Annotated in this window: 34 protein-coding genes, 1 tRNA gene and 2 rRNA genes (1 of these 37 running past the window's edge); 7 read left to right on the top strand and 30 right to left on the bottom strand. The window is 47.9% G+C overall.

Annotation, left to right across the window (positions count from 1 at the left end; genetic code table 11):
* From gpAD87_RS27740 to gpAD87_RS27730, 3 genes are all read right to left on the bottom strand, one after another.
* Positions 1 to 898 (bottom strand): 23S ribosomal RNA (locus tag gpAD87_RS27740); the annotation flags it as partial.
* 256 nt (positions 899 to 1,154) lie between these two features.
* Positions 1,155 to 1,230: transfer RNA gene (locus tag gpAD87_RS27735), tRNA-Ala, on the bottom strand.
* Positions 1,231 to 1,331: 101 nt separating this feature from the next.
* Positions 1,332 to 2,881, bottom strand: a 16S ribosomal RNA gene (locus gpAD87_RS27730).
* 701 nt (positions 2,882 to 3,582) lie between these two features.
* Between gpAD87_RS27730 and gpAD87_RS27725 the strand changes: the two genes are divergently transcribed.
* Positions 3,583 to 4,935 carry a molybdopterin-dependent oxidoreductase gene (locus gpAD87_RS27725; RefSeq protein WP_064641973.1) on the top strand — a complete coding sequence of 451 codons (1,353 nt, stop codon included), beginning with the start codon at positions 3,583 to 3,585 and terminating at the stop codon, positions 4,933 to 4,935.
* Between the two features lie 152 nt (positions 4,936 to 5,087).
* On the opposite strand, the gene ligA is transcribed toward gpAD87_RS27725, so the two are convergent.
* From ligA to uvrB, 15 genes are all read right to left on the bottom strand, one after another.
* Positions 5,088 to 7,106, bottom strand: a complete 2,019-nt coding sequence (gene ligA / locus gpAD87_RS27720) for an NAD-dependent DNA ligase LigA (protein WP_063568265.1) — start codon at positions 7,104 to 7,106, stop codon at positions 5,088 to 5,090.
* An 81-nt stretch (positions 7,107 to 7,187) separates the two neighbouring features.
* On the bottom strand, positions 7,188 to 9,551 hold the full coding sequence (pcrA, locus tag gpAD87_RS27715; RefSeq protein ID WP_064641972.1) for a DNA helicase PcrA: 2,364 nt from the start codon (positions 9,549 to 9,551) through the stop codon (positions 7,188 to 7,190).
* Between the two features lie 296 nt (positions 9,552 to 9,847).
* The gene (locus gpAD87_RS27710; protein ID WP_371129287.1) at positions 9,848 to 10,534 is read right to left on the bottom strand and encodes a heptaprenylglyceryl phosphate synthase; all 687 of its coding nucleotides are present in this window, start codon (positions 10,532 to 10,534) and stop codon (positions 9,848 to 9,850) included.
* 288 nt (positions 10,535 to 10,822) lie between these two features.
* Complete coding sequence (locus gpAD87_RS27705; RefSeq protein WP_063568268.1) at positions 10,823 to 11,698, bottom strand: phosphatidylinositol-specific phospholipase C/glycerophosphodiester phosphodiesterase family protein; 876 nt, start codon at positions 11,696 to 11,698, stop codon at positions 10,823 to 10,825.
* A 190-nt stretch (positions 11,699 to 11,888) separates the two neighbouring features.
* The gene (gene rfbD / locus gpAD87_RS27700) at positions 11,889 to 12,770 is read right to left on the bottom strand and encodes a dTDP-4-dehydrorhamnose reductase (protein ID WP_064641970.1); all 882 of its coding nucleotides are present in this window, start codon (positions 12,768 to 12,770) and stop codon (positions 11,889 to 11,891) included.
* On the bottom strand, positions 12,767 to 13,792 hold the full coding sequence (gene rfbB, locus gpAD87_RS27695) for a dTDP-glucose 4,6-dehydratase (RefSeq protein WP_064641969.1): 1,026 nt from the start codon (positions 13,790 to 13,792) through the stop codon (positions 12,767 to 12,769). Before rfbB ends, rfbD begins: the two co-directional genes overlap by 4 nt.
* A 55-nt stretch (positions 13,793 to 13,847) precedes the next feature.
* Entirely contained in the window at positions 13,848 to 14,396 is a 549-nt protein-coding gene (rfbC, locus tag gpAD87_RS27690) for a dTDP-4-dehydrorhamnose 3,5-epimerase (RefSeq protein ID WP_064641968.1), read from the bottom strand.
* A 183-nt stretch (positions 14,397 to 14,579) separates the two neighbouring features.
* On the bottom strand, positions 14,580 to 15,458 hold the full coding sequence (galU, locus tag gpAD87_RS27685) for a UTP--glucose-1-phosphate uridylyltransferase GalU (RefSeq protein WP_064641967.1): 879 nt from the start codon (positions 15,456 to 15,458) through the stop codon (positions 14,580 to 14,582).
* 73 nt (positions 15,459 to 15,531) lie between these two features.
* On the bottom strand, positions 15,532 to 19,152 hold the full coding sequence (locus tag gpAD87_RS31630; RefSeq protein ID WP_082935372.1) for a DEAD/DEAH box helicase: 3,621 nt from the start codon (positions 19,150 to 19,152) through the stop codon (positions 15,532 to 15,534).
* A gap of 164 nt (positions 19,153 to 19,316) precedes the next feature.
* Positions 19,317 to 21,830, bottom strand: a complete 2,514-nt coding sequence (locus gpAD87_RS27675; protein WP_064641966.1) for a U32 family peptidase — start codon at positions 21,828 to 21,830, stop codon at positions 19,317 to 19,319.
* A gap of 343 nt (positions 21,831 to 22,173) precedes the next feature.
* Positions 22,174 to 24,072 carry a stalk domain-containing protein gene (locus gpAD87_RS27670; protein ID WP_231952883.1) on the bottom strand — a complete coding sequence of 633 codons (1,899 nt, stop codon included), beginning with the start codon at positions 24,070 to 24,072 and terminating at the stop codon, positions 22,174 to 22,176.
* A gap of 43 nt (positions 24,073 to 24,115) precedes the next feature.
* Positions 24,116 to 25,282: a S1C family serine protease gene (locus gpAD87_RS27665; protein ID WP_231952882.1), complete on the bottom strand. Its 1,167-nt coding sequence runs from the start codon at positions 25,280 to 25,282 to the stop codon at positions 24,116 to 24,118.
* Positions 25,283 to 25,554: 272 nt separating this feature from the next.
* Positions 25,555 to 25,767, bottom strand: coding sequence for a hypothetical protein (locus tag gpAD87_RS27660; protein ID WP_064641964.1), 213 nt, complete (start codon positions 25,765 to 25,767; stop codon positions 25,555 to 25,557).
* Positions 25,768 to 26,090: 323 nt separating this feature from the next.
* Entirely contained in the window at positions 26,091 to 28,949 is a 2,859-nt protein-coding gene (gene uvrA / locus gpAD87_RS27655) for an excinuclease ABC subunit UvrA (protein ID WP_064641963.1), read from the bottom strand.
* Positions 28,950 to 29,478: 529 nt separating this feature from the next.
* Entirely contained in the window at positions 29,479 to 31,470 is a 1,992-nt protein-coding gene (uvrB, locus tag gpAD87_RS27650) for an excinuclease ABC subunit UvrB (RefSeq protein WP_063567499.1), read from the bottom strand.
* 169 nt (positions 31,471 to 31,639) lie between these two features.
* Between uvrB and gpAD87_RS27645 the strand changes: the two genes are divergently transcribed.
* Entirely contained in the window at positions 31,640 to 32,437 is a 798-nt protein-coding gene (locus tag gpAD87_RS27645; protein WP_064641962.1) for a flagellar motor protein, read from the top strand.
* Positions 32,421 to 33,263 carry a flagellar motor protein MotB gene (locus tag gpAD87_RS27640; RefSeq protein WP_064641961.1) on the top strand — a complete coding sequence of 281 codons (843 nt, stop codon included), beginning with the start codon at positions 32,421 to 32,423 and terminating at the stop codon, positions 33,261 to 33,263. The genes gpAD87_RS27645 and gpAD87_RS27640 overlap by 17 nt, the downstream gene beginning before the upstream one ends.
* Before the next feature lie 193 nt (positions 33,264 to 33,456).
* Here the strand turns inward: gpAD87_RS27640 and gpAD87_RS27635 are convergent, their stop codons facing one another.
* The 3 genes from gpAD87_RS27635 to gpAD87_RS27625 are packed head-to-tail and all read right to left on the bottom strand — an operon-like array spanning position 33,457 to position 36,764.
* On the bottom strand, positions 33,457 to 34,635 hold the full coding sequence (locus gpAD87_RS27635) for an ABC transporter permease (RefSeq protein WP_064641960.1): 1,179 nt from the start codon (positions 34,633 to 34,635) through the stop codon (positions 33,457 to 33,459).
* Positions 34,628 to 35,818, bottom strand: coding sequence for an ABC transporter permease (locus tag gpAD87_RS27630; RefSeq protein ID WP_064641959.1), 1,191 nt, complete (start codon positions 35,816 to 35,818; stop codon positions 34,628 to 34,630). Before gpAD87_RS27630 ends, gpAD87_RS27635 begins: the two co-directional genes overlap by 8 nt.
* Before the next feature lie 10 nt (positions 35,819 to 35,828).
* Positions 35,829 to 36,764, bottom strand: coding sequence for an ABC transporter ATP-binding protein (locus gpAD87_RS27625; RefSeq protein ID WP_064641958.1), 936 nt, complete (start codon positions 36,762 to 36,764; stop codon positions 35,829 to 35,831).
* A gap of 439 nt (positions 36,765 to 37,203) precedes the next feature.
* On the opposite strand from gpAD87_RS27625, the gene gpAD87_RS27620 reads away from it, so the two are divergent.
* Together gpAD87_RS27620 and gpAD87_RS27615 are read left to right on the top strand one after the other, a co-directional pair.
* A complete protein-coding gene (locus tag gpAD87_RS27620) occupies positions 37,204 to 38,478 on the top strand; it encodes a sensor histidine kinase (protein WP_064641957.1) in 1,275 nt (424 codons plus the stop codon).
* A 19-nt stretch (positions 38,479 to 38,497) separates the two neighbouring features.
* On the top strand, positions 38,498 to 39,187 hold the full coding sequence (locus tag gpAD87_RS27615) for a response regulator (protein WP_064641956.1): 690 nt from the start codon (positions 38,498 to 38,500) through the stop codon (positions 39,185 to 39,187).
* 52 nt (positions 39,188 to 39,239) lie between these two features.
* On the opposite strand, the gene gpAD87_RS27610 is transcribed toward gpAD87_RS27615, so the two are convergent.
* The 5 genes from gpAD87_RS27610 to ftsE form a co-directional block, all read right to left on the bottom strand.
* Complete coding sequence (locus gpAD87_RS27610; protein WP_064641955.1) at positions 39,240 to 40,565, bottom strand: PDZ domain-containing protein; 1,326 nt, start codon at positions 40,563 to 40,565, stop codon at positions 39,240 to 39,242.
* A 64-nt stretch (positions 40,566 to 40,629) separates the two neighbouring features.
* On the bottom strand, positions 40,630 to 42,099 hold the full coding sequence (locus gpAD87_RS27605) for a S41 family peptidase (RefSeq protein ID WP_064641954.1): 1,470 nt from the start codon (positions 42,097 to 42,099) through the stop codon (positions 40,630 to 40,632).
* A gap of 134 nt (positions 42,100 to 42,233) precedes the next feature.
* Positions 42,234 to 43,523 carry a murein hydrolase activator EnvC family protein gene (locus gpAD87_RS27600; protein WP_064641953.1) on the bottom strand — a complete coding sequence of 430 codons (1,290 nt, stop codon included), beginning with the start codon at positions 43,521 to 43,523 and terminating at the stop codon, positions 42,234 to 42,236.
* 153 nt (positions 43,524 to 43,676) lie between these two features.
* The gene (ftsX, locus tag gpAD87_RS27595; protein WP_063567509.1) at positions 43,677 to 44,594 is read right to left on the bottom strand and encodes a permease-like cell division protein FtsX; all 918 of its coding nucleotides are present in this window, start codon (positions 44,592 to 44,594) and stop codon (positions 43,677 to 43,679) included.
* Positions 44,584 to 45,270 carry a cell division ATP-binding protein FtsE gene (ftsE, locus tag gpAD87_RS27590; protein WP_024631580.1) on the bottom strand — a complete coding sequence of 229 codons (687 nt, stop codon included), beginning with the start codon at positions 45,268 to 45,270 and terminating at the stop codon, positions 44,584 to 44,586. Before ftsE ends, ftsX begins: the two co-directional genes overlap by 11 nt.
* Before the next feature lie 252 nt (positions 45,271 to 45,522).
* Between ftsE and gpAD87_RS27585 the strand changes: the two genes are divergently transcribed.
* Positions 45,523 to 46,956, top strand: coding sequence for a VanW family protein (locus gpAD87_RS27585; RefSeq protein ID WP_064641952.1), 1,434 nt, complete (start codon positions 45,523 to 45,525; stop codon positions 46,954 to 46,956).
* Between the two features lie 167 nt (positions 46,957 to 47,123).
* Here gpAD87_RS27585 and gpAD87_RS27580 read toward each other — a convergent pair whose 3' ends face one another.
* The 4 genes from gpAD87_RS27580 to gpAD87_RS27565 all read right to left on the bottom strand — a co-directional run bounded on the left by gpAD87_RS27580 (position 47,124) and on the right by gpAD87_RS27565 (position 50,848).
* A complete protein-coding gene (locus gpAD87_RS27580; protein WP_064641951.1) occupies positions 47,124 to 48,683 on the bottom strand; it encodes an MDR family MFS transporter in 1,560 nt (519 codons plus the stop codon).
* 73 nt (positions 48,684 to 48,756) lie between these two features.
* On the bottom strand, positions 48,757 to 49,458 hold the full coding sequence (locus gpAD87_RS27575) for a hypothetical protein (protein ID WP_064641950.1): 702 nt from the start codon (positions 49,456 to 49,458) through the stop codon (positions 48,757 to 48,759).
* Positions 49,459 to 49,484: 26 nt separating this feature from the next.
* Positions 49,485 to 50,210 carry a polymer-forming cytoskeletal protein gene (locus gpAD87_RS27570; RefSeq protein WP_064641949.1) on the bottom strand — a complete coding sequence of 242 codons (726 nt, stop codon included), beginning with the start codon at positions 50,208 to 50,210 and terminating at the stop codon, positions 49,485 to 49,487.
* A gap of 14 nt (positions 50,211 to 50,224) precedes the next feature.
* Entirely contained in the window at positions 50,225 to 50,848 is a 624-nt protein-coding gene (locus tag gpAD87_RS27565) for a YhbD family protein (RefSeq protein WP_064641948.1), read from the bottom strand.
* 221 nt (positions 50,849 to 51,069) lie between these two features.
* Between gpAD87_RS27565 and gpAD87_RS27560 the strand changes: the two genes are divergently transcribed.
* Positions 51,070 to 51,120 carry the start of an alpha/beta hydrolase gene (locus tag gpAD87_RS27560; RefSeq protein WP_064641947.1) on the top strand. It continues 738 nt past the right edge of the window, so 51 of the gene's 789 nt are visible here — the first part of the coding sequence; the start codon lies at positions 51,070 to 51,072; its stop codon lies beyond the right edge, outside the window.

The raw sequence follows: 51,120 nt of genomic DNA, 5'->3' as shown, positions 1-51,120 counted from the left end.
CGACTCTGTTTTCCGAGGCTAGCCCTAAAGCTATTTCGGGGAGAACCAGCTATCTCCGAGTTCGATTGGAATTTCTCCGCTACCCCACCTCATCCCCGCATTTTTCAACATGCGTGGGTTCGGGCCTCCAGTGCGTGTTACCGCACCTTCACCCTGGACAGGGGTAGATCACCCGGTTTCGGGTCTACGTCCACGTACTATGTCGCCCTATTCAGACTCGCTTTCGCTGCGGCTCCGGCTCTCACCTTAACCTTGCACGGGAACGTAACTGCCGGTTCATTCTACAAAGGCACGCCATCACCCCTAAAACGGGCTCTGACTTTTTGTAAGCACACGGTTTCAGGTTCTATTTCACTCCCCTTCCGGGGTGCTTTTCACCTTTCCCTCACGGTACATGCTTCACTATCGGTCGCTAGGAAGTATTTAGCCTTGGCAGATGGTCCTGCCGGATTCATACGGGGTTTCACGTGCCCCGCACTACTCGGGATCCGTCTCGGAGGGAACAGACTTCAACTACAGGCTTTTACCTTCTTTGGCGGGCCTTTCCAGACCTCTTCGCTTAACCGGTTCCTTTGTAACTCCATGTGAGACGTCCCACAACCCCAAAGAGCAAGCTCTCTGGTTTGGGCTTCTCCGCGTTCGCTCGCCGCTACTGACGGAATCACTATTGTTTTCTCTTCCTCAAGGTACTTAGATGTTTCAGTTCCCTTGGTATGCCTCTACATAACCTATGTATTCAGTTATGAGTAACTGGAAATTACCCCAGCTGGGTTTCCCCATTCGGACACCCCCGGATCAAAGCTTGCTTACAGCTCCCCGAGGCAGTTTCGTTGTTCGCCACGTCCTTCATCGGCTCCTAGCGCCTAGGCATCCTCCGTGTGCTCTTAGTAGCTTAACCAGTTGCTCCGGTTTCGATGGCGCGCTCCGCTTGTTTTGGACTACGTCCAAAGCCAAAAGTCGCTTCCCATTCGATACCATCGCAATAGCATTCTACCTTATAAACACTTCACTTGTTTACACAAGTTCAGCTAGGATGATTGTTGTTTCGGTTACTTGAACCGAACAAGTATCCATCCCTAAAAGGAATGTTCTAATTCGCAATTTTCGTTTCGATATCTAGTTTTCAAAGAACAAGCTAAATAGACGAAATTCTTTGGTGGAGCCAAGCGGGATCGAACCGCTGACCTCCTGCTTGCAAGGCAGGCGCTCTCCCAGCTGAGCTATGGCCCCTCAAATTCCATCAAAACTGAACAAATGGATAAGTAACTGTGTTGCTGTTGCAGCTAAGCTGCGTATTTGAATGTTTCCACGCGGGAAACGATTCTCCATAGAAAGGAGGTGATCCAGCCGCACCTTCCGATACGGCTACCTTGTTACGACTTCACCCCAATCATCTATCCCACCTTCGGCGGCTGGCTCCTTGCGGTTACCCCACCGACTTCGGGTGTTATAAACTCTCGTGGTGTGACGGGCGGTGTGTACAAGACCCGGGAACGTATTCACCGCGGCATGCTGATCCGCGATTACTAGCAATTCCGACTTCATGCAGGCGAGTTGCAGCCTGCAATCCGAACTGAGACCGGCTTTTTAGGATTCGTTCCACCTCGCGGCTTCACAGCCCGTTGTACCGGCCATTGTAGTACGTGTGTAGCCCAGGTCATAAGGGGCATGATGATTTGACGTCATCCCCACCTTCCTCCGGTTTGTCACCGGCAGTCACCTTAGAGTGCCCATCCGAAATGCTGGCAACTAAGATCAAGGGTTGCGCTCGTTGCGGGACTTAACCCAACATCTCACGACACGAGCTGACGACAACCATGCACCACCTGTCTCCTCTGTCCCGAAGGAAAGATACATCTCTGTACCGATCAGAGGGATGTCAAGACCTGGTAAGGTTCTTCGCGTTGCTTCGAATTAAACCACATACTCCACTGCTTGTGCGGGTCCCGTCAATTCCTTTGAGTTTCAGTCTTGCGACCGTACTCCCCAGGCGGAGTGCTTAATGTGTTAACTTCGGCACCAAGGGTATCGAAACCCCTAACACCTAGCACTCATCGTTTACGGCGTGGACTACCAGGGTATCTAATCCTGTTTGCTCCCACGCTTTCGCGCCTCAGCGTCAGTTACAGCCCAGAGAGTCGCCTTCGCCACTGGTGTTCCTCCACATATCTACGCATTTCACCGCTACACGTGGAATTCCACTCTCCTCTTCTGCACTCAAGTCACCCAGTTTCCAGTGCGATCCGGGGTTGAGCCCCGGGATTAAACACCAGACTTAAATGGCCGCCTGCGCGCGCTTTACGCCCAATAATTCCGGACAACGCTTGCCCCCTACGTATTACCGCGGCTGCTGGCACGTAGTTAGCCGGGGCTTTCTTCTCAGGTACCGTCACCTTGAGAGCAGTTACTCTCCCAAGCGTTCTTCCCTGGCAACAGAGCTTTACGATCCGAAAACCTTCATCACTCACGCGGCATTGCTCCGTCAGGCTTTCGCCCATTGCGGAAGATTCCCTACTGCTGCCTCCCGTAGGAGTCTGGGCCGTGTCTCAGTCCCAGTGTGGCCGATCACCCTCTCAGGTCGGCTACGCATCGTCGCCTTGGTGAGCCGTTACCCCACCAACTAGCTAATGCGCCGCAGGCCCATCCCCAAGTGACAGATTGCTCCGTCTTTCCAGTTCTCTTCAGGAGAAGAAAACAACTATTCGGTATTAGCTACCGTTTCCGGTAGTTGTCCCAAACTTGAGGGCAGGTTGCCTACGTGTTACTCACCCGTCCGCCGCTAACCATCCGAGAAGCAAGCTTCTCTTCAAGTCCGCTCGACTTGCATGTATTAGGCATGCCGCCAGCGTTCGTCCTGAGCCAGGATCAAACTCTCCAATAAAGTATTGAAAAGAGCGATAAGCTCATTTTGAAACTGACGATTCATTATGAATCAAAAGTTACTATCCATTTGTTCAGTTTTCAAGGAACTTGTTGTCCGTTTGTGTTAATGCTTGTCAACCAGACAGGAATCTTATCTTATCATGTTAACTAACTAACTGTCAACTCTTTTTTTCGTCAGCGTTCAAAGCGTTTCGACAATCATTCGCTTGAGGCGACAAGAAATAATATATCATGATCTAATTTATTTAGCAAGCACTTTTTAATAACCTTTATATAAATGATTTATAATCCACAACTCCCGCTATCTAACGAAACTCTCAACTACATCAATCGACAGATTATATGAATCCGGATGGATCAACTCTATTTACATACAGATACTTCGAGTTACTGAAAAATGAATTCTATTTACTAAAAACAGAAAGGGTACATCTACTTTTGAACCAATAGTATTAGATAACCAATTAGAGGATACTTTTATATTAGAAGTGTTTCCCTTCACCTTTTGATACAAGTGATCCAAAACGCTCTATAATAAGGTATATATAATATAGAATAAGGAATGAATAGGATACTCCCGTTCAAGTAATCACTGACACAGTACACAATAATACTAAATTCAGAACCGCTCTCTAATCACAATCGGCTTCATTTATATCGAGGATGCTCTGATGAATAACCTATATGGGGTGAAAGCATATGAAGCAATGGCTGAAGAACATTCGAAAGGGTTATGGTAAAAAGCTCGTTTCCATTCATGCCTGGAATGCCTGGATTGTTGTTATCCTCGCGGTATCAGGTCTTATGTTGGTCGGTGGTTTCTGGCGTGAGTTACTCGGGATTGGGCGCGTATGGTTAAAGTGGCTACATATTGTCGTCGGTCTAGCTATGCTAGCACCTGTGGTGTATTACTTACTTTTGGCCGGAAAGCACTGGAAACAACTTCGCAATAGGCCATGGCAGAGAGCAAATACAATCGTTGTTCTTGTACTGCTGGTAGGATGGTTGTTATCAGGTATAGTGTTATGGCAGTTCAAGCTCGCTGGGCCGAGATGGTCGAATGCCGCGCTTCTGGTTCATGATTTGCTGACTTGGGTGGGCCTGCCTTATATTATCTACCATTCCATCACGCGAACGAGATGGTTAAAAGATCCTGCACGCCGTGCAGTAAAAGCAACGACAGTTGTAGCAGAGGGTAGAAATATGGTGCATCCAACTGATGCTCCTGATGAATATACGACGCCAGCAGCGATAGTTTCTACCGAATCTATACGTACCATTAAGGAGAGTCCTCTCCATCAACCAGAGAAACCTCAACCCGTGTATACACGGCGGGCATTTATTCGGTCTGCTGTAGGCGTGGGCCTAGCTGTGACTTTGGGGCCTACTTTTATATCATGGGTTGGACGAAACCTCAAACTAGACAACAGTATTGACAGCATGCTGGAGAACGATCCCAATCACATGGTGCCTTTGCCAAAAGCGCTGCCAGCTTCCTCCCCTCCCGTCGGAGGCGGGGCTGAAGGTCATTTTCGCGTATACACGGTAACACCGATACCTTCCTTTTCCAATGCAAACTGGTCATTCCGGATTGATGGGCTTGTCGAACGCGCACAGGTATGGAACTGGGAGCAGTTCGTGAAGCTTGCACGTACCGTTCAGGTCAGTGACTTTCATTGCGTTACAGGCTGGTCTGTATATAAGAACACTTGGGAAGGCATATCTCTTAAGCAATTACTAACCCAAGCCGGAGTGAAACCCGAAGCGCACAGCGTCAAGTTCTACTCCGGGGACGGCGTATATACGGATGCTATTACGATGGATCAGGCACAGATGGATGATATTATGGTAGCTGTCATGCATGACGGCAAACCGATCCCGGCAGATTTGGGCGGTCCGGTACGATTGGTCATTCCCCAGATGTATGCCTATAAGTCCGTCAAGTGGCTGAATCGTATTGAACTGATTGACAGCGAACATATCGGCTACTGGGAAGAACGAGGTTATGACAAGGATGCATGGCTTACTGGTGCTTCTCAGGCGCGTTCCTGATTTGAGTTACTGCCGATATACAGTTGAGTTTAAATAAATGTGCAAACAAAAGACCCCCGTTCCACTTATTCGTGGTACAGGGGTCTTTAAGTTATCTATACCTTATTCGAGTTACGCTCCGATTTAATCAAAGCCTACTCCACATTCAGAATCTATCCCTCTTGATTTAAAAGACGTACAAGTTCGTCCTCATCCTCAATGGTAGGAATGCCGAGATCATGAGCTTTGGTCAGTTTAGAACCTGCCTTCTCTCCGGCAATAACGAGGTCTGTCTTTTTGGAGACACTACCCGTTACCTTCGCTCCAAGTGCTTCGAGTCGTTGCGTTGCCTCTTCCCGCGTAAGTTGATGCAGCGTTCCGGTCAGCACGACCGTTTTGCCACTGAAGAAGGAATCTTCCACAATCGCTGCTGGTGCCTCAGGCGCCTGAGCTTTCACGCCTAAATTCAGCATCTTCTCGATAGCTGCCTTTGTAAACGGGTCTGCAAAGAAAGTCACAATGCTCTCAGCTACAATACCACCTACATCAGGTAGTTCAACGAGTTCCTCTGCCGTTGCATTCATAATGGCATGCAGGTCGCGGTAATGATCAGCCAGCATACGTGTAGTCGATTTACCTGTATTCGGAATACCCAGTGAATATAGGAACGAAGCGAGGTCACGATCCTTGCTCTGCTCCAGTGCAGCAATAAGGTTGTTCGCTTTCTTTTCACCAAACCGCTCCAGCTTCACCAAATCATCGAATTGCAATGTATACAGGTCAGCAGGCTCACGCACGTTCAATTCATCGTACAGCTGAATCGCCGTTTTCTCGCTGAATGTCTCAATGTCCATAGCATCACGGGAAGCAAAATGAGAAATCCGGGCCACCGTCTGCGGTTTGCACGCCAGCTTGTTGTTACAGAATAAATGCGCTCCACGCTGTTCCAGCGGGAATCCACATGCCGGACATTGCTCAGGGAACACGATTTCCTCGCCGTCACTCTCTTCAGTCACTTTACCCAGTATCTCAGGAATAACATCATTGGAACGACGGATAAAGACACGTGTACCCAAGGCAAACTTCAGATTTTTCCGCTCAATGTCACCTACGTTATTCAACGTGCAGTTCTGTACCGTTACCCCAGCTAGCTCAACCGGTTCAACTCGAGCAAGTGGAGTTACTTTGCCGGTACGACCCACATTCCAGACTACAGAGTTCAGAACGGTTGTGGTCTCTTCCGCCTCGAATTTGTACGCTACCGCCCAACGCGGGAATTTATCCGTGTAACCCAGTGCTTCACGGGTGCGCATGTCTGTGATTTTGATAACAGCTCCATCGATCAGGTAGTCTAGTTGACCACGGCTCTCCTGTATCGCAGCCAACTGCTCCATCACATCATCAAACTCATGGAAATACGTAATGGACGGATTGACTTTGAATCGATTCTCACGGAGAAAGTCCATCATCTCCTGATGGTTAGCAAACTGAATATCATCCGAATAACCTACATTATAGAAATAGGCGTTCAACCGTCGCTCAGCGGTAGTCTTCGGATTAAGGTTGCGCAGTGCTCCTGCTGCGGCATTCCGGGCATTTTTGAGCGGCTCTGCTGCCGTTTCATTATAACGATTCAATACAGACAGATTCATGATGCCTTCACCCTGGACTTCAATTGTGCCGCCTGTATACGGGATTTTAAGCGGAACAGATTTAATGGTTCTAACCTGAGCCAAAATGCCCTCCCCTACAGCTCCGTTTCCACGCGTAGAGGCTTGAACCAACTCACCGTTTGTGTACGTTAGATTCAGGGTCAAACCGTCAAACTTCAGTTCAATCACATAGCCAGGTTCGGGCAACGGATTGTCTGGATTTTTGGTGTTGAAGTCATTGACCAGCTTGAGCACGCGAGTATTCCAGTTTCGCAGCTGCTCTATATTCTGGGCTTTGTCCAAGCTCCACAATGAGGATAAATGACGATGCGGTGTAAACCCTTTGAGCAGTTCACCACCCACACGCTGTGTCGGAGAATCAGGCAAAACCATGCCACTCTCCTGTTCCAGCGTAACCAGTTCGTCGTACAGAAGATCATACTCCTTGTCGCTGATCTGCGGCTGATCCATCGTGTAGTACTGATAATTATGCTGGTTTAGCTCGGTAACGAGTTGCTCCATCCGGTGCATCGGGTCCATACAGGGCCATCCCTCCGTTATTATAATTTGGATCTATGTAGAACGAACGTTAGAGCAATCTCTAAGTTCGTTCATGAATATCTATTCCACTTTGGTGATTGGGGCAAAGCCTGCAAGCAGACGTTTTAGGCCAACCGGGGCCGGGAATGCGATCTGAAGCTCTGTGTCATTACCCGATCCTTTCACCCCAACAATGGTACCTGTTCCCCATTTGCCGTGTTGTACTTTATCTCCGGCTTTGAATCCGTCAGAACCAGCTCCGGCAGCGACCGGTTTAGATGCCGACGACGGGGCAGGCGTGCTGGATGTACTGGACGACGTACTCATGGTAACCCGTGAGGAAGTAACTGACGAAGCGGAAGAACCGCTTTGGCTCTGACGATCAAACAGCTTGCTTGCTCCGCCACCAAAATTGCTTCCTCCACTGGCACCAAGTCCACGGCCACCATATGATCCACCTGCGCTGTTACCACGACGGTAGCGGTCACGAGCCATCGAAGTATCTTCTTTTAGCTCATCCGGAATTTCATCCAGGAAGCGCGAAGGCGGGTTCGCCGTTGTGCGTCCGAACAAGGTCCTCATTTGCGCGCAAGACAGGAAGAGTTGTTCTTCCGCACGCGTAATGCCCACATAAGCCAGTCTGCGTTCTTCCTCCAGCTCCTCGTTATCCATAAAGGCCCGGCTGTGTGGGAAAACTCCTTCCTCCATACCAACGATAAAGACGACAGGGAATTCCAGACCTTTGGCACTGTGCATCGTCATCAGGGTAACTGCGTCACTCTGATCCTCTTCATCATCGTTCATACTGTCGATATCCGCAATCAGTGCGAGATCGGTGAGGAACGAAACGAGCGTTTTGTCTTCATTATTTTTCTCAAATTCCATAGTTACGGACAGGAACTCATCAATGTTCTCCAACCGTGCACGGGATTCGAGTGTGTTTTCATTTTGCATCTCAAGTCGGTACTGGCTCATCTCGAGAATCTTCTCGGTCAATTCAGTCACAGACAGATACTCTACCATCTGATGCAGCGCGGCGATCATATCATAGAACTCCACCAGCGCATTCCGCGTTCGACCGGCAAAACCGAGATCGTCCACAACCTGAAGCACACGGTATATTGAAATCCCCCGTTCTCCTGCTGCAGCTGCCAGCTTCGCTACCGTTGTATCACCAATGCTGCGTTTTGGTACATTAATAATCCGGGTAAGGCTGATGTCATCATCGGGGTTCGAAAGCAGGCGCAGATACGCCAGAATGTCCTTGATCTCTTTACGATCATAGAACTTGATGCCGCCAACGATCTGATACGGAATATCAGACTTGATCAGAATTTCCTCTATAACCCGGGACTGGGCGTTGGTACGGTACAAAATGGCATGGTTCTGATAGGATTTGCCGTTCTTCACATTTTTACTAATCTCAGAGGTTACAAAATACCCCTCATCATGTTCGGAATCCGCACGGTACACCTTGATCTTTGAGCCACCCTCTTTGTCCGTCCACAGTTTCTTCGGTTTGCGCCCAGTATTCAGGCCGATTACCTCATTCGCTGCATTCAGGATATTCGAAGTGGAACGATAGTTTTGCTCGAGCAAAATCGTATTGGCTTCAGGGTAGTCTTTCTCAAAATTCAGGATGTTGCTGATATCCGCTCCACGCCAGCGATAAATTGATTGGTCACTATCCCCTACGACGCAAATGCGGTGATGACTATCAGCAAGCATACGGCAAAGCATGTACTGCGCACGGTTGGTATCCTGGTACTCATCCACGTGAATGTACTGGAATTTCTTTTGGTAAAAGTCGAGAACTTCCGGTACCTCTTTGAAAAGTTGAATAGTCGCCATGATGAGATCATCAAAATCGAGCGAGTTGTTGGCTCTGAGCCGTTTTTGGTACATCTTATACACTTTCGCCACAATGCCTTCAAAATAGTCAGCAGCCTGTTTCTCATATTGCTCCGGACTGATCAATTCATTCTTCGCGGTACTCATCATCGATTGAACGGCTTTTGGCTCAAATTTCTTGGTGTCGATGTTCTGGTCTTTCATACAACTACGAATGACAGATAATTGGTCAGATGAATCCAAAATGCTGAAATTGGAGGTGAAGCCGATGCGTTCAATGTCACGGCGCAGAATACGCACACACATGGAGTGAAACGTTGATACCCAGATGTCACGACCCTGAGAGCTGCCAACCAGTTGGGATACCCGGTCTTGCATCTCGCGTGCCGCTTTGTTCGTAAACGTAATAGCCAAAATACCCCAAGGGGGTGCTTTTCGCGTTGCAATAAGATAGGCAATCCGGTGTGTTAGCACACGGGTCTTGCCACTGCCCGCTCCAGCCATAATCAACAGCGGTCCATCCGTCGCCTCGACGGCTTGCCGTTGGGGGGTGTTAAGCCGTGCTACGGCATCATGTATATTTACAGGTTGCATGCATGCATGCTCCTTTCATTGGTTAAAATATAAAGTCTAATTCAGAGGTTACACTAGGACTCCGATTGCAGAACCGTCCTTCGATCGCTGTTATCCCCAGATTTTTTTGATTCCCTTCTCCAAAGGGAAAATCCGGTGATAAAGGCGAACACTTCGTTTCTCCAGATCGGTTCCGCCTTCTCCGTTTTAGTGTAAAAGATAATTAATCCTTATAAAAGCTGTTCTATAATAGTAAGGTCAAAGTTCTATTTTAACAGATCAAGAGGGGAAATTGGGGGAATGGTAAACTAAACCGATTAAACGGATTGTTTCACAGCTTGGACCGTCTCCAACGCCTTGTGCAAATCACTGTACACAATGTTTCCAACCACAACGGTGTCTGCGACCTGTGCAGCTTGTCCAGCTTTCTCCGGACTATCAATCCCGCCGCCATAGATGAGATGCGCCTTGGTGAGTTGTCTGTGTGTCTCTCCAACCAACTCCATATCTCCAAACGTTCCGCTGTACTCCATGTATACGATAGGCAAGTTAAGCAGACGTTCCGCAGCCTGGGCGTAAGCAACTGCAGCATCCGTCGTCAATTCCGTATCCGCTCCAGTCATTCGGGCAACAGTGGAGTCGGCATTGAGGACAATATAGCCTTCTGCAATAAGCAGATCCCATGGGATCAGATAACCGTAACGTTCGATAGCTTGCTGGTGCTGTCCGATCATCCATTTGCTATCCGTTGCATTCAGCACCATCGGAATCAGATATCCGTCAAAACCAGGCACAACTGCCTCCAGATCGGATACTTCAAGCACACAGGGCAGCTCGTAGCGACGTACTCTGGACATCAGGTCAACCGTGTTGTCATAGGTAATTCCCGAAGACCCGCCAACAATAATGGCATCGCTACCCGACATGCAGATCAGGTCGAGGGCTTCATCCGTTATTTCCCGGTCCGGGTCTAGCTTAAATACATGTCTCCACTGCTTAATCATGTCTATCAACGAACATTCCTCCAGAGGTTCTTCTGCATCCTAAAAAGCTTGTAAACTAAGTCTAAGTCAGCAGGGAGTGAGTGTCAATGTTCGTATAAAAAGGGGAACAAAAAATCACAGACTTTTCCCTGGAATTGCAGGAGAAGCCTGTAATTTTAGATGGCAGGGATGTGATACTACAGAATTTAAGCCAGCGCCTGGTGCCACTTCGAACATCAATATCTTGAGTAGAGTTGGATCCAAAGTCTCAAGTAGGGATACCGCAACCTCTGAATCAACATTTAATACTCAAGGTTTCCAGGCAAAACGTGTGTTCATCTCATCCAGTTCCTGCTCAGTCAAAACATCCGAATACACGCCGTACACGCCCCATTTCTCATAGTTTGCTACCTGATCGGTGTCATTAATGGTATGCACGTAGGTGACGGCTCCTGCCTGCTTCAGCTTGGCAACGAAATTCTGGTTCACTTTATATTCCGGCATGGTTACGGCATCGATGTCATTCTTTTGTACAAAATCAACCACCTGGGCTTCAGTATCCTGCGTAGCATAAAGGGTATAGATAATAGAAGGAAACGCGTAGATTTCTTTCACGGTTTCGAGCATCGGCTCGTTATAGATCTGTACTACAACCCGATTAAGAATTGAAGAGTCATGTTTCTTGGCTGCGTCCACGAGTGATTTCAGCACCTGCTGAATATCCTCGTCCTTCTGTTCTTTTGTGTCGGTCACGATATACATATCCGGGTACTTGGCCAATACATCCATAATGCCGTCGGCATCCATCGGTTGGTACATGCCCAGAATGGGGGTATTCATAAATTCATCATGTGTCAATGCCCCAGCCTGTTTGTCTTCGGGTAACTCCTCGTCCTGTCCCAGCATTTTGCTCATGTTGGCGGTCCATTCATGTCTGGCTACTGCTTTGCGGTCCGAGGTCAGCATAAAGTCAATCTCAAACACACGTGTGCCCTTCTCATAATTGGCAATCATCGCCTCATAGGCGTTGGTGTAGGGCTGCTCACGGATACTGCCCATGGCATGAGCAATCAGTCGATAGGCCGTAAACCCATCGTGCTGCTCCTCGCTCTGACTGTCATAGGCAAAAAAGAGTGTGCCCACGGTTACGATGAGTAGTGTAATGACGGCGGCAATTCGTTTCATATGGCGTTCACATCCTTATCAGGGTGGTAGGGAAGAAAAAGAGTACGAATAACATGATATGACGAAGCATGTGCGGTTTTTCCTTTTTGATAGCTAACTACCCTGATTGGAGAGGTGTAAAACAAAAAGCCGCCCGAAGGCGGCTGTTAAATCTAGGGATGCAGTATTTCGGATGGATAAGAAGCACCATCTATTCGGTTTGTTGCACACTCAATTCATTCAGAAATGCGATCAAAGCTTCGCGCCAAGCTCTCATGGGTGGCAGACCGTTTGTACGAATAGCGAGATGATCCATTACGGAATATTGAGGTCGAGGAGCAGGACGTGGGAATTGCCCGGTGGTACAAGGCTCGAGAACAGCACTCTGTTTGAATCCGGATTGCTTGGATGCTTCTTCTGCAATGGCCTGTGCAAATTCATACCAGGTGCATGTTCCAGAATTAGAGGCATGGTAGATACCATATTTCTCAGTTAATGAAAGGTTACTCACGAGTCTGGCTAAATCCACAGTATATGTGGGCGATCCTTGTTGATCATGAACCACCTGAAGTCGGGGACGCTTTTCTAGAAGTTCCAACATGGTTTTGACAAAATTACTGCCGTGTACTCCAAACACCCATGATGTTCGTATAATAAACCATCGCGTGCAGAGACTCTCAACCAGTCTCTCTCCGGCAAGCTTTGACTTGCCATACACGGTCTGCGGATTCGTCAAATCAAATTCCTGATAAGGTCTCGTTGCCGTGCCATCAAATACGTAATCGGTACTAATATAAATCAGTTTGGCTTTCACTTTCTCTGCAGCGACGGCTATATTTCTAGTCCCTGTTACATTGACTGTGTACGCCATATCCTCATCTGTCTCGGCCTTATCAACGGCTGTATAGGCAGCACAATGAACGATGATGTGAGGCTGGAAAGCGTTAATGGTTTCTCTGCATTGCTGTTGATCGGTAATGTCCAATTGGTCCCTGTCACAGGCCATGACATCATGACCACCAGCTCGAAATATCTTTACAACATCGTATCCGAGCTGTCCCGCAGCCCCCGTCACCATCACTCTATACTTCATTTTGTAGGATCACCCATTCGATCACCATACTGAAGTTTTACATAATCTTGATACGTACCTGATTGAATTCGTGTCCACCATTCCTGATGGTTCAGATACCACTGGATGGTTTCCTTGATTCCTGTCTCAAAATTGTGCACGGGCTTCCAGCCAAGCTCAGTATGCAATTTGGTCGGGTCAATCCCATAACGTCGGTCGTGGCCTAGTCGATCCTGTACATATTGAATCAAACTTGCAGGTTTGCCTAGTTGTTCTAGAATCTTTTCAACAATATATATATTGGTACGTTCATTATTTCCCCCGATGTTATATACCTCTCCAATCTTGCCATTATGAATGACCAGGTCGATAGCACTACAGTGATCTTCTACATAGAGCCAATCACGAATATTAAGCCCATCGCCATAGACAGGAATAGCCTCATCATTTAATGCACGAGATATAATAAGCGGTATAAGTTTCTCTGGAAATTGAAATGGTCCATAATTGTTCGAACAACGTGTAATGTTTACAGGCAAACCATAGGTTTCATGATACGCTCTTACAAGCAAATCCCCACCTGCTTTACTGGCAGAGTATGGACTGTTCGGCATCAAAGGTGTGTCTTCTCTAAACAAACCTGTTGGACCAAGTGAGCCATATACTTCATCCGTAGACACCTGAACATATTTGGTAACCTGATATTTCTTCGCCGCATCCAGCAACACCTGAGTTCCGAGTACATTGGTACGCACAAAAATATCGGGGGACAGAATGCTGCGATCCACATGAGACTCAGCCGCAAAATTGACGATTACATCGATCCCTTGGGAGATAATTTGTTCCATCTGCTGAACGTCAGTGATATCCGCTCGGATAAACGTATATTGGGAATTCGATTCTACGGATTGCAAATTCTCAAGGTTGCCCGCATACGTTAAGGAATCCACGTTAACAATTTCATAATCAGGATGCTCACGAAGCATATACATCACAAAGTTGCTGCCAATAAATCCAGCCCCTCCAGTAACGAGCAGTTTCATGTTATCTCTCTCCTTCTGCCCCCAGATACTGTTCGATCCGAGAAGCTTGTTTTAGTTAGCCAAAATTCAGTTCCGCCCCTTGAAGTAAAGGGTGCTTCTGATCTTTCTCGGAGAGAATGGGATCCGACACAGGCCAATCAATTCCGAGCGCTGGATCGTTCCACAAAATACCCCGGTCATGTTCAGGCGAATAGTATGCATCCACCTTGTATGTCACCTGTGTATGTGGCACCAGTGTACAGAATCCATGAGCGAAACCTTGGGGGACAAGCAACTGCCGCTGATTATACTCACTAAGAATGACACTTTTCCACTGTCCAAAGGTTGGTGAAGTCGTACGAATATCTACAATAACATCATAGATAGCTCCGGATATTACTCTGACCAACTTGGTCTGTGCTCTGGGCTGAAGCTGGTAATGAAGTCCGCGAAGAACTCCAGCTTCGGCGGACAGGGATTGATTGTCCTGAACAAACACATGATGTATACCATTTTCATACAGAACACGCTCATTATAACTTTCCATGAAATATCCCCGATGATCGCCATAAACCTTAGGTTCCAATATAGCTGCGCCATCCATAAACAACGGAATCACCTTCATGTTATCCCTCCGTTATTGCTATTAACAGCATTTCTTCATATTAATCTATGTATATGTAAAGCATCGGGCAAGTGATCGTTCATTGGCCTGGTTAAATCATGATATTTCAATACGTTGTTCCATAAAATAATTAAAACCCAGCCGGTGTTTTACTTTCGGCTGGGCTTGATCATAGCGATTTCTCTATTTGTTCTGTACTATATGCTCCAAATACTTCAACAAATCCTCCCGCAAATCCGGGCGCTGAAGGGCATAATGAATCGTGGTTTCAATAAAACCAAGCTTCTCCCCAACATCATGACGCAGGCCGTCAAAGTGATAGGCTAGAATCTGCCGCTGGTCATTCAGACGGGACAAGGCATCCGTTAATTGGATTTCTCCACCCACGCCAACAGACTGCTGACCAAGAATATCGAAGATATCCGGCGTCAGAATATAACGTCCCATAATCGCCAAATTGGAAGGTGATTCTTCCGTCTTCGGTTTCTCGATTAAACGACGCGCACGGTACACACGATCTTCGGTACGAGATACCAATTCCCCGTCCACAATCCCGTAACGTGACACTTCGCTCCAATCAACAGGCTGCACACCTACGATCGGTGATTGCAATTCATCATAGACTTCGATCATCTGCTGAAGACAAGGATGATTGGATTCCACGATGTCATCCCCCAGTAGCACGGCAAATGGTTCGTTTCCGATAAACTTGCGGGCACACCAGATGGCGTGTCCAAGACCTTTCGGTTCCTTTTGACGGATATAATGGATGTCTGCCATCTCGGAGGGCTTGCGAACTTCATTCAGCAGATCCCACTTCTGTTTACCGGCCAGGTTCTGCTCCAGCTCGAATGAATAGTCAAAATGATCCTCGATGGCCCGTTTACCTTTACCTGTTACGATAATGATATCCTCAATGCCTGAAGCGACGGCTTCTTCAATAATGTACTGGATCGTCGGCTTATCGACGATGGGCAGCATTTCCTTAGGCATCGCCTTCGTGGCAGGCAGAAACCGGGTACCGAGCCCGGCCGCTGGAATGATTGCTTTGCGAATACGCACGCTAGATCCGCTCCTTCTGGTGGAGAAATAATTATATATTAGATAACTCGAATACTAATTTGGCTAGACTTCATTATACCATCAACAGCTCCCGGATATCCTGCTCGGATAAGGTGGTAGATCCTCGATCTCCGGGTTCAATGACTTCGGCAATCAAATCTTTTTTGCGCTGCTGCAGCTCCAGAATCTTCTCTTCAATCGTACCTTCCGTAACGAGGCGGATAACCTGTACGACTTGTTTCTGCCCCATACGATGGGCACGTCCGATGGCCTGTTCTTCCACGGCGGGATTCCACCAAAGGTCATATAAAATAACAGTATCTGCACCTGTTAAGTTCAATCCGGTACCGCCAGCCTTCAAGGAGATCAGGAACAGCTCAGCTTCACCCTCGTTGAATCTGCGACACATCTCTACCCGACTCTGTGCAGGTGTCTGACCATCCAGGTAGAACAAATCTCTCCCCTGTGCAGCGAGCGTCTGTCGAATCAGATTCAGCATGCTAGCGAACTGGGAGAAGATGAGAATGCGTTTCCCAGCAGCGAGACAATCCTGGACCGTCTCCAGCAGCTGCTCCATTTTCCCGGAATCCCCTTGATAACCCTCCACAAAGAGAGCGGGATGACAACACAACTGGCGCAGGCGTGTAATACCAGCCAGTATTTTAATCCGGTTCTTCTGAAAGCCGTTCTCTTCCATATCCTTGGATGTCTCATCCTGAAGCTGAGACAGGTACGCGGCATACAGTTTCTTCTGTTCGTCCTTCAGCTCGGAGCGCTGAACGGTTTCAATACGATCCGGCAATTCCTCCAGCACATCTTTCTTCAGACGGCGAAGAATAAACGGACGGACCATTCGCGCGATTCGTTCAGGAGGCAGGTCCCGGAATCTGCGATAGCTTGGAAATAGGCCCGGGAAAACCGCTTCAAAGATCGACCATAGCTCATCCAATGAGTTCTCCACGGGTGTTCCTGTAAGAGCGAAGCGACGTGGTGCCTCAATCTGTTTAACCGCTTGGGCTGTCTGGGAAGAAGAGTTCTTGATAGACTGGGCTTCATCCAAAATAAGCGTATGAAACGTTCTCCCGAGATATGTGTCCAGATCGCGGCGCAATAGCGGGTAGGACGTCACAATAACATCTGCGTCATCCATGCCTGCGAGCATACTGGCTCGTTCGTCTTTCTGCCCAGCCGCAATCAGAACTCGCAAATGCGGCGCAAATCGGGCAAATTCATTCGCCCAGTTGTACGTTAACGAAGCTGGTGCAACGACGAGTACCGGGGGATGAGTAGCTTGTTGGTCCAACAGTCCGGCCTGTACTTCATCTGGGATGTTATTCCCGAAAGTTCCCTCATTGACAGTGTAATCAACATCACCTGGATTGCTTATGTGCTGTTTCGGCTTTTCTTTCAGTTCTGCCGCGATATAGGCAATACTTTGCAGCGTTTTACCAAGTCCCATATCATCTGCCAGGATACCGCCAAATCGGTAAAATGCGAGTGTACGCAGCCACTGATATCCACTGGCCTGATAATCACGCAACACGGGAGCAAGCGCATCCGGTAATGCAAAATCCATCCGCTCGGGATCACGAAGATCATCCAGGAAACGTTTCAGAGAACCTCCCCACTTCACATGGCCCGAAACCTCGTCTCGGCCAGGAAGCTGCAAGGCTCGAACTGCTGGCATCCGTATATGACTGCCATTGATATCGCCCGACGCCAGTCCAAGGGAATCCGCCATGTGTGCAAAGCTGTCCGCTCCGTCATTTTCGAGAGAGACAAACACACCGCTGCGCAAGCGGAAATACGGTTTCTTTTCCACAATGCTGCGCATAATTTCCTGAAGCTCCAGCTCATCTACACCTTCCATCTCGAATGAGATCTCCAGCCAATCCAAGCCTTTGCCCAGATCTGCCCGAACTTTCGGCGGTGTCGGATAGGATTGCACCATGGCCTTCACCGCATTCGGGATATAGACATCTACCTGCTTCTCAAGCTCCGGCAGCAAATGATACATCACATCGTATACCGCATCTTCTCTTTCACTTGCCCATACACTGCCATCCCGTTCCAGGAAAGAGCGATCTAGTCGGTCGATTAGGTTACGCTCCGCATGACGGTCACGTACCAAAATCACCTTTTTCTCTTCCTCATCGATCAAATATTCGGCCAGCGGATTAATCACCATTACACCGTAATCAAACTCCAGACGCGCAGTAATCCGTTCCCGGTAGAAATCAATATACAACTTTGGCGCAAGCTCCGGCTCTGCGATTCGTTCTCTCACCTGGGAGTCGATCGACAGATGTCCAAGTGTACGCAATTCCGGCACTACATGCTGCACGAATTCATCCACCTGCTGAGCAGAAATATCGATACTTTCCTTGATTCCATAAGAAGTGAGCGCTCTGCTCAAATCCTCCAGACTTCGCATCTGCATCGGCTCCAACATATGCAATTGCCCTTCCACCACGGCAGCATCATAGGCTGGAAGAAGAATTAACTCACGCAATCCGGAAATCTCAAGCTGATATCCTTCATTAGTCCCCTGCGCAATACGATAAAATAATGGCAGTGCCCCTTCACCCAAAGTGAGTGGACCATTGGCTAACCCTGTTCCCTCCATCCGGCTATCTGCCTGCAGCAGCAAATCCAATAGAGGCTTCCAGACCAGCGGAGCAATCAATATATCTCTTCCGTCTGAAGCACCCAAGTAACCGGAGATGGATTCGCGGTAAGCTTCCTCACTCTGCATCATCCGAATAAGCATAGACAAGATCGCCTGATCCTGTGGCCGAAAATAATGCATTGAAGGGTCGTAGAAAAATAGCTTGGTAAACGACATCGGCTCACCATTCTCAATGCAATTCAGGAATTGCTTCACTTTCTGAACGACATACAGGCGTTTATTTCCTACTTTCAGTTCAAGCGCGAGTTTGGCTCCGCCTTTGTGAACTTGAACAAGCTTGCATATAAATTGGAGCTGCAGCTCCTCCCGCAATGAAGACCGGGTTACAGGCGCAGTGTATTTACGATCATTTGATTGCAGGGGGCTGCGTTCTTTGGCAAACATGGAAAGAATCTGATCTGCTGTGCGGTAGGAAGGTTTATCTGCTGATCTACCCCATCCAGGAGCCGAGCTTGGTCGACCCGCTTGAGCGAAATGTACGGACGGACGATCCATATCCGAATAGTCATCAAGCTTGGATTCGGAAGACAATGGCTCGGCTGCAAAGGCCTGAGCAGATGAAGTTGAATGAGATCCCACATTCATTACTGAGTCGGTATTTGAAATGGAGTTTGGACGCTCCCACTCATTCTCCTCCACCAGCGTTCCTACTCTGGAACTGGAGCCACGATCAGGTTTAGACACCAGCTTCGAGGATGTTTGAGAGCCCGTGTCACGCTGTTCTCCCCATTCATGAATCGCCAGCAAAACGGCAGCCACATGTTTGCAATAGTCATAATATCTCCCATCGCCCGGACAACTGCATCCGGCAACAACCTCACCTGCATCATCCAGATCAACCGTTACTTTGTATCGTTCTGTACCTCGAACCACAGCTTCGTAATGACGTTCATCCTGACTGGCAACCAGATTGGTCACCCTCCCAGATTGGTTATACGCTTCTCCCCGTTTGAAAGCCGTGACCCCGCACAGCAATTTGATATCCATCATCGTGAATGGCGCCACGGTTCTTCGCCTCCTATATTTCTCTGACAAACAAGATACCACATACGAATTTAGTATAGGTGTAGTTCAAGTCTCTTTTATAGAAAAAACCCCAAGAGCTCCGTAAAGCAGAGATTGGGGTTGCTTCATACTTCATGCCTGTTGCTGTTTGTTCCGGTTTCGATCTATTTCACCAGTTGACCACGCGTTACGCCAAGCTGGTTTGTTGCTTTCAGCGTTTTCCAAACTTGTGTACCACTGATCTCGCCACGCAGAGCACGGTTATACAGATCAATTACCTCGCGTACCTGCTCCGGTGACTCTTCCAAGAATTCCACACGGTAACGGGATACACCCAGATCCATGAAGTTGGTCAGGTATTCTGCACCGGATTGTTCCACCGCATTATACACGGTATTACGACAACCTTCGTCCACACGTACCGGGTGAGACATGCCGATCCGGTCTTGCAAGGAAGCCCGGTGATCTTCACATGGACGTCCACAGTTCGTAAAATCGGTTCCTTCACTCATAAACGTACAGTACACACAGTGCTCAGTATGGAACATCGGCAAATGCTGATGAATAACGACTTCCGTCTGACTTGTACGGGAGTGTCCCAGCAAATCAACCATTTGCTGAATGTTCAGGTCATAAGAAGGTGTAATCCAGTCACAACCCGCTTCCAGGAACAGTTCCACTGCTTTGTGATTGGCAATGTTCAGTGAGAAGTCACCGATCAATTCCGGGTGCTTCGCTTCCGGGTTCTCCATCCGATGGCGCAAGTAGAAGTACAATGCACCCGTATTACGTACAAGCACAGCATCCGGCTGCAAACGCAGGATGTTGTTGTGATATCCGTTCTCGCCAGGCATATGAATGCGTGGTGTCGCCAACGCAATCTTGCGGCCTGCGGCACGAACAGCTTCCACCGCTGCCGGGAACTGCTTGATAAACTCGAAGTCGGCGTAGATCATGCCGACACCTGCTTCCAGCGCTGCCTCCACTTGTGGCAGGCTGCGGCATAGCGCGGTCAGCTCCGCATGACCGCGAGCGACTGGCGCTGCTGGTTTAACCGCATCGCCGTAGACTTCCACCGCCCGTTTCACGTAGACGGGCGGTTTAGGGCGCTCGCCCGCGAGTTGTTCCACCGCCTGACGGCGAATGTTATTCAACTCGCGCATCGGGATGATGACGTCACCGTGCAAGTTGACGTCCAATTCTTCCAGCTGGAACACAGTGCCGCCCAGACGTCCGAATTGCTCTTCGAGCAGTTCGTGTGTCATTGGACGCTTCTGGGCAATATCCAGTTCCATCTCGGAATTAACACGGACCGTCGTGCCCTTCTGCACGTCCGTCCACCATGTGCTAAGCGGCTGCCCTGGGCTGCCGATAACTTTTACGTTTACCGGGAAGATACGATAAGGCTTCTCGATTTCAAAGCTCTGACGCAGACGTTTGTCCAGCGCTGGATCATTCGTTTTCCATACTTTGTCGCCAACTTTCACGCGGCGCAGGTCCACGTCACTACGGCCTGGTACAACGTCCACGATCCAGCCTTCCTCTGCTTCGCCTTCAAGCTTCACGCCTTTGCGACGTACATCGTAGACACGCCCGCCCTCTTCCTTCTTCGTCGGATCTCCGGCATCAAATACAATTCCGTCTCCACGTTTCACTGGTGCATCAAGCTTCAGGACGACACCATCACGCAATACTTGGTCTACACGACCCAGATAGACGCCACGGCTTTTCGGGAACGTACCGTCAACCAGCTGTTTATTATTCGTTCCGTCCAGGAAACCGTGTGTGAATCCACGAGAGAAGCTCTGCTGCAATTCACGAACTTCTTCCTTACTTGGAGGAGTATTATCTCCATCAAAGTAACGGTCGATCGCTTTGCGGTATTTACTAACCACGTTGGCCACGTATTCCGGCGTTTTGAGACGTCCTTCGATTTTGAATGAAGTTACGCCTGCTTCGATCAGTTCCGGCATCAAGTCAATCGCAGCCAGATCTTTCGGAGACAGCAGATACGCCACATCGCCCATTGGTTTATGCTCGCCATCTACCATCAGGTCGTACGGCAGACGACAAGCCTGTGCACATTCCCCACGGTTGGCGGAGCGTCCACCCCACATTTCAGAAGTCAGACATTGCCCGGAATAAGACACACACAATGCACCGTGAACAAATACTTCCATCGGCAACTTCGCCTGTTCTCCGATCTTCTGAATCTGCTTCAGGTTGTTCTCCCGTCCAAGCACGACACGTTCCATATCAAACGGCTTCGTAAACTCCACTGCTTCCGGTGACGTAATCGTCATTTGGGTTGAACCGTGAATCGGGAAGTCCGGCGAGATCTCGCGAATCATTTTGACCAGACCCAAGTCCTGTACAATCACGGCGTCCACACCTGCATCGACACAAGCGTCGATCAGTTCTTTGGCATCCGTCAATTCATTTTCAAAAATCAATATATTAAAGGTCAAAAAACCTTTTACGCCATAACTGTGCAAAAACGCCATAATCTCCGGTAGCTCGTCCATACGGAAATTGTTCGCGCGTGCCCGTGCATTAAATTTTTCGACTCCGAAGAAAATCGCATCCGCGCCGTTGGCTACCGCTGAACGCATACAGTCCCAGTCACCTGCGGGTGCCAGAAGCTCAACGTCTTCTCTTCGTATTGTTGCTGTTTTCATGTGTATCCTCCCCATAACCGGCATAGCCGGATTTCATCCCTAATACCCTGTACGCTAATCCTGTTCCTTGATTCCATACGCCTGCATTGTCACTGTATCGCTATATCTATACATTATGTCTGTATTGCCTGATTCCCAAGCCTACAGTCATTCTTATTTTTCAGAACAGCAGTCATAACTCCTGAACTAGTATAGTGTACCACTTCTGCAACGACTCTTCTACGCTTTCCTGAAAAAACCGTTTATCATTTTCATTTCCATCTCACTCAACATGCATATACGAAAAACCGGAAGGTCTCTCGACCCTCCGGCAACATACATTTATTTATTTCAGTATTTCGTATTATTTGATAAAAGTAAATGAGTTCACGGCTTTTTCCAGCGCTGCTGCCTGCACTTCTGTCTTGTTGGCGTCATTCAGCCCGCTCGTAATGGTATATGTCGTTCCGTTCTGTTCAAACACAATCTGACGTCCGGTATACGGCACACCATTGTCCACTTCATGATAGATGAAGGAAAATGCAGGTACACCCGCAAACGTCAACTCCTCACTGCTAAGCAATTTGAAGTTTTTACGCGTTTTGGTTGCTTCCGCATACGCCTCTCTAAGTTGACTGACCGTCATTTCAATGGATTTGTCCTCACTCGCGGCAATGGAGAATTGACCTCCTGTGAAGGTATACACGACGGGAGAATACTCAAATCGATCATTGTACGGCGTCCAGTAACGCGGAATATCAACACTGTAATGATAACGTTTGGACGTTCGTGTCACGGCTTTTGTTTTATCCGTCAAATACGGGTCTTCATCCAGCTGTCCGAAATTATCAGATACGGTATCAAAATCAATCTCAACACTCTTCATGATACTCTTAAACCATTCACGGTCCTTCGTCTGCTCCTCAGGGAACGTATACTCAGCATAGTAACGATAGCCGTTTTTTTGCAAAAGAACATCGAACTCTGTCTGCCATCCATCGCCAAAGTTATAACGGAACTCATTCACCTCAGCAGTTTCGCCTGATACATCCATCGTATACGAACCTATCGGTTCATAACTTTCCGGCGTGAACGTCTCACGCATCCATTTGTCCAGTTGGCCGCTCCACTCTTTGATCGTCGCACCCTTCGGTGCAGATGTAACACGCAGTTGCAGATATGCACCATCCTTGGCTTCGTATATCATCTGGGTATTGTCCATGGACCAGCCTGCTGGAATCTTCAGTTCAATGCCATAATCGTCATTCCAGGTAGAGCGCATTCCCTCATCCACGGTTGAAAGATCCTTAATTGTACGATCCGACTGAACATAAGTAGGCTGGAATGAATTGAGCAGTGCTGCACGTTTGCCCAGATCCTTGTAATTCAGTGCTCCATAATCCGCGAGGTATACGTCATATTGGCGACCATCATGGATATATTGGCGCATTTCCCATAACACCCCGTCCGCATCTTTAACCACAATCCGGGCATAAGGTGTTTTCCCTTTGGCAATCGATTCCCGATCGAGCACCGTATCTCCGCTCTCTTTTGCTTCCTGAACAAGCTGCTGTAACAAATCATCCGAATCCAAATTCACATCCTGGTCACTCACATACACTTCAAGATAATAACTGCTGTCCTCCGCGCCAAATGTCATCATGCGCTCCTGCTCACCCGTTTGCAGAATCATGAGGTCGGATGGGTAATTAATGGACCAGCCGTAATAACTGTTACCAATTCTCGTTTTGCCTTCGTCCAGATTAATGCCGCCCTCGTCCTCATCCGTCGATTCGTCCGTTTGCAATAATCGAATGACCATTTCTCCTGAACTGCTTGGAGCAAGTGTAGCGCCAATCCCCGCAGCTACCGGGCGGAGTGGTACCATAAGCACGCCATTAACCATTTTTGGGGCTGCGCCCATCTCTTTTTTGACTCCATCCACCCAGGCAATCGAACTGCCAATTTTTAAGGTGACAGTATGCGGACCTTCCTTAACTTTTACCACATCATTCTTCTCCAGTCGGATCTCGCTGCCAAAAGCCTTCTTGAATACACCGACAGGAACCATCGTAACCCCTTTGAACATATATGGTTTGGCGATTGCCTGCTTGCTGCCGTTGATATAAGCGCTCGTACTACCCGCTGTGATCCGCAGCTCACTTGTTATAAGATCGGATGCCCACGCAGGCAATGCCGCTCCAATGCTCAGCATCCCGGCTAACATACCTGTGCTTAGCACACGTAAAAATGATTTTTTCATGCCGTTCATTCGTCCTCTCTGGATCCGGATTGCTCGCCGGACTTTATTGATCTTCATCTACAGGGAACTGCTCATCTTCATCGTCTTGGATATCCGCTCGATCAGCAAGGACCACCGTACGAGTGACAATATCGCCGTCCGTTTGCATTAACAGTTTGACTTTCTGTCCTGGCACATACTTTTTGAGCAACTCATTGATATCCACCACAGAGGACACACGTGTGCCTGCCACACTGTATAACACATCCCCCTCTTTAATTTTGGCTTTCTTCGCTTGAGCTGACAGCACCCCCGTAATCGTCAAAGGATCGTCTGTAGGCAGGCCCACAATCGCTGACCAGCTCTCTTCCAGTTGCAGGCCAAGGCTTGCACGCTTGATTTTTCCGTATTCAAAGAACTGATTGATAATATATTGAACGGTATCTACTGGAATTGAAAATCCCATACTCTCGATACCCACTGCTGAAAATTTCATAGAGTTAATACCGACAACTTCACCTTTGAGGTTGACCAGCGGTCCGCCGCTGTTGCCCGGGTTAATGGCCGTATCTGTTTGAATCAACCGATAGGTGGCCTCCACTCCCCGATTAAGACCACTGATTACGCCCACTGTCGCCGAGTTACGCAAAGAGAAGGAGATCGGTGTACCGATGGCAATGACGGTTTCTCCAACGGTTGTTTGGGAAGCTTTGGCGAAGGTCGCCGGTTTAAGAGATTTAGCATTAATTTTGATTAGAGCGATATCGCTTAACGGATCACTGTATGTTTTGGTGATTTTATATGTATTGCCATCAGTCGTCACGACCAACGGATTGATTAATCCATCAACCACATGGGCATTCGTCACAATCCAGCCGTTGGAGCGGATGATCACGCCAGTGCCATGAGCCAGGTTATAGCGATCCGATGTGACGCCATCCTGTAATTCGGTAGATTTGCCGATGATACCGACAACAGACGGAGATACTTTTTCAATTACTTTCGGAACAGCTTCACTGCCCTTATACTGATACGTTCCAGATTTGGCGTCATATTGCCCAGTTCCTCCGAGCACTTTGACTAAATCCTTTGAATTAACATATACCTGTCCATTTACCACTTTGGCTTGCATACTTGATGAAGACTCCGCTGCTCCAGCCGTTGCTGCAACACTGATCGAGAGTACAGCAGCCATCAGTATGGCTACGCCCTTTTTCCCCAACACTCTCATTCTCTCACCTAACCCTCTCTATATATCCTCCGTTATGCAACCGAACCATATGATTCATCACTGAATCTCTTTCTCTATTATCTGCAATACCGGTATCCTCAAATTTAACATACAAATTATTCCTGTACAATCTCTTTAAGACCTAATTTCAATAGAGAAGACCTTATTATCCGAACCACTCAGCAAAATACAAAAAAACACCCTCCTTAACTCCCTGGAAAGTGTTTGTCTGTTCTTCTACTTGCTGTTTTCAAATAAGTTCAGCGGTGTCTCTACGAACCAAACCAACCGGTAATCATGGCATAGTCCGTCAAAAGGAATACCAGCAGACTGACCACTGCAAATCCGATAGCAAACAAATTCTTCTTCGGTGCGCGAACCAGGCGGACAACTCCAATTAAAATCAGGATCGTAAATAAGATGACAAAAATATCAAACGCATTAAAATTCGAAGTACTCGCCGCGGCAGCTTCTGCAAACAGCATGGATAGACAGACCTCCTCACCATAGTTGAACAGCTAAACGCATACCCTAATATCTTCCTCTATGTTATCTGTACCCTGCTTGTAATGCAAGCCCTATCATCCAGAAAAATGAAAAAAATCCAGTTTGGCAGTAGATTGATGGAATGCTTGCTTTACCGCATATGTAAACACTTTCACCGATGTCATATTAAGATTTGGCACAACCGCAAAATATCAGAAAACCCTTCTCCTCGGAAGAAGAGGACATCAGATCATACATCGATGCCACCTACTTCATGAAAAGAAGGGTTAGATATTCAGAAACAAGCTGTAAACTGGAGCACTTACTCCGTCAATTGTAACATCTTGCTTCGTTCCGTATCCCGCTCCAATACTGGCTTCAAGTACTTACCGGTATAAGAAGCTTCCACTTTAATAATATCCTCAGGCGTACCTGTCGCAACAATAGTTCCGCCACCGCTTCCACCTTCTGGACCCAGATCAACGATATAATCGGCTGTTTTGATAACATCCAGGTTATGCTCGATAACCAGTACCGATTCACCGGAGTCCACCAGACGGTGCAGGACGTTCAGCAGACGATCAATATCATCGACATGAAGACCAGTTGTTGGCTCATCCAGAATATAGATCGTTTTACCCGTACTGCGACGATACAGCTCGGAAGCGAGCTTCACGCGTTGTGCTTCACCGCCGGACAACGTTGTTGCAGGCTGTCCCAAGTTAATGTAGCCCAACCCCACGTCGAGCAAGGTTTGCATTTTGCGATGAATTTTCGGAATGTTCTCGAAGAACTGCGTTGCATCCTCTACCGTCATTTCCAGCACATCTGCAATATTTCTATTTTTGTATTTGACTTCAAGGGTTTCACGATTATATCGTTTGCCTTTGCAGACCTCGCAAGGAACATAAACATCCGGCAGGAAGTGCATCTCGATCTTGATAATGCCGTCCCCGCGACAGGCTTCACAACGTCCACCTTTAATATTGAAACTGAAACGGCCTTTTTTGTATCCGCGCACTTTGGCTTCATTGGTCTGTGCAAACAGATCACGGATGTCATCAAAGACGCCTGTATACGTAGCCGGGTTAGAGCGTGGTGTCCGTCCGATTGGCGACTGATCAATATCAATGACTTTATCGATATGTTCCAGACCCCGAATCTCTTTGTGCTGACCAGGGCGAACCCGTGCACGGTTCAAATCACGAGCTAGCGTTTTATACAAAATCTCATTAATTAGCGTAGATTTACCCGAGCCGGATACACCCGTTACTGCGGTAAATACACCCACTGGAATTTTTACATTCAGGTTTTTCAGGTTATTTTCCTTCGCTCCACGCACTTCCAGCCAGCGATCCCCGACACTACGGCGTTCGGTACGTACCGGAATAAACTTGCGCCCACTCAGATATTGACCCGTTAACGAGTTCTCGTCATTCATGATTTCTTCCGGTGTACCCTGCGACATGATGGTACCACCGTGGATACCTGCCCCCGGACCAATATCGATAATATAATCGGCAGCCATCATCGTATCCTCATCATGTTCAACCACGATCAGTGTGTTACCGATATCCCGCATGTGAGCGAGTGTAGAGATCAGACGATCGTTATCCCGTTGATGCAGGCCGATACTCGGCTCATCCAGAATATACAGCACACCCATCAGGCTGGAACCAATCTGTGTCGCCAGTCTGATCCGCTGGGCTTCACCACCGGACAACGTTCCTGCAGCACGGCTCAGCGTCAGGTAATCCAGTCCTACGTTTACTAAGAAGCCGAGACGGCTGTTGATTTCTTTTAAAATAAGTTTGGCGATTATTGCTTCTTTCTCACTCAATTGCAGCGAATCGAAGAAACGACCAGCTTCTCCAATGGACAAACTTGTCACATACGCCATGTTGTGATCGTTAATCGTAACAGCAAGGCTTTCACGTTTCAGTCGCTGTCCTTTACATGTTCCACAAGGCTTGGCACTCATATAACCTTCAATGAATTCACGGATACCTTCGGATGCTGTGTCACGGTAACGACGCTCCAGATTATTCACAATACCTTCAAAGGTAACCAGTGCTTCTTTCCGTTGTCCAAAATCATTCTCGTACCGGAAACGAATTTTCTCCGTACCTGTACCCTGCAACAGCTTGTTCATTTGTTCAGCAGGCAGATCTTCTACAGGTACGTTTTGCGGAATATTAAAGTGTTCGCATACCGATTTGAGGAACTGCGGATAATAGGTGGATGTACCACCTGTCCAGGCATCAAACGCACCCTCTTCAATTGTTTTGCTGCGATCCGGTACCAACAGGTCCGGGTCAACAATCATTTTGACACCTAGCCCATCACAATCCGGGCAGGCTCCAAATGGGCTATTGAACGAAAACATGCGCGGCGCTAGCTCTTCAATACTGAATCCGCACACCGGGCAGGCAAAGTTGGAACTGAAGCGCAGTTCTTCCTCACCCATAATATCTACCAACAGCTGTCCACCGGACAGATTAAGTGCAGTCTCAATAGAATCGGCCAAACGTGATTGCACATCTTCCTTAATTACGATCCGGTCAACGACGACTTCAATCGTATGCTTTTTGTTCTTTTCCAATTGAATATCTTCCGACAAATCACGTAATTCACCGTTCACCCGTACACGAACGAAGCCCTGCTTGGACACATCGGCAAATATGCTTTTGTGTTCACCCTTGCGTCCCGAGACAATCGGTGCCAGAATCTGCAACCGGGTCCGCTCAGGATATTGCATTATGCGGTCAACCATTTGTTCTACGGTCTGGGAGCTAATTTCCACGCCATGATCCGGACAATGAGGATGCCCCACACGTGCAAATAACAGACGCAGGTAGTCATAAATTTCGGTCACAGTTCCAACGGTGGAACGTGGGTTGCGACTTGTTGTTTTCTGATCTATTGAAATCGCCGGAGACAAACCTTCGATGGAATCCACATCCGGTTTCTCCATCTGTCCCAGAAACTGCCGTGCATAAGCCGATAATGATTCAACGTAGCGTCGCTGTCCTTCGGCATATATCGTATCAAAAGCCAGCGAGGACTTGCCTGAGCCACTCAGACCGGTCAATACAACAAAACGGTCACGCGGGATGGTGATATCAATGTTTTTGAGGTTATGCGCTCGCGCGCCTTTGATGACAATGTTCTCGCTCGCCAATGGTATTCATCCTTTCAATGTTGAAATTCCAACCTTTTTTAAAGGCTTTTCGATCCCTCCCAAACCCTCCCTTCCAAGGGAGGGCCCCAGAGGGCGCAGCCCTCTGGACACCCGAAACAAGGCGGTGCATGGTGAATGGTCGGGTCTTGCTATGTGAAGGTTGTCGTGTGCCCGCAGCTTCGTCCAAGATCCCGGCCGATCGCCGGTCTCTTGGACGGCCGCTCTACCACGAGAGGGCGCTCACTGCTTCGCCTTGCTCGCGAGGGTCGCCATTGCCTTTGGCTCGGCTCCCGAGTACATGACTTCCAAATGCTTTTCTATAAACCTTTTAACCAATTTCAACTTTTCTATCAGTATAGACCTGATTTTACGTTTTCAACATGTCTAATTATCGGTAGATATCACTGATTTCCTTACTCAACAAGAGAACGGCCACCTGGCCGTTCTCTTGTTACAGATCTATCCTTGCAGCGTCATATTACATTACCTCTGCCTATATCTTATATCTATGCAGTCTGCCTTCATGAAGCTATTCTGCGCGTAGTTCCAACAAAGCATCGCGAAGTTCAGCAGCACGCTCAAACTGCAAGTTTTTGGCTGCGTCTTTCATCTCTGCCTCTAGGCGCTGAATAAGCGACTGACGTTCCTTCTTCGACATCTTCTCGGCAGCGCCTGTAAGATAGTCTTTCTTGGATTCGGCAACTTTGGTCGCTTCAATCACATCACGCACTTTTTTACGAATCGTCTGTGGTGTAATACCATGCTCTTCATTATACGCAATTTGGATCGCACGACGGCGTTCCGTTTCCTTCATCGCTTTTTCCATCGAATCTGTCACTTTGTCACCGTACAGGATAACTCGACCTTCACTGTTCCGCGCCGCCCGCCCAATCGTTTGAATCAGTGAGCGTTCCGAACGTAGGAAGCCTTCTTTGTCGGCATCCAGAATGGCTACCAAGGAAACTTCAGGAAGATCCAGACCTTCTCGGAGCAAGTTGATTCCGATAAGGACATGGAAAACCCCTAGCCTTAGATCACGTAGAATCGCCATACGCTCCAATGTCTTGATCTCGGAGTGCAAATAACGTACCTTGATTCCGATCTCCTTCAGATAATCTGTTAAATCCTCGGACATCTTCTTCGTTAATGTTGTGATCAGGACCCGCTCGTCTTTCGCAATCCGGTCATTAATCTCACCGATCAGGTCATCGATCTGCCCCTTCGTTGGACGCAGTTCAATAATTGGATCAAGCAGACCGGTTGGACGAATGATCTGTTGCACCATCGTATCCGTATGCTCAATCTCGTAAGGACCTGGTGTCGCAGATACATAGATAATCTGATCCATCTTCCCTTCAAACTCATCGAATTTGAGAGGGCGGTTATCCAGCGCAGATGGCAGACGGAATCCGTGATCAACCAGTACAGTCTTCCGTGCTTGGTCACCGTTATACATCGCACGGATCTGTGGAAGAGTCACGTGGGACTCATCGACCACAATCAGCATATCATCCGGAAAATAGTCCATTAGCGTGTAAGGTGTATCGCCTCGTTCGCGGAATGTCAGTGGGCCGGAATAGTTTTCAATCCCTGAACAGAAGCCGACTTCTTTCATCATCTCGATATCGTACCGGGTACGTTGCTCCAGTCGCTGAGCCTCCAACAATTTCCCCTGTTCACGCAATACTTCAAGACGCTCTTCCAGTTCACGCTCAATATTCACTAGCGCAACCTTCATCGTCTCTTCCTGGGTTACGAAGTGAGATGCCGGGAATATCGCAATGTGCTCACGTTCCCCAACCAGTTCTCCGGTTAACACATCAATCTCCGTAATTTTCTCAATCTCATCTCCGAATAATTCCACCCGAATCGCATGTTCACCCTTGGATGCTGGAAAGATCTCAATGACATCGCCCCGCACGCGGAACGTACCGCGCACAAAGTTAATGTCATTTCGCTGATACTGAATCTCCACCAGACGGGACAAAATCTGATTGCGCGGTTTCTCCATCCCTACCCGCAGGGACAGAAGCATGCTGGAATACGAATGCGGAGAACCCAAACCATAGATACAGGATACACTCGCTACAATAATGACATCCCTGCGTTCAAACAATGAACTCGTAGCCGCATGGCGCAACTTATCGATCTCTTCATTGATACTTGAATCCTTCTCGATGTACGTATCCGAGGAAGGAATATAGGCCTCTGGCTGAAAGTAATCGTAGTAACTGACAAAATACTCAACCATGTTATTTGGAAAAAAGTCTTTGAACTCACTTGCAAGCTGAGCTGCCAGCGTTTTATTGTGGGCAATAATCAGTGTGGGACGTTGCAGCTTGGCAATCGTCTGTGCAATGGTGAACGTCTTACCCGTACCGGTTGCACCCAGCAAAGTCTGATATCTCTTCCCCTCCTGAACGCCCTTCACCAATTCTTCAATGGCTGCAGGCTGATCACCTTGGGGAGAAAACTCTGACTCGATTTCGAACGTTTTGTCGCTCATTATAATATCGCTCATTGCCGTATCTCACCCTATCGTCTAAAATAATAGTCACTATATATTGTCGAAGTTCCCCGAATTTACATATGGGAAAACTTATAGTAATAGGAATATTTGTTCCCGTATAATTATACCTCGTCTGTGCAAGTGATGCAATCGCGAACTAAAGATAGGAGTGGGTTAATTTATGGATATTGCGACACTTATCGGCATTATTGCCGGGATTGCCGCAGTCATTAGTGGTTTTTTATGGGAAGGTGGCCAATTATCCGGTCTGATGCAAAAGACGGCTGCTTTAATTGTATTTGGTGGAACAATTGCCGCAGTAGTTGCCAGTTTCCCTGCACATCGACTGCGTACGATTCCTGCTGCCCTCCGCATGGCCTTTGGGCGTAACAACAATGACTCAAGCCAGTGGGTTGAAGAACTTGTAGATATGTCTTCAATTGCTCGCCGCTCAGGCGTGCTTGCACTGGAACGAAAAGTAATGGACCATCCGCATCCATTTTTGCAAGATGGTATTCAGATGGTTGTCGATGGCACAGATCAGGATGTTGTTCGCCAGATCATGGAGATGGAGATTGATTCCGTCGAACAAAAATATGAAGGTTATGCCAAAATTTTTGAATCAGCAGGCGGTTATGCTCCAACGATGGGTATCATTGGTACCGTGATGGGACTTATTCAGGTACTCGGCAGTCTGACTGATCCTACCGGACTGGGACCAGCAATTGCTGTTGCCTTTACCGCAACCCTTTACGGGGTCGCCAGTGCCAATCTTATCTTTTTACCCATTGCTTCCAAAATTAAATCCCGTGGAGCAGACGAAATCCAGACGATGGAAATGCTGCTCGAAGGCGTATTATCCATCCAGAACGGGGAAAATCCTCAGCTTGTGCGTAAACGGCTGGAGTCCTTCACACTCACTCACCGCCAGATTACACGTCCTTTAGTGAAGGAGGGATTGGATGAGTCGGCGCAGTAAACGGCGCGGAAAACGTGAACCTGGAGATCATCGAGATCGCTGGATGATTACCTATGCCGATCTCATTACCCTGCTGCTGATCTTTTTTGTGATCATGTATGCCATGAGCCATCTGGATTCTGGTAAATACGATGTGGTTACTCAATCGTTGCAAAATACTTTCAACCAATCCAACTCCCTGCTTGATCAAGGTGAAGGCATTGGTGGTACAGCTGGACAAGCCATTACCAAGAATCCGCCTTCCCAGATTCAGGGCGAAGACCCCGTAGAAGGCGAAGGACCCTCTTCCGGCTCCGAGACAGGTAAGCCAGATGATGACGATCAGCCACTTACGGAGCGTGAAGAGCAATTCAGATCACAGGAGCAGGAGCTGCAAAATCTGTTCAATGTGATTACCCAGTATATCGAGGACAATAAACTGGAAAATCAGATTTTTGTTGCGGACAAGCCGCAAGGCATCTCTATCACACTCAGTGACCGCTTCCTGTTTGATCAGGGAAAAGCCGCACTCAAAAGTGATGCTTCACCCACACTGAGCAAATTGGCAAGCCTGTTCCGTGATCTGAGCACAGTTGTCAGCATTGAAGGGCATACGGATAACGTTCCTGTCGGGGCAAACGCTACCTATAAAGACAATTGGGAGCTTTCCGGTGAACGCGCACTGTCTGTATTACGATTTTTTCTCGATAAAGAAAAGCTCGACCCTGACGGCTTTCAATATGCCGGATACGCGGATACGCGCCCAACTGCGGATAATACCACCGCAGCAGGGCGGCAAAAAAATAGACGTGTGGAAATCACCGTCTTGCGTCAACTCCAGCCTTAATCTCCAACATTTCGTATGAAGTATCCTTGCTCTATTATAAAAAGCACGCTCTTACTGAATTCGATTCAGCAGAACGTGCTTTTTGTTTTTACTTCTATACTTTTATTGCAAAAAAAGGCGGATCAATTTCTTCCTTCGTTTTACAGCAATGGCACACGAAGTGATTACCTTCATCATACAAACGATTCACACTTTACGCATCTACGCCTGGCTGGCTGGGACGAAGAATCGCAGAACCGACCGTCAGCAAAATGGCTGCCATGCCAAACAGAATCAGCAGCGGTAGGGCAATGTCCGACAACGTACCGCCAGCAGAGATCGTTTCCACCGCTTGAATCGCCCATTTCTGTGGAACAAAATTAGCGAGTTTTTGCATATAATCCGGCATAATCGATAGCGGCCAGAAACAGCCGCCAATCATACACGTCGGTGTGATAATCAGTGAATTCAGCATGGTTGCATTTTTGGATTCACGAATCAAGCCGGCAACCGTACTCGCAATTCCCATGGAGACCAGCATAAATGCGGCCAGAATAAGAAGATGGGTGCCAAATGGAATCCCCGCATCATAATGAAGCACCCATCTGCTAATCCCCAGTACCAAAACAATTTGGATCAAACCGATCGCAAAACTCCCTAGAAAGTTGCCCAGTGCGATTTCATAAGCGCGGACCGGAGCCGTGTAGATTCTTGTCATCGTACGCTGCCTGCGGTCTTCCATGATAACAGCAACTGTACTGGTCAGCAGCCCCATCATGAACATAATCGTAAATCCGGTCACGTTGTTCAGACCCGGTTTGGGATAAATCTGCAGCTCAGTTGCTTCACCCGAAATTTGATGTTTATCAAGTTCAAGTAACAACTCTTTAAATTTTGCTTGGGCCAGAGCTGGATCAGGAGTCTCATCCGATGCCGCATCTGTCGCTGCCAATACTGCCGAAGCAGATTGTCTCAATCCCGCTGCCAAACCTTCAACCGCAGCCCTCAAAGTATAGGAGCTTTCACTGACACGAAGTTCCACTAGCTGAACTTCAGGTTGTTTGTCTTGCAGTAAATTGTCCGTGTAATGCGCCGGGATAATGAGTCCTGAACTCCCCCTTTGCTGCGCAATGGCTTCCTTAACTTCCGCAACGTTGTTCATGGGTTTGAGCAGATATTCCTCTTTGCGGCCCAGCTCATCCAATATCCATCTGCCTGCTGCACCCTGATCTTCGTTTACATAAGGAATGACGGCACGTGTTCCCTCCTCGCTCCCAAACAGCGCAATTGTACCTGTGACGACAAGGCAAGGAAGAAGAAAGAACGTGATGAAACCCCGTTTTCGCAATATCGTGCGCCGGATCATCAGCCAGGCAATATTCAGGCTATTCATAGCGATATCCCGCCTTTCTATAGATCAGTCCTGCTGCCGCCACCATTACCGCACATACCGCACCAAGCATCATGATGCTGTACATAATCTCACTTACGGGAGCGTTCAGCATCATCCGCAGAAAACTTTGCAGAGCCCAGTGATTTACCGTAAATTCGCTTATCCGTTGTACAAAACCAATGGCAATGGGTGTGAATCCACCGCTAATAAACGTCATGGCAATAATGATGCCTTGAAGAGCTGCACTTGCCGATGCGGCATTCTTGCACACCAGGGCAACAATCACGCCGAGAGTCATGGAAGCCAGCGTAATCAGCACACAGATCAGAACAATCAACCCGGGATGTGTGCCCCAGTTCACACCATATAACCAATGTGTCGCCAGTACGATGATGATGGCCTGCAAGAAAGCAATCAGGCTGTTGCCTGCAATTTTCCCTGCAAAAATGACCCCATTGCCGATTGGAGCTGCCTGTAAGCGAGTTAGCGTTTTTTTGTCTCTTTCACCAAACAAGCTGTTGCTGGTTGTCATGCCTGAGTAAAGCATGAACATGGCGAGCATGGAAGCTGCATAATATTGTGAAGCGCTATAAGAGGTACCCACCTCTCCGGGACTGCTGACGGCTATATATGAAGTGTTGGCGCTATTGGTCTGTGAATGCTCAGCCATTGCAGCTACTGCATCAGGACCTAGCACTTTCGCAGCAGCGACCTGTCTGTTCAATTCATCCGTAAACCGCGTAAACAAAGTCTCACCTACAACATTGAGCGTGCCATCTTTCCCCAGTATCCATTGCAACCTTGCCTCTTCCCCTTTCACGATCCGCTCCTCCAGATCTGATGGGACGATTACGGCAAAATCCAGATCACCACGTCGCAGTGCAATTACAGCCTCTTTTTCCGTTGAAATGTTCTGTACCTTCATCATGCCGGATATCGCCGGGGATGTCACAAATGTATTTAAAGCTTTGCTGATCGCTCCAGAATCGGAATTCTCTTCTGTTTGAATGATTCCTACTCTCACCGGATCAGGAATGGCTTCTTTTGCAGTACCCATTGTACTGGAAAGTGCAGTACCCAATATAAAGATGAGCAGCAGCGGCAGAATAAACAGATTCAGTAGAACGGAGCGAATTCTCAGGATTCTTCTCAATTCAAAGATGCAAATATGCCATATGTTCATCTGAATCCTCCTAGTCCCGAAGCGTACGTCCGGTCAGATTGAGGAAGAGCGTTTCCAGATCAGGCTCTTCAACCTTGAGCGATTGAATGGAGATTTCATGTTTGCTGCAAATGAAAAGCATATCCTGCAGATCCTGCTGCGCGGAAGGCAGCGTAATGGTCAATGTGTCGTCTGATACTTCTACCGCCCGCACACGGGGGTGAAGTTTCAACTCCTCCACAACATCGGGACCAATGCCGGAAGTGGTGAGCACTATTTTTTCATCAGATGCAACCCGTTCTCTCAGCTCTGCTTCGGTGCCACAGGCAATGATATGCCCCTGATCCATAATCGCTACCCGATGACTGATTGCTGCAACTTCCTCCATGTAATGACTTGTATAAATGATGGTTGACCCCATCTGATTAAGCGTACGGACCGACTCCAAAATATGATTCCGTGATTGCGGGTCGATGCCCACTGTTGGTTCATCCATAATGATTAATTCCGGCCGATGCATAATGGCACACGCAATGTTCAGCCTGCGTTTCATACCGCCTGAGAAAGTGGACGGGGCATCTTTCGCTTTGTCCTGCAAACCTACAAATTCGAGGGATTCCTGCACCCTTTCTTTAAGCATTTTTCCACGGAGTCCATATAGTCGGGCAAAAAAAGTGACATTCTCCGCAGCGGTCATCGTTTCGTATAGAGCCAGATCCTGCGGTACCAGCCCGATTTTGCGTTTCACTTCAAGCGGCCGTTCCTTGACCGATATGCCATCCAACCGAATTTCACCTTGATCCATATTTAAAAGACCGGCAATCATGCTAATGGTGGTACTTTTCCCTGCTCCATTGGGTCCAAGCAATCCAAAAATCTCACCTTTACCGACACTCAGATTTAAATGATCCACTGACAGCTTGCTACCGTATCGTTTCACGACATGATCCACTTCAAGCATAGCCATAGATTATACACTCCTCTCCGTCCAGCTTCCTGCGACTGGATTTTCATATCTGTATTGTAACGAATTGTGATCTTCTGCGAAGGTACGAAAGGTCATGAAACAAAGGTGACTTAAGTCATGTTCGGTTGGGAAAACTGCCTATGATATAATCGACATAGATAAATTGAACTAAAGGATATTTACACTTGCTACTCCGATGACAGAACAAACTTCCGATCGCTGTTATCCCCAGATTTTTTGGATTCCCTTTTTCAAAGGGGAAAATCCGGGGATAAAGGCGAAGCGTATGCTTTCGATGCAGCTTTCTTTCAGAAAGCTTTTAGCTCCGCTTCTTCAGGTTATTTCTGTCCTCTCCGTTCTCGTGTAAATGTTTTGTTCAATTTATATAGATTACCGGAAGGTATACCTTCACTTCTAAAAAAAAGGATGTCTCTGACATATGCCGATGCGGTTGCTGCAATACGGTTTACTCATAGTTCCTGCGGTTCTGTACATTCTGGTGCTACCCCTGGAACAAGAAGATAGCTATACTCTGTATATTATCATTGCGCTAGGACTCGCAGTTTGGAAAGACTTCTCCCGTTCAGGTATGCAGCGTTTGCTGCTTGCGGCCGAAATTCTCTTCAGCTGCTGGCTGATCGCTCTATACGGCCCATTTATGTTTTTCCTCTCCTTATCTGCGCTTTATGTGTACATGTACAGACTGGATAGGACCCAACGGTGGTTAATGCTCGCCATTCAGCTTATCGCCAGCAATACCGCGTTACATTGGTATTACGCCCCAACACAGGAGCTTCATGCATGGCTTACACTTCACACCAACACGGCCATTCCTTTTAGCTTCACCCAAGAGACAATAGCTCGGGTTGCAGGTAACTTGCTCCTGCTCATCACCGCAACACTTTCTTGGCAGGGTTCTAGAAGCGCGAGCAGCCGTGGGCAGCTTGAACAGGTGTACGATGAGCTGCGTAGTAAACATTACGAGCTTCAGGAGGCACGAGAACAATTGCTGCAATTCACGAAGCAACTTGAAGGAGCGGCACAGGTTGAGGAACGTACCCGGATATCCAGACAGCTTCATGATGATATTGGTCATCGCCTGATTCGCACCAAAATGATGTCTGAGGCAGCCCTCCTCACCCTCCCTATACACCCAGAACAGGGGACGGAAATGGTGAGACAGATTCGGGATCAATTGGCCGCCAGTATGGATGACATGCGAACCACGCTTCACAAATTGCGTCCTGACTCATATATATCCGATGCCTACGCACTAGATCGTCTGCTTGAAGACGTTGGAAGGGAAACGGGTGTTAAAACGCGTTACGAAGTGCGTGGTCATTCACATGTACTCTATCCCAGTATGCAAATCGTTCTGTACAAAAATGCAAAAGAGGCCCTGACCAATGCCCTCCGTCATGGAAATGCCACTACGATTACAGTGGAACTGGAATTTGGAGAAAGAGAAATCTGTATGTCTATCAGCAACGATGGGAAGATCCATACCCTTTCCACCAAGGAACAAACGAAAGCAAGACATGAAAGATCTCGTGCTAACCCGGGCGTAAAGTTAGAGTCTACAGGACTCGGCATGGGGCTCGAAGGAATGCGCCTACGCACACAGATGGTTGGTGGAAAACTGGAGATCAAGGCGGACTATCCCTATACGGTGATTACACGCCTGCCCATGACGAACAAAGCTGAACTGATCTAAAAAAGGAAGTGATTTGCTCATGTCAGACCTGAATGTATTAAATAACTCGAGCCATTCTGTTCACCCTGAGTCCATTCGGCTGATGCTTGCGGATGATGATTCCTTTATCCGTGAAAGTCTCAAAGTCCTGCTTGGACTCGATCCCGGCATTACCGTTACAGGTACAGCTTCAAACGGCCGGGAAGCTCTGGAACTGCTGGAGTCAGGAACAATTGCCGACGTTGTACTTATGGATATTCGCATGCCAGATTGTGACGGAGTTGAAGGTACCCGAATTATTAAGGCAAGCTTCCCTGACGTGCGTGTACTGATGCTTACCACGTTTGACGATGACGAGTATATTATCCAGGCTTTGCAAAACGGAGCCAGCGGTTATTTACTCAAAAATGTGCCTCCTGACCGGATCATTCAAGGCATCAAGACTGTACATAACGGGGATATGTTGATTCATCCCGATATTGCTCGTAAGCTCGCGAGTCTACTCCGTCCTGCTGCAGCTCCTCAAACACATGAACCCATTGACTCTTACGGATTAACCCGTATGGAACTGGCTGTTGCAGAGGCTATATCAGAAGGGCTGTCCAATAAAGAAATTGCCGCAAAGCTATTCTTGAGCGAAGGCACGGTCAAAAACTATGTTACGGATATTCTCGGCAAGCTTAGTTTGCGCGACCGGACCCAAATCGCCATTTTCATGTTGAAAAAGTAGTAAAAAGGGTATTTCCCTCGCCTAATTAGGCGGAGGAAATACCCTTTCTTCATTACATCTCTACAGATCTTTGCTCCCCCGCCGGTGCGGGTGGCAGTGCTAGTGGAGCCTCAACATCAAGCTGATCTTTCCGACGTCGTGCGAACAACTTGAGACTTACGATATGAAACAGAGTTAGCGGACGCAAGCGGAGCGCCCAGGCTTCATGATTGTCCGGAGCCATAAGCACCCCGAGCTGGTGATGCTCACCTTCATAGATCGCCCGTTGCATGAACTTGCTCTCACCCTGATGATTACGTACCTCCAGCTTACAAAAGGCTGGATTCATACGCAAAGCGCGATGTAATTGCTCAGGCGAATGCACCAATACGCCATTCACCTTGTACAAGGTTTCCCCTGCTTCAATTCCCAGTTCTTCCGCAGGACTATCAGGTATGACACCCAACACCTTCAGGCCGTGCTCAGGGTGTACAAACAGTGGGCTGCGGTTTTGCTCCTCAAAGCCACTGTACCACACCAGGAACTCATGCCCAATGAAAGCAGCCAAGGCTGCGACAACCATGAGTGGAGACCACCACGCAGCCAGGAGGCTGAGCACAAGTAGCCCTGTCCCATATAACAGCAATCGTTTTGCGGAAATCTGGACTTTTTTCCCGGGGAGCATACTTTGCGTAACTTCTCCAAATCCCAGCATAATCGGTAGAGCAACCAGCATGTAGCCATTCCCTCCGCTGATCAAAGCAGTCCATGGCAATTCGGCCCCGCCCGTAACTGGAACAAGAATCAGTAACGGAATCGGCCAGAAATGTTGCAACTGGTATCCTCCAACGAGCTTTCCTCGTTTACCTTCGAAGAGCAGAGGAGATGCCATCGATACCCCTTGCATACGTACCATCAGTGCTTCACCGATATGTAATACAGCTGCGAGCACAAGAAGTGCAGGCATATCCAGCGCACGTAATGCTTCAGTGACACTTCCCATCCATCCTGCCGGCTGCCAGCCCGAAGCCATATTTAAACCAAACTGCAACACGCCAAGCAAACCTGCAGCATAAGCAAAACATAAGTATCGGATACGGAATAATGCCAGGAATAACGTAGCTGCCCAAATACAGATCAGGCTGCCCAGTGTAAGATGTGCCCCGAGAAACAGCGACACGACTGAGACCATTACACCAATCACAATACCTCCAAGTACTGCACGAATGGTCTGTGTTATCGAGCTTTGCAGACGAACGTGGAACAATTTACGTTCCTGTAAGAGTTGACGATGATAAACGAGAGCAATCAAGATTACCGCAATATAATAAAACGGCTGAATAAACAACTGCAACAATGCTTCTCCTAATGTGGTCAACCATGGCCAAGCCCATTCCATTGTGGACGGTCACCCCTCTCCTTCAGCCGGTTCAGAAAAAAAGAAGGCTGAAAATCAGCCTTCTTTATGGCTTCGACACTGCGGACGAAATATCCTTTGAGACATTTTCGATCGCGCGCTTCAGCTGTGCATCATATTGAGGATTGGCAATGCGTTCAATCAGAGCCGCTTCCAGTGATTCCGCGGTTTTCTCATCAATCTGGCCAGTTGCTTGAATGCCTTTTTGTTTCTGGAATGCTTTGACCGCTTCTTCTGTCTTCTGGTCATAGTATCCATCTACACGATCCGGCTTAAAGTCAAGTCCTCTCAGCATCGTCTGCGCACTTTTCACATCCGTGCTATTGCTGTCGTATTTCAAAGGTAATTTTTCTTTGTTGATTGGTGCCACCGAGAAGTAATCCGGCTGGTTCACCGCAATATCCGGTTTGATCCCTTTTTCATGAATCCAGTCCCCATTCGGAGTCAGCCATTTCGCGATGGTGATTTTAAGCAGGCTGCCATCACCCATCTGCTTGTCATAACTCGTCTGTACGGTTCCTTTACCAAAGGAGTTTTCTCCAACCAGCGTTGCGCCTGCCGACTGTTGCAATGCACCAGCCAAAATTTCCGACGCACTCGCGCTTCCTTTGTTCATCAATACCGTAATTGGGTACGATTTACCTGATCCGTTCGATTTGCTTTGTTCCTTTTTACCGTTCTTGTCTTCGACTTGAACAATAACTTTGCCTTTCGGAACAAATTGCTCTGCAATATCAATAACGACCTGCAAAACACCACCCGGGTCATTACGAACATCAATGATCAGGCCCTTCATGTTCTGCTTCTCCAGCTTCGCCAGTTCTTCTTTGAAGCGATCTCCTGTGTTCAGCGAGAATTGGGTGATCGTAATAACACCAACACCGTTATCCTCCATGTGGGCGTAAACCGTCTCCAGGTCAATGTCATCACGTACAATGACAAAGTCAATCAGTTCGGAAGATCCGGCACGTTTAACCTGTACCTTCGCTTCACTGCCTTTTGGACCTCTGATTTTGTTAACGGCTTTGTTCAGTTCCAAACCTTGCAGAGATTCCCCATTCACGGACATGATCATGTCTTTCGCGCGAATACCCGCTTTCTCGGCAGGCGATCCTTTGATCGGTGATACCACTACGACATTCCCGTCCTGTGAGGATACCTCTGCGCCGATTCCGGTAAATGAACCTTCAATCGACTCCTCGAACTGGGCTGCTGTTTCCTGCCCCATATAGTTGGAGTACGGATCACCAAGGGATTCCATCATGCCGTTGATCGCACCATCAATCAGTTTGGTTCGATCCACGTCTTTATAATAGTTGCTTGAGATCAAATCCATCGCGGTTTCAATCTTCTTCAAATCGTTCTTCTGCTGCGAACTGCCAGTAACGCTGGCGAGCAATCCTTCGCCAGGTGTCGTCTGTGCCAGGCCAGGAGAGCTCATCAGCACCAACGTAAGCAGGCTGCCTCCGAGAAGGGCTACAATGACAAGCAGCAGGGCCGATCTTTTCTTCATCATCCGTTTGTCACCGCCTTTAGTATTGAAGCGTGTCAAATTCAATTGTTCCGTGAATCATTCCCTGAACATGCCAGCTTAGTATATGCCTAGCTTGTACGGAATATGTTTGTTCCATTCCAACTGTTGGCTAAAAACTACAAATAGTTAAATGGATTCACTGCTGTTCCATTATCACGTACTTCAAAATGCAAATGCGGTCCAGTGGAGTTGCCTGTACTGCCTGATTCAGCAATAATATCGCCACGGCTTACCGTGTCACCCTTGCTTACCTTAAATCCGCCTTCACGTAAATGACCGTAAAGCGTCCATAATCCGCCTCCATGGTCAACAATGACGGTGTAACCATATCCGCTATACCATTCAGCCATGATGACGATCCCGCCTGAAGCAGCATGAACGGACGTTCCTTGAGCAACAGCAAAGTCTACACCTGCATGCATTTTACCTACTTCACCCGTGATCGGGTGAATACGAGGTCCAAAACCGGAAGATACACGCGCACCTGATACTGGCATGCCAAAGATGCCGTTACCACTGGAGTATGACGTGCTACTGCTACTGCTGCTGCTGTTGGAGCTAACCTTGGTCGCCGCCTTCGCAGCTGCCGCGGCACGTGCAGCTGCTGCTGCTTTTGCTTTGGCTGCTGCCGCCGCTTGCTGCTCACGCAATTTATTTTTCTCTTGCAGAAGGGCCGAACGTTTGCTGGCAATCTGCATCAATACGTCTTCCTGTTCTTGCGTCAGCTCTTCCGACTCTTCAATTTTAGCATCATAAGAAGCGAGAAGCACTTGCTTCTCCTGTTCCTTCTCATTCAATTGGGACTTACGCTGTTTCTTCTGCGCATACAGACTCTTGGCTTCTGCATATTGCACATCGAGTTCTGCTTTTTTGTCCACGACGAGCTGCTTGTCCTTTTTGTGTTCATCCAGTAGATGCTGGTCCTGATCCACAATCGTTTTCAGTGAATCGGCACGAGTCAGGAAATCAGAGAAGCTTGTGGAAGTTAACAACACATCGAGATAAGAAACGGCCCCGTCTGTATACATCAGTCGTACACGTGATTCAAGTAATTTCTCTCTTGCAATGATACGTTCTTCTGCGGCTTGCAGATCTTTTTTCGTTGTCCGGAGATCCTCTTCCGTATTTTCAATCTGCAAGGATACGTTTGCCAGCTCATCACTAACCACATTGATCTGCTCCATGACTACTTTCAAGTAAGCATTGGTCTTGTTCTTGTAATGCTGGGCTTCCTTTTTATTGCTGGCAGCCTTTTGCTGCTCCTTTTTGGCCGAAGCCGCCTTGCTCTCCAGTTGCTGAATCTGCTGATCAATGTCGCTAATGCTACTCTTGGCATATCCGTCAGAAGGTTGAAGCGTCAAACTGGCCAATAACGTTAAAGCCAGCAGCGAAGCTGTTTTTTTCAAAATGTGATCCCCCATCCTATGAATTCACAAGAAAGCAACCTGCACAGGTGGTGAACAGCATGTTCTTTGCTTTCTTTACACTAAAGACTCCGTCTTTACTACATATCGTCAAACAGCGTTCAGTTGTGAACCTGCTTTGCCATTCTTTTTCGATTAAACATTAAGAGACTTGCGGATGGACAATGTACTTCCCAAAATACCTACCAGCACACCCAGTCCGATCAACAATGTTCCAAACAGCAGCCAAATATCACCGAGTGGAATCAGATTAAGCATCTGCATGAATACATCCTGACCAATCGTAGCCATCAGGCGGCTGTAGCCGAAGAACAGTACCGCTACCGTAATCGCCGAACCGATCAATCCAATCAATGCCCCTTCGACAAAGAAAGGCCAACGAATGAACGTGTTGGTTGCTCCAACCAGTTTCATAATACCGATCTCCCGGCGCCGAGCCAGAATCGTTACGCGAATCGTATTCGAGATCAGGAACATGGACATTAACCCCAGTCCCCCAACAAAAATAAATCCGATATTCCGGACAAGCTTCGTAAATTTGAACAACACTTCCACCGTTTCCTTGCCATAGTTCACTTTCATGATCGGCTTCTCCGGGTGTTTATCGTTCAATGCTTCGATTTTTTGCGCCACAAAAGTGACGGTTTCCGGTTCAATAACCTCTACTTCAATGGTCTCCGGCAGTGGATTGTTATCCACATCGAAACCGCTTAGCACGTTGTCTGCACTTTCTCCGAGACGTTCACGGAATTCCTTGAGTCCCTCTTCTTTGGAAACAAAACGAATTTCACTGACTTCAGGCATCGCACTGATTTCCTGCTCCAGCGTGTTACGCAGGTTCTCATCCACGTTCAGCTCAAGAAACGTACTGATCTCGACCTGACTGTCCACCTGGTTGGCCATGGAATTCACATTAAGCACCAGCAGCATGAACACGCCCAGAATGAGCAATGACACGATAATGGACATGATGGAGGCCACGGACATCCAGCCGTTGCGGAATACGTTTTTGAATCCCTCCCGTAAATGGCGCAAGAGAGTACTAAAATTCATAACCGTATTCCCCTCTCATCTGATCCCGTACAATCTGACCCCGCTCAATCGCAATAACCCGTTTACGCATCGTATTGACGATATCCTTGTTGTGGGTCGCCATAACAATGGTGGTTCCGCGAAAATTAATTTCATCCAGCAGCTGCATAATGCCCCATGACGTCTCCGGATCAAGGTTCCCCGTAGGCTCGTCCGCAATAATAACAGACGGATTGTTCACGATGGCACGTGCGATGGCAATACGCTGCTGTTCCCCACCCGACAACTGTGACGGTTCACGATTCGCCTTGCTGCGCAATCCAACCAGATCAAGCACTTCCATCACTCGTTTCTTGATGTGACGCTTCGGTGCTTCAATAACTTCCATGGCAAATGCCACGTTCTCAAATGCCGTCATGCGTGGCAGAAGTCGGAAATCCTGAAACACAACGCCGATATTCCGGCGTACATAAGGAATTTTGCGTGGCTTTAACTTTCCGATATTAAATCCGTTAATGGATATTTGTCCTTTGGTCGGAACTTCTTCCCTGTACATCAATTTCATAAATGTCGATTTGCCTGCGCCGGACGGACCGACGATATAGACAAATTCATTGCGGTCGATCTTCACCGACACCCCTTGTAATGCGTGGGTACCATTGGCGTAGGTCTTCCACACGTCCTGCATTTCTATCACATCATCACTTCCCGTTGCATAGTTAGCCATTATCATTTCGACACAATCCCGGCATTTCCTTTAAAAAGACCTGAATTTCATCAGGGAAAATCCATTTCGCCCCTTTTTCGATGGTGAAGCATGGATTCATATGAATTTTATTGTAACAAATTTGTTACCTATTGAGTACCCGAAAGTTTTCCATCATTGGATCATATATATGGAAAGTGTTACGAAATGCGGAACAACAGAAGTACAAAGGAGCGTTCGGATATGAAAAAAATACATTTGATGGTCATTGCACTGTTCTCCATCCTATTAATCGGTTCCGCGTCCTATGGATTGCTGTATATGTACGTGAACCAACCCGCCCTACCGGAAGGTGTACGTGTTGCGGAGTGGTCGGTTGAGGGCGTGAATCGCAAGGAAGTTCTACCGGCACTGGATGAACGATTAAAACAAATGGAAGCGTGGCCGATCACTCTGGAGGTTGACGATCCTACACCAAAAACGATGATGTTCAGCGCCGCCCAGACAGGCGCAAGCTACAGTGCTGACGACTTCCGGACCGCTGTGCAGCAATTGGATGAAGGCAATCTGTGGGAGCGCGCGTATGCCCGATATCATTTCATCAAGGAGTGGTCCCTGAAGCTGACGTATAATTCAAAATCGTTGAAAGAGCAGCTTACCCCTGCCTGGGAAAAGGAAACCTTCGGTACACCCGCGAACGCTGTTCGCCGCATTACCGCAAGTGACAAGGTCCAGTACATCCCGGAAAAAGGCGTCCGCCGGATCGCCTGGGATGAACTCGCGAGCCAGATGCAGGCTAAGCTGCACCGGGATTTCGCTCCACTGGACCATGATGCGAAGCCCAACCCGCTGTTGATTCAGCTGCCGTTGTATACGCTGCAACCCGAAGTGACTCTCGATTCGCTGCGCCAAGAGGGAATTGACCGGAAGATCATCCAGTTCTCCACTGGCCTTGGAAACAGTAGTGCAGGCCGGATACATAACGTCAGCGCAGCAGCGCAAGCCGTTAACGGCATGATTTTGCCGCCAAATGGTACTTTTGATTATGAGAAGGTTATTCACAAGGCCGAGGAAGACTATGGTTTCCGGGAAGCCCCGGTTATCGTGAATGGGCAGCTGACCCCCGGCATTGGAGGCGGCATCTGCCAGGTATCGAGCACCGTTTACAACGCAGCCCTGTTGACCGGACTGGATATAGTAGAACGCCGCAACCACTCCCTGCCCGTCAAATATTTGCCGAAGGGGCTGGATGCCACGTTCGCCTCAGGTTCTATCAATTTTCGGTTCAAAAACAATACCGGTAAGTCTCTGCTGATTCATGCCAAAGTGGAAGGTGGAAGCTTAACGATCAAATTTTTCGGGACCTTCCCGGAGAACGTCAGTTATGCTCTGGAATCCCGTACAATTGAGACATTAAGTGCTCCCGTCAAATATGTATCGAGCAATGTGCTGCCTGACGGTGCCCAACAGGTGCTCCAAAACGGTCAACCCGGATATATTGTGGAGACGCTACGCACCAAAAAGGTGGATGGTAAAATTGTCGAATCCAAAACCATTACACGTGACACGTACAAAGCCCAGAATCGCCTGATTGCCCGCTCTGGTCATACTAACCTGCCTGATCCCAAGGAGCCTTCAGTCGTAGAGGATGGCATCAGCGACACGAAGCAGCCTTAATCTTTCTTTCACTTGCGTTCACTTGCGTTCACCTGTATAGGCTCAACTCAGCAAAAGTAAAACAAATGCAAAAAGACACATCTCCCGTTCCCCATACTGGGTCGCCTGAGAGATGTGTCTTTGGTTTGTTTTACAGATACATATTGTGTATTAACTAGACTGAAACTTTAATGTCCGCCTGTGTACTCTTTCTGCTCCTCGCCGATAACCATCTTCTCATTACCCATGAAGAAAGCAGCAATCAACGCGAGTGCAGCGGGAATCGCAGCCCAGGCAAAGAGCTGCACGATGGAGGAAGACAATGCATGCGTAATGGCATCCAGCACCTGAGGCGGAATCGCCTTTCTCAGCTCTGGCGACAGCAACGCATGTGGATCACTCAGATCCACTCCCTGAGGCACGCCGCCTGCAGGAGCACCAGCACCACCCGCTTCCGCCGCCGATCCGGCGAGGGCATCATTCATTTTGCGCGTAAATACCTGGCTCTGCACGATACCAAAGATGGTAATGCCCATCGTCATCCCAAGTGAACGCAGGAAGTTAAGTGTGGAGCTTGCTGCTCCGCGTCTTTGCGGTTCAAACGCGTTCATGGCTGCATTGCTGAGCACTGAGAATGACGCCCCGACACCGAGACCAATCATCACCATGAATATACGTATCGTCCATAGAGACGAAGTTTCATCCAATGTCGTCAGCAATCCAAGACCAACCACCAGCAACGCCAGCGTAGGAATCATAATGTTGCGATACTTAATTTTGGTCATCAGTACCCCACCCAAGGAAGCTGTCACAACGGAACCCAGCATCATGGGCAATAATACGAGACCAGAGTTAGTCGCTTTGCCACCAAGTACCCCCTGGATGAAGATTGGAATATACACGGATGCAGTAATAAAAGCGGCACCACTGAACATGCCAATAACGTTACTGGACCAGTACACCCGATTGCGGAACATGCCGAACGAGATAATGGGTTCCTTGGCTCTCGTTTCTGCAAACAGGAAAAGCAGCGCTAGCACCACAAATCCGGCAAACAGGCCAATGATTTGCCAGGAGCCCCAGGCGAACGTTTTGCCACCCAGTTCAAGCCCGAAGATGAGACAGACCACCGCACCAATCAGTGTGATTGCGCCCAGCCAGTCAATCTGTTGTGATTGATGCTGATGCGATTCTTTGTAGAAGAATGCAATGAACACAAACGCGATCAGACCAAGCGGCAGGTTGATATAAAATACCCATTCCCAAGTCGCATACTGCGTAATGTAAGCACCCAGCAGTGGACCAAATACGCTGGATAAACCAAACACAGCTCCGAACAAACCGCCCAATTTACCCCGTGATTCTGGTGCGACCACATCAAACATGATTGTAAAGGCAATCGGCACCAGTGCACCTGCACCAATACCCTGAATGGCTCTGTACATCGTTAACTCAACGATTGATGTTGCCGTTCCACATAATGCGGATCCAAGCATAAATACCAGTATTCCGAAAACAAAAAACTTCTTCCGTCCGTACATGTCGGATAACTTACCGAAGATTGGCATACCGGCCATCTCGGCCACCATGTAAGCGGAGGTCACCCATACGAACTTGTCGAGCCCACCTAGCTTCCCGACAATGTCGCCCATAGCTGTTGCCACGATGGTATTGTCCATCGAAGCCATCAGTATGCTTAGCAGTAACCCTGCCAGCACCAATCCAATATTATTTTTACGTGTAGCCATTCTACTCAATCTCTCCCATTCACATCCGATTCATATGACTGAATTAGTATATCCGAAAAGTTACGGCGGATAATCAGTCCAAGGACCGATTGCTTTGCACCAAAACTTCCGATTGCGGATGAATTTGCAGAGAAGAGCGGTATTCCACAGTACCAATTCGGCACCCAAGGCCAATTTTTATTTTATCTCCTCGTACAACCTCGGCCTCCGTGTTCTCAAGTTCAATTTCGTCGCCTTCGATTAGATTGGCCTTGAGAATAGACTTGTTACCAGTGAACAAACCCTCCAGCAGTTTCCCCCGCGAACTCTTCACTGAAATGATGGAACCGCCCATTTCCTTCACCTCGGATGGACCCATAATTTTAAGTGTCATACTTTCGGCACTGAGCATACCCGTTATCGTAAAACGGCCATTCAACTTCATATTCTCCACCTGACAATCGCCTGATACATGAAGCTCGCCTACCACTTTCATATGTTCAGCTTTTGCATACAGGTTAGAAGCATAATTGCCTTCCTGATCTTCGTCGCCGGCAGCAGCCCGCTCTTTCAGGGTAAGGGTTCCTGTAATTTTGATATCCGTTGATTCCAGAGTTCCGTATATGATGGATGTGCCGGTGCATTTGAATTGATCACAGATCAGATTATCATTAAATGAGGAATCCCCCACTACCTTGACCTTGCCGTACACACCGCCAGAAGAACTGCCGTCGCCGATGATGCTAATGTCATGTTTTTTATCCAATGAACCAGCAAAATGGTTATTCAAATCCATCACATCCCTTTCTTTTCATATCAAATTTAAATCCGCTGACTACTGCCCACCTTGGCATCTAGATCAACCTCTAGTTCACCCGAATATTCGACCAACCTGATGTTACAGCCACGACCGATATGAACCTTGCTACCACGAACAATATCAGCCTCGGTATCTTCCAGCACGATTTCATCTCCCTCAATCAAGGATGTCTTGAAGGACGGGGTACCGCCTAGGCCAATACTTTTCCAAAAACCCGTCTGTTCCTTACGCCGAATATCAATGCGTTCTCCGCCAATCTCTCTCGCCGAAGAAGATGTATGCAGCCTGATCTCTACCGTTCCCGCATTCAGAAAGCCACTAATTTTAATATTGCCCTGTACGTTCAAAGACTCACATTGTACGTCGCCTTCAATATCGATCACGCCACCAATATCAATTCGTTCCCCATCAACCCGTCCACGAACAGTACACTTCCCGTTGACTTCGAGCTCAGGGCTTCGGAGGTCTCCGTTAATGGTTGTTAAGCCATCCACACGAACACGAGAACTGATCAAGGGGCCGTTCAGCGTGCACATACCGTTGATCGTTGCGCTCTCTGAGCTCAAAGCACCGTGCATCTTCAATGTTCCATTCACATTCATGGAGGTACAGTCCAGGTTACCGTTTACTTTAGCCATGCCATCGATAGATACCCGGTGAAAATTCCCGCCTGCCGTTTGGCTCATGCCCGCTACGTTCAGATCATTGCGCAAATTACGTTCCTCCATATATGATCCTCTCCTTATCCCAATTTGAGTTTTAACTCTTCCATGAACGTCCCCATCGATTGCCTGAAAACGACCTTCACTCCATTGTCAAAATAAAGCTCTGTTCCTGCCGTTACCAGCAAGAATGAAGGGACACCCATCTTGCGAATAAGCACCAGCTCGCTTGGTTTGCCTGTGAAACGATAATAATGCTCGGACATGACATCGATCAGCAGCGTACCCTCCTGGCGGGTAATATCTCCGCTCATTAGCAGCTTATCAAGTACATAGAGCATCATAATTTGCTCCAAAGCATACAGCGGCCGCTCCCGACCCGCTTCTTTCAACAGCTCAAGCGAAATGCTCGAAACAATGTTTCGCTCTAACAGCTCCTGAGCGGACATTTCCACTTCACCCAATGTTGGTGAAAACACGTCTGCCAGTTCATCCAGCGACAAGCCGTCTTTCATATTGAGAATCTTGTCAATCCGCAGTAAAATCTGTTGTTTTGGAAAAAAAGTTTCTTGTCCCGTATAGGACGACTTCCGAATAAACCATTCCTCCGGAATGAGATTCTTCCGTTTCCAGCGGTACAACTGGCCGTAGGAGATACCCGTCAGGTCCAGCAATTCTTTTTTGGAGATCAAATCATCCGTCATATATGGTCCCCCTTTGTGTTGAAAACAGTGTAACATAACATTGTTACGTTGTAAATAAGGTGAATAACTAGTGGTGAATTTCTTATTATTGCAATGAAAAGACTTTGCGTATAACCTGTTTATTATAGACACTATGGAACCATTATGGATTCAGATCCCTTCCTATAGAATCGGGTCAGAACACATCGTTAATGGACTTATGAAAGGGGTTTCTCATATATATGGCACTTATTAAATGTGACTTTTACTCTGACACGCTTGGTCTAAGCACC

Origin of the sequence: Paenibacillus sp. AD87, assembly GCF_001659845.1 — a bacterium.
Lineage (GTDB): Bacteria > Bacillota > Bacilli > Paenibacillales > Paenibacillaceae > Paenibacillus > Paenibacillus marchantiae.
This window is presented reverse-complemented; position numbering and strand designations above follow the sequence as displayed.

Bases quoted from the DNA above. Each gene is read 5' to 3' on its own strand.
- gpAD87_RS27660 (WP_064641964.1), bottom strand. From the start codon at position 25,767: ATGCTGTTTGCAGAAGCTGCCGCGGCGAGTACTTCGAATTTTAATGCG.
- gpAD87_RS27605 (WP_064641954.1), bottom strand. From the start codon at position 42,099: ATGATGAAGAAAAGATCGGCCCTGCTGCTTGTCATTGTAGCCCTTCTC.
- gpAD87_RS27725 (WP_064641973.1), top strand. From the start codon at position 3,583: ATGAAGCAATGGCTGAAGAACATTCGAAAGGGTTATGGTAAAAAGCTC.
- gpAD87_RS27705 (WP_063568268.1), bottom strand. From the start codon at position 11,698: ATGAAACGAATTGCCGCCGTCATTACACTACTCATCGTAACCGTGGGC.
- gpAD87_RS27665 (WP_231952882.1), bottom strand. From the start codon at position 25,282: ATGAGAGTGTTGGGGAAAAAGGGCGTAGCCATACTGATGGCTGCTGTA.
- gpAD87_RS27710 (WP_371129287.1), bottom strand. From the start codon at position 10,534: ATGATTAAGCAGTGGAGACATGTATTTAAGCTAGACCCGGACCGGGAA.
- rfbB (WP_064641969.1), bottom strand. From the start codon at position 13,792: ATGAAACTGCTCGTTACTGGAGGGGCTGGATTTATTGGCAGCAACTTT.
- pcrA (WP_064641972.1), bottom strand. From the start codon at position 9,551: ATGCAACCTGTAAATATACATGATGCCGTAGCACGGCTTAACACCCCC.
- gpAD87_RS27615 (WP_064641956.1), top strand. From the start codon at position 38,498: ATGTCAGACCTGAATGTATTAAATAACTCGAGCCATTCTGTTCACCCT.
- gpAD87_RS27635 (WP_064641960.1), bottom strand. From the start codon at position 34,635: ATGAATAGCCTGAATATTGCCTGGCTGATGATCCGGCGCACGATATTG.
- gpAD87_RS27625 (WP_064641958.1), bottom strand. From the start codon at position 36,764: ATGGCTATGCTTGAAGTGGATCATGTCGTGAAACGATACGGTAGCAAG.
- gpAD87_RS27610 (WP_064641955.1), bottom strand. From the start codon at position 40,565: ATGGAATGGGCTTGGCCATGGTTGACCACATTAGGAGAAGCATTGTTG.
- gpAD87_RS27585 (WP_064641952.1), top strand. From the start codon at position 45,523: ATGAAAAAAATACATTTGATGGTCATTGCACTGTTCTCCATCCTATTA.
- uvrB (WP_063567499.1), bottom strand. From the start codon at position 31,470: ATGAGCGATATTATAATGAGCGACAAAACGTTCGAAATCGAGTCAGAG.
- gpAD87_RS27575 (WP_064641950.1), bottom strand. From the start codon at position 49,458: ATGGATTTGAATAACCATTTTGCTGGTTCATTGGATAAAAAACATGAC.
- gpAD87_RS27570 (WP_064641949.1), bottom strand. From the start codon at position 50,210: ATGGAGGAACGTAATTTGCGCAATGATCTGAACGTAGCGGGCATGAGC.
- gpAD87_RS27645 (WP_064641962.1), top strand. From the start codon at position 31,640: ATGGATATTGCGACACTTATCGGCATTATTGCCGGGATTGCCGCAGTC.
- rfbC (WP_064641968.1), bottom strand. From the start codon at position 14,396: ATGAAGGTGATTCCGTTGTTTATGGATGGCGCAGCTATATTGGAACCT.
- gpAD87_RS27620 (WP_064641957.1), top strand. From the start codon at position 37,204: ATGCCGATGCGGTTGCTGCAATACGGTTTACTCATAGTTCCTGCGGTT.
- ftsX (WP_063567509.1), bottom strand. From the start codon at position 44,594: ATGAATTTTAGTACTCTCTTGCGCCATTTACGGGAGGGATTCAAAAAC.
- gpAD87_RS27630 (WP_064641959.1), bottom strand. From the start codon at position 35,818: ATGAACATATGGCATATTTGCATCTTTGAATTGAGAAGAATCCTGAGA.
- rfbD (WP_064641970.1), bottom strand. From the start codon at position 12,770: ATGAAGTATAGAGTGATGGTGACGGGGGCTGCGGGACAGCTCGGATAC.
- gpAD87_RS27675 (WP_064641966.1), bottom strand. From the start codon at position 21,830: ATGAAAACAGCAACAATACGAAGAGAAGACGTTGAGCTTCTGGCACCC.
- gpAD87_RS27640 (WP_064641961.1), top strand. From the start codon at position 32,421: ATGAGTCGGCGCAGTAAACGGCGCGGAAAACGTGAACCTGGAGATCAT.
- gpAD87_RS27580 (WP_064641951.1), bottom strand. From the start codon at position 48,683: ATGGCTACACGTAAAAATAATATTGGATTGGTGCTGGCAGGGTTACTG.
- gpAD87_RS27670 (WP_231952883.1), bottom strand. From the start codon at position 24,072: ATGAAAAAATCATTTTTACGTGTGCTAAGCACAGGTATGTTAGCCGGG.
- ligA (WP_063568265.1), bottom strand. From the start codon at position 7,106: ATGGACCCGATGCACCGGATGGAGCAACTCGTTACCGAGCTAAACCAG.
- gpAD87_RS27565 (WP_064641948.1), bottom strand. From the start codon at position 50,848: ATGACGGATGATTTGATCTCCAAAAAAGAATTGCTGGACCTGACGGGT.